Origin of the sequence: Micromonospora sp. NPDC005367 (assembly GCF_040606825.1) — a bacterium.
GTDB lineage: Bacteria > Actinomycetota > Actinomycetes > Mycobacteriales > Micromonosporaceae > Micromonospora.
This window is the reverse complement of record NZ_JBEXFP010000003.1, coordinates 104,560-162,230: the sequence shown is the minus strand read 5'-3', so window position 1 is coordinate 162,230 and position 57,671 is coordinate 104,560. Positions and strand designations below refer to the sequence as shown.

General features: G+C 70.9%; 45 protein-coding genes (1 of these 45 running past the window's edge). 25 read left to right on the top strand and 20 right to left on the bottom strand.

What is annotated here, in order from left to right:
* The 6 genes from ABZS42_RS03455 to ABZS42_RS03430 form a co-directional block, all read right to left on the bottom strand.
* Window positions 1-1,295, bottom strand: the 5' portion of a protein-coding gene (locus tag ABZS42_RS03455) for a family 43 glycosylhydrolase (RefSeq protein ID WP_355142139.1). Its footprint begins 2,746 nt before the window's first position; 1,295 of the gene's 4,041 nt are visible here — the first part of the coding sequence; its start codon is at window positions 1,293-1,295; its stop codon lies off the left edge, out of view.
* Between the two features lie 385 nt (window positions 1,296-1,680).
* On the bottom strand, window positions 1,681-1,938 hold the full coding sequence (locus ABZS42_RS03450) for a hypothetical protein (protein WP_355142137.1): 258 nt from the start codon (window positions 1,936-1,938) through the stop codon (window positions 1,681-1,683).
* Window positions 1,939-2,077: 139 nt separating this feature from the next.
* Window positions 2,078-2,497: a RidA family protein gene (locus ABZS42_RS03445; RefSeq protein ID WP_355142135.1), complete on the bottom strand. Its 420-nt coding sequence runs from the start codon at window positions 2,495-2,497 to the stop codon at window positions 2,078-2,080.
* A 676-nt stretch (window positions 2,498-3,173) separates the two neighbouring features.
* Entirely contained in the window at window positions 3,174-3,539 is a 366-nt protein-coding gene (locus tag ABZS42_RS03440; protein ID WP_355142133.1) for an SgcJ/EcaC family oxidoreductase, read from the bottom strand.
* Between the two features lie 232 nt (window positions 3,540-3,771).
* Window positions 3,772-4,479: an SDR family oxidoreductase gene (locus tag ABZS42_RS03435; RefSeq protein ID WP_355142131.1), complete on the bottom strand. Its 708-nt coding sequence runs from the start codon at window positions 4,477-4,479 to the stop codon at window positions 3,772-3,774.
* Between the two features lie 419 nt (window positions 4,480-4,898).
* Window positions 4,899-6,191: an aminotransferase class I/II-fold pyridoxal phosphate-dependent enzyme gene (locus ABZS42_RS03430; protein ID WP_355142129.1), complete on the bottom strand. Its 1,293-nt coding sequence runs from the start codon at window positions 6,189-6,191 to the stop codon at window positions 4,899-4,901.
* Between the two features lie 357 nt (window positions 6,192-6,548).
* Between ABZS42_RS03430 and ABZS42_RS03425 the strand changes: the two genes are divergently transcribed.
* Both ABZS42_RS03425 and ABZS42_RS03420 read left to right on the top strand, forming a co-directional pair.
* Window positions 6,549-9,170: a M14 family zinc carboxypeptidase gene (locus ABZS42_RS03425; RefSeq protein WP_355142127.1), complete on the top strand. Its 2,622-nt coding sequence runs from the start codon at window positions 6,549-6,551 to the stop codon at window positions 9,168-9,170.
* Window positions 9,171-9,336: 166 nt separating this feature from the next.
* Entirely contained in the window at window positions 9,337-9,804 is a 468-nt protein-coding gene (locus ABZS42_RS03420; protein WP_355142125.1) for a barstar family protein, read from the top strand.
* A 12-nt stretch (window positions 9,805-9,816) separates the two neighbouring features.
* Here the strand turns inward: ABZS42_RS03420 and ABZS42_RS03415 are convergent, their stop codons facing one another.
* Entirely contained in the window at window positions 9,817-10,167 is a 351-nt protein-coding gene (locus tag ABZS42_RS03415) for a hypothetical protein (RefSeq protein WP_355142123.1), read from the bottom strand.
* A 432-nt stretch (window positions 10,168-10,599) separates the two neighbouring features.
* On the opposite strand from ABZS42_RS03415, the gene ABZS42_RS03410 reads away from it, so the two are divergent.
* On the top strand, window positions 10,600-12,249 hold the full coding sequence (locus ABZS42_RS03410; RefSeq protein WP_355142121.1) for an ABC-F family ATP-binding cassette domain-containing protein: 1,650 nt from the start codon (window positions 10,600-10,602) through the stop codon (window positions 12,247-12,249).
* 110 nt (window positions 12,250-12,359) lie between these two features.
* Here the strand turns inward: ABZS42_RS03410 and rph are convergent, their stop codons facing one another.
* Window positions 12,360-14,954, bottom strand: a complete 2,595-nt coding sequence (rph, locus tag ABZS42_RS03405; protein ID WP_355142119.1) for a rifamycin-inactivating phosphotransferase — start codon at window positions 14,952-14,954, stop codon at window positions 12,360-12,362.
* A 506-nt stretch (window positions 14,955-15,460) separates the two neighbouring features.
* On the opposite strand from rph, the gene ABZS42_RS03400 reads away from it, so the two are divergent.
* Window positions 15,461-16,387 carry an LLM class F420-dependent oxidoreductase gene (locus ABZS42_RS03400; RefSeq protein ID WP_355142116.1) on the top strand — a complete coding sequence of 309 codons (927 nt, stop codon included), beginning with the start codon at window positions 15,461-15,463 and terminating at the stop codon, window positions 16,385-16,387.
* A 112-nt stretch (window positions 16,388-16,499) separates the two neighbouring features.
* On the opposite strand, the gene ABZS42_RS03395 is transcribed toward ABZS42_RS03400, so the two are convergent.
* Window positions 16,500-17,030, bottom strand: a complete 531-nt coding sequence (locus ABZS42_RS03395) for a hypothetical protein (RefSeq protein ID WP_355142114.1) — start codon at window positions 17,028-17,030, stop codon at window positions 16,500-16,502.
* 169 nt (window positions 17,031-17,199) lie between these two features.
* Between ABZS42_RS03395 and ABZS42_RS03390 the strand changes: the two genes are divergently transcribed.
* Complete coding sequence (locus ABZS42_RS03390; protein WP_355142112.1) at window positions 17,200-18,546, top strand: BTAD domain-containing putative transcriptional regulator; 1,347 nt, start codon at window positions 17,200-17,202, stop codon at window positions 18,544-18,546.
* 120 nt (window positions 18,547-18,666) lie between these two features.
* Here ABZS42_RS03390 and ABZS42_RS03385 read toward each other — a convergent pair whose 3' ends face one another.
* Complete coding sequence (locus ABZS42_RS03385; protein WP_355142110.1) at window positions 18,667-18,954, bottom strand: transcriptional regulator; 288 nt, start codon at window positions 18,952-18,954, stop codon at window positions 18,667-18,669.
* A complete protein-coding gene (locus tag ABZS42_RS03380; RefSeq protein WP_355142108.1) occupies window positions 18,951-19,415 on the bottom strand; it encodes a hypothetical protein in 465 nt (154 codons plus the stop codon). Before ABZS42_RS03380 ends, ABZS42_RS03385 begins: the two co-directional genes overlap by 4 nt.
* Window positions 19,416-19,650: 235 nt before the next feature.
* Here ABZS42_RS03380 and ABZS42_RS03375 point away from each other — a divergent pair, with 235 nt between their 5' ends.
* From ABZS42_RS03375 to ABZS42_RS03360, 4 genes are read left to right on the top strand one after another with little or no spacing between them, the layout of a single operon-like run.
* Window positions 19,651-20,541 (top strand): ABC transporter ATP-binding protein, encoded by an 891-nt coding sequence (locus ABZS42_RS03375; protein ID WP_355142106.1) that lies wholly within the window; start codon window positions 19,651-19,653, stop codon window positions 20,539-20,541.
* 1 nt (window position 20,542) lies between these two features.
* Complete coding sequence (locus tag ABZS42_RS03370) at window positions 20,543-21,274, top strand: ABC transporter permease (protein WP_355142104.1); 732 nt, start codon at window positions 20,543-20,545, stop codon at window positions 21,272-21,274.
* Between the two features lie 20 nt (window positions 21,275-21,294).
* Window positions 21,295-22,452 (top strand): sensor histidine kinase, encoded by a 1,158-nt coding sequence (locus tag ABZS42_RS03365; protein ID WP_355142102.1) that lies wholly within the window; start codon window positions 21,295-21,297, stop codon window positions 22,450-22,452.
* Window positions 22,449-23,054, top strand: coding sequence for a response regulator transcription factor (locus ABZS42_RS03360; protein ID WP_355142100.1), 606 nt, complete (start codon window positions 22,449-22,451; stop codon window positions 23,052-23,054). The genes ABZS42_RS03365 and ABZS42_RS03360 overlap by 4 nt, the downstream gene beginning before the upstream one ends.
* A 21-nt stretch (window positions 23,055-23,075) precedes the next feature.
* On the opposite strand, the gene ABZS42_RS03355 is transcribed toward ABZS42_RS03360, so the two are convergent.
* Window positions 23,076-23,378, bottom strand: a complete 303-nt coding sequence (locus tag ABZS42_RS03355; protein WP_355142098.1) for a helix-turn-helix transcriptional regulator — start codon at window positions 23,376-23,378, stop codon at window positions 23,076-23,078.
* Window positions 23,379-23,445: 67 nt separating this feature from the next.
* Between ABZS42_RS03355 and map the strand changes: the two genes are divergently transcribed.
* Entirely contained in the window at window positions 23,446-24,222 is a 777-nt protein-coding gene (gene map / locus ABZS42_RS03350; RefSeq protein ID WP_355142096.1) for a type I methionyl aminopeptidase, read from the top strand.
* 66 nt (window positions 24,223-24,288) lie between these two features.
* Here map and ABZS42_RS03345 read toward each other — a convergent pair whose 3' ends face one another.
* Together ABZS42_RS03345 and ABZS42_RS03340 are read right to left on the bottom strand one after the other, a co-directional pair.
* Entirely contained in the window at window positions 24,289-24,429 is a 141-nt protein-coding gene (locus tag ABZS42_RS03345) for a hypothetical protein (RefSeq protein ID WP_355142094.1), read from the bottom strand.
* Between the two features lie 136 nt (window positions 24,430-24,565).
* Complete coding sequence (locus ABZS42_RS03340) at window positions 24,566-24,982, bottom strand: DUF6223 family protein (protein WP_355142092.1); 417 nt, start codon at window positions 24,980-24,982, stop codon at window positions 24,566-24,568.
* Window positions 24,983-25,249: 267 nt separating this feature from the next.
* On the opposite strand from ABZS42_RS03340, the gene ABZS42_RS03335 reads away from it, so the two are divergent.
* Together ABZS42_RS03335 and ABZS42_RS03330 are read left to right on the top strand one after the other, a co-directional pair.
* The gene (locus ABZS42_RS03335; RefSeq protein ID WP_355142090.1) at window positions 25,250-26,380 is read left to right on the top strand and encodes a histidine kinase; all 1,131 of its coding nucleotides are present in this window, start codon (window positions 25,250-25,252) and stop codon (window positions 26,378-26,380) included.
* Window positions 26,377-27,039 (top strand): response regulator transcription factor, encoded by a 663-nt coding sequence (locus tag ABZS42_RS03330; RefSeq protein WP_355142088.1) that lies wholly within the window; start codon window positions 26,377-26,379, stop codon window positions 27,037-27,039. Before ABZS42_RS03335 ends, ABZS42_RS03330 begins: the two co-directional genes overlap by 4 nt.
* 79 nt (window positions 27,040-27,118) lie before the next feature.
* On the opposite strand, the gene ABZS42_RS03325 is transcribed toward ABZS42_RS03330, so the two are convergent.
* Together ABZS42_RS03325 and ABZS42_RS03320 are read right to left on the bottom strand one after the other, a co-directional pair.
* On the bottom strand, window positions 27,119-32,635 hold the full coding sequence (locus tag ABZS42_RS03325) for a carboxyl transferase domain-containing protein (protein ID WP_355142086.1): 5,517 nt from the start codon (window positions 32,633-32,635) through the stop codon (window positions 27,119-27,121).
* 330 nt (window positions 32,636-32,965) lie between these two features.
* The gene (locus ABZS42_RS03320) at window positions 32,966-33,919 is read right to left on the bottom strand and encodes a sulfite exporter TauE/SafE family protein (protein WP_355142084.1); all 954 of its coding nucleotides are present in this window, start codon (window positions 33,917-33,919) and stop codon (window positions 32,966-32,968) included.
* A gap of 317 nt (window positions 33,920-34,236) precedes the next feature.
* Here ABZS42_RS03320 and ABZS42_RS03315 point away from each other — a divergent pair, with 317 nt between their 5' ends.
* The 10 genes from ABZS42_RS03315 to ABZS42_RS03270 all read left to right on the top strand — a co-directional run bounded on the left by ABZS42_RS03315 (window position 34,237) and on the right by ABZS42_RS03270 (window position 48,553).
* Window positions 34,237-34,677 carry a DUF1232 domain-containing protein gene (locus ABZS42_RS03315; protein WP_355142082.1) on the top strand — a complete coding sequence of 147 codons (441 nt, stop codon included), beginning with the start codon at window positions 34,237-34,239 and terminating at the stop codon, window positions 34,675-34,677.
* 119 nt (window positions 34,678-34,796) lie between these two features.
* Window positions 34,797-35,516: a hypothetical protein gene (locus ABZS42_RS03310; RefSeq protein ID WP_355142080.1), complete on the top strand. Its 720-nt coding sequence runs from the start codon at window positions 34,797-34,799 to the stop codon at window positions 35,514-35,516.
* On the top strand, window positions 35,513-36,289 hold the full coding sequence (locus tag ABZS42_RS03305; RefSeq protein ID WP_355142078.1) for a cobalt transporter: 777 nt from the start codon (window positions 35,513-35,515) through the stop codon (window positions 36,287-36,289). The genes ABZS42_RS03310 and ABZS42_RS03305 overlap by 4 nt, the downstream gene beginning before the upstream one ends.
* A 164-nt stretch (window positions 36,290-36,453) precedes the next feature.
* Window positions 36,454-37,443: a ketoacyl-ACP synthase III gene (locus ABZS42_RS03300; RefSeq protein WP_355142076.1), complete on the top strand. Its 990-nt coding sequence runs from the start codon at window positions 36,454-36,456 to the stop codon at window positions 37,441-37,443.
* Between the two features lie 4 nt (window positions 37,444-37,447).
* Window positions 37,448-38,539 carry a cytochrome P450 gene (locus tag ABZS42_RS03295; RefSeq protein ID WP_355142074.1) on the top strand — a complete coding sequence of 364 codons (1,092 nt, stop codon included), beginning with the start codon at window positions 37,448-37,450 and terminating at the stop codon, window positions 38,537-38,539.
* Window positions 38,536-40,263, top strand: a complete 1,728-nt coding sequence (locus ABZS42_RS03290) for a fatty acid CoA ligase family protein (RefSeq protein WP_355142072.1) — start codon at window positions 38,536-38,538, stop codon at window positions 40,261-40,263. The genes ABZS42_RS03295 and ABZS42_RS03290 overlap by 4 nt, the downstream gene beginning before the upstream one ends.
* Window positions 40,260-41,294, top strand: coding sequence for an NAD-dependent epimerase/dehydratase family protein (locus ABZS42_RS03285; RefSeq protein WP_355142070.1), 1,035 nt, complete (start codon window positions 40,260-40,262; stop codon window positions 41,292-41,294). The genes ABZS42_RS03290 and ABZS42_RS03285 overlap by 4 nt, the downstream gene beginning before the upstream one ends.
* Window positions 41,291-44,347, top strand: coding sequence for a non-ribosomal peptide synthetase (locus tag ABZS42_RS03280; RefSeq protein ID WP_355142068.1), 3,057 nt, complete (start codon window positions 41,291-41,293; stop codon window positions 44,345-44,347). The genes ABZS42_RS03285 and ABZS42_RS03280 overlap by 4 nt, the downstream gene beginning before the upstream one ends.
* A gap of 257 nt (window positions 44,348-44,604) precedes the next feature.
* Complete coding sequence (locus ABZS42_RS03275; RefSeq protein ID WP_355142067.1) at window positions 44,605-47,220, top strand: M14 family zinc carboxypeptidase; 2,616 nt, start codon at window positions 44,605-44,607, stop codon at window positions 47,218-47,220.
* A 172-nt stretch (window positions 47,221-47,392) separates the two neighbouring features.
* The gene (locus tag ABZS42_RS03270) at window positions 47,393-48,553 is read left to right on the top strand and encodes a hypothetical protein (protein WP_355142065.1); all 1,161 of its coding nucleotides are present in this window, start codon (window positions 47,393-47,395) and stop codon (window positions 48,551-48,553) included.
* Window positions 48,554-48,642: 89 nt separating this feature from the next.
* Here ABZS42_RS03270 and ABZS42_RS03265 read toward each other — a convergent pair whose 3' ends face one another.
* The 3 genes from ABZS42_RS03265 to ABZS42_RS03255 form a co-directional block, all read right to left on the bottom strand.
* Complete coding sequence (locus tag ABZS42_RS03265; RefSeq protein WP_355142063.1) at window positions 48,643-49,101, bottom strand: GNAT family N-acetyltransferase; 459 nt, start codon at window positions 49,099-49,101, stop codon at window positions 48,643-48,645.
* A 10-nt stretch (window positions 49,102-49,111) separates the two neighbouring features.
* Window positions 49,112-49,546: a hypothetical protein gene (locus ABZS42_RS03260; protein WP_355142061.1), complete on the bottom strand. Its 435-nt coding sequence runs from the start codon at window positions 49,544-49,546 to the stop codon at window positions 49,112-49,114.
* A 110-nt stretch (window positions 49,547-49,656) separates the two neighbouring features.
* Complete coding sequence (locus ABZS42_RS03255) at window positions 49,657-50,415, bottom strand: SDR family oxidoreductase (protein ID WP_355142059.1); 759 nt, start codon at window positions 50,413-50,415, stop codon at window positions 49,657-49,659.
* Window positions 50,416-50,510: 95 nt separating this feature from the next.
* Here ABZS42_RS03255 and ABZS42_RS03250 point away from each other — a divergent pair, with 95 nt between their 5' ends.
* Both ABZS42_RS03250 and ABZS42_RS03245 read left to right on the top strand, forming a co-directional pair.
* A complete protein-coding gene (locus tag ABZS42_RS03250) occupies window positions 50,511-51,494 on the top strand; it encodes an AraC family transcriptional regulator (RefSeq protein WP_355142057.1) in 984 nt (327 codons plus the stop codon).
* Window positions 51,495-51,817: 323 nt separating this feature from the next.
* Entirely contained in the window at window positions 51,818-52,552 is a 735-nt protein-coding gene (locus ABZS42_RS03245) for an alpha/beta hydrolase (protein ID WP_355142055.1), read from the top strand.
* Between the two features lie 86 nt (window positions 52,553-52,638).
* Here ABZS42_RS03245 and ABZS42_RS03240 read toward each other — a convergent pair whose 3' ends face one another.
* Entirely contained in the window at window positions 52,639-54,093 is a 1,455-nt protein-coding gene (locus ABZS42_RS03240) for a M23 family metallopeptidase (RefSeq protein ID WP_355142341.1), read from the bottom strand.
* A gap of 542 nt (window positions 54,094-54,635) precedes the next feature.
* Here ABZS42_RS03240 and ABZS42_RS03235 point away from each other — a divergent pair.
* Window positions 54,636-57,671: DUF2961 domain-containing protein (locus tag ABZS42_RS03235; protein ID WP_355142053.1), on the top strand; the 3,036-nt coding region annotated here is incomplete at its 3' end.

The window sequence follows — 57,671 nt, the reverse complement described above, 5'->3', positions numbered from 1 at the left end:
AGGACGGTCAGGGTGAAGTGGCGTACGGCGCTCGCCCGGCCCTTCGTCGCGCGTACGGTGAGGCGGGCCCTGGCCGCCTTCGATCCGTGCTCCGGGCGGGTGACCTCGCCGGTCTTCGTGACCACGCGGGGGTCCTTCGCGGTCCAGGAGAGGGTGACGTCGCGGGCCACGCTGGTGGGCAGGGTGATGTTGCCCCGGACGGCGTCCCGGTCGTGGATGACGATGGCCGCGAGGGCCTCGTCGACCTTCTCCCGGTCGCTGATGTCCGCCACGACTGTGATGGCGAAGTCACGGGTGACGCGGTGACCGGCGTAGGTGACCGTGGCGGTCAGCGTGACGGCGGCATTTTCGGAGCCGGGCGCGGGCCTGGTCACCACGCCGGCGTTCGACACCACCGCCGGATTGCTGGACGCCCAGGTGATCGCGGATCCGCCGACTCCCTGGGTGGGCAGGCTGAGGTTCTCGGTGACCGCGGTGGTGCCGCCCAGGTCGAGGGCCGCCGCGTCGTCGGCGGCGCGCCCAGTGGCGGTCTGCTCGCCGAGGGTGTGGGCCTCCTCGGCGGTCACCGCCCGGTCGTAGATGCGGAAGTCGCGGACCTGACCCTTGAGGTACCGGTCGGCCGCGTAGACCGAGCGACCGAGGTAATTGGCCGTGGTGCTGCCGCCACCGATCGCCCCGGGCGTCAGGGTGACGCCGGACGTACGGGCCACCTCGACGCCGTCCTCGTAGAGCACCGCCGTGCCACCACCGAGGGTGTAGGTGATGGTGCGCCAACTGCCGCGGGCCAGATTGCGGCCCGTGGTGACGGTCTGCTCGGTCGACCAGTTGCCGCTCGCGATCGAGGCGCGGAAGGCGTTGCCGGTGGTGAAGAGGTAGCCGTTGCCGACGCCGTCGGCGTCGGTGTTACCCAACCCCCAGACGAAGTACGGCGTGGCCTGGTCGGTCGCCACGTTGACCTGCACCGAGACGGTGACGCCGGTGAGGCCACGCAGCACGTCGTCGGGCAGGCGGACATGGCCGTCGACGCCGCCGAGGCGCAGGCCGTCCCGGCCCTGCCAGGTCGCGTCGCCGCTGAGCGCGCCGTCGCGGCCGTGGCCGGAGCTGTCCGTCACGGTCGTACCGCTGCTCTGCGTGAGGTCGTAGCGCAGCACGAGACCCTCGTAGAGGGAGGCCGCCGCGCTGGACGGTGCCGGGGTCACGACGCCGACCAGGCCGGTGAGCAGCGCGGTCAGGCCGGTGAGTAGTCGGCGGTTACGGTGGCGCGCTGGGCGGAGCGGGGATGGCGACGGGGACATGCCGGGCTTCCTCCTGTGACTCCACCGAGGTCGGGCGTCAAGACGGTGGTGCAGCCGGTCGGTGGCCGAGGCGCCGCGCTCCGATGGAGGTCGCTCGGCCGCTGAAGCGAGCGTTAACATGGGCGGGAACGAGCGCCAACGTACGCAAATGTATCGATCATGTCAATACTGCTGCCAGCGCTGACAACCTCGACAGGCAAAGATCGCAGCAACGATTGACAAGCTCGCATGTGTACGTTCACAAGTGGCCGTCGGAAGACGGGCGGCACCGGCGGGTGTACGCATCGACTGCGCGCGGAGGTCGAGGTCAGTGGGTGGGGCCTGCGAGTTGACGGCCCGGCGGTGTCGTCGTGGAGTCGGGCGACCGCTGTGAACGCCGGGGCCGTCAGCGGAAGAGCTGACCGATTGCGCGTTCTGCGGCGGCCGCGGGATCGCCGGCCGGCCCTCCGACGGGGCTGGGGACGGGTCCGTCCATGACGGCCTTGAGGACCTTCGCCGTGTAGGTGTCGTCCAGGCGTGCGGCGTGCCGTGCCTCGGCACCGGTGCGGCTCAGGAAGACCGAGTCGTGACTTTCGGCGTTAGCTGGCACCCAGTCGTGGCCCGCACGCTGGGCAGCGCCGTGGCGTTCGGCGGTGATAGGCACCCATTCTCGGTTCTAGTCGGCACCGGTGCGGCTTTCAGCGGAGCCGTCACCGGCTTGCTCCGACCGGCGTCGGAAGCCCCTCACCCTCGGTGGCCCGATGTTGATCGGGTCTTCGGGAGCGCGCGCTAACTGCGGCAGATCAGGACGCCCGGGCAGCAGGATCGCTCGTCGCCACGACGGCGTCAATCTCGAACTCGACCAACCACGCCGGGTCGATGAAGCGGGATACCTCGACGAAGGTGCATGCCGGTCGTATCTGACCGAACCGTTCGCCATGGGCGCGCGCCGCGTCGCGCCAATGGGTGATGTCAACGAGCATGACTCTGGTTCTGATGACGTCAGTGAGCGTCGCACCGGCCTCGCGCAGCGCATGCTCGGCGATGTTCAGGCAGCGAATCGACTGGGCGTACACATCTCCGGGACCGGCCGTGCCGCCGTCGTCCGCGATCGGCGCGGTCCCGGCCACGGATACGTACTGCCCGATCCGCACGGCTCGAGAAAAGCCGATTTCCGGTTCCAGCGGTGAGCCTGAAGTGACCAAGCGACGCAAGGAGGACATGGAACGCAGCATCGCAGAGCAGCGATCGTTCCGATGCCCCGCCCGGGTCGTGCGCGCGCTCAACTCGGCAGACCCGTGCATAGGAAACCTCGCGGGACCGTGACGGTGAGTGGCCCAGAGGTTATGGGTGCGACTTCCGCTCGCGCCGCGTCGCCGACCGGTGCCAACTAACCCTGAAGTGTGCCAACTAAAACCGAAAGTCACACGAGTCATTGGCAAGGTCCGCGCGGAGGACATTCAGTGCCACGTAGGCGCCGTCCCGATCGCGCGCCAGGTACACCGTACCCATGGCACCCTCACCGAGCCGGCTGACAAGTCTGTAGCTGCCCACCATCTCGGGGTCGGTTCCGCTGAGCGGAGATCCGGGCAGAGCGGTGCTGACCTCTGGTGGCGTCTCGGCAGTGCGGTTGCCGGTACGTGCGGGGCCGGGGGAGGTGGGCGGGAGCGCAACCATCCACCGCGGGGAATTGCGGCGGGAAACGACTGCGTCCGTTTGGCGCTGATTGGCGTTGCCCAGGGAGATGTACGCCTCGGCCGCACCCCCGGGCGTCCGACGCGCGGGACGCCCGGAGCTGCGGCCGGGACGCCGGTCGCAAGTGGTCGCTGCGGCCACGGGGCGCGGGACCAGCAGGACTGCGCGGGGTCGGAGGGATGAGTCATCCACCGGGCCGATAGGTCATGCGAGCCGTGACACCTGGTAGTGGCTGATGAGCCAGCGCTCGCCGACCCGACGCACGATCACGCTGAGGTTGACGGTCACCATCGGCCGGTCGGTGAAGGCGAAGGCGACGCTCAGGTAGCCGAGGACGAGGTCGTCGGCGAGGCGGCGGGTCTCCCGGATGTCGTACGCGGCGGTCATCCCGATCGGCTGCGAGTCGTAGTACGCGGCTACGGCGGCCGGGCCGACGCCGTACGGGTGCAGGCCCTGGAAGATCGCGTCGTCTGTGAAGTACGACGCGACGCGCTCGGGTTCGTGAGCGTCGACGGCGGACCGCCACTGTTCCATGACGCTTCGAACGATCTCGGCATCGGTGTTGGTCATGATGGTTTCCTCCGCGGGTTCAACGAATTGGCGCGGCACGAGTGTGCGGGCGCCGCGCGGTGAGCCGGGGGACCGCCGGCCCGTCGGGAGCAAAGTCGTGGCCAATGTGCTCAACCCTCGGCGTCGCTGCTGCGTCGGTTGGCAGCGCGATGCCCGCAGTCGGCACGAGCCTTCCTCCGGCGGGCGCGGCGGGCAGCTCGAGAACCACTGCCCGCCGCGGCTTCGAGCGGTCTCAGTGCCCGGCGCTCTGTCCGCCGTCCACGTGCAGGATCTCGCCGGTGACGAACCCGGCGGTCTCGAGGTAGGTGACGGCGTCGACGATGTCGCTGATCTCGCCCATTCGGCCGACCGGCTGGAGGCCGGCCAGGAAGTCGTGGATCTCGGCGGAGTGCATCGGGGTGCGAATGACACCCGGCGAAACCGCGTTGACCCTGATGCCGCGAGTGGCGTACTCGATTGCCAGCGATCTGGTGACCGCGTTGAGGCCGCCCTTGGTCAGCGACGCCAGTGCCGACGGCAGGGTGGAGTTGGCGTGGTCGACCACGCTGGCGGTGATGTTGACGATGTGCCCGCCGCCCTGCGCCAGCATCGCCGCGACGGCCCGCTTCGAGACCTCGAAGAACCCACGCAGGTTGATCCCGGTCACCTGGGCGTAGTCCTCGTCGGTGTATTCGGTGAACCGCTTGGCCACGAAGACGCCGGCGTTGTTGATCAGCGTGTCGACGCGCCCGAACGTGCTGAGGGCCTGATCGATGACGCGGGCGCCGACGGCCGGGTCGGCGATGTCACCGGCAACCGCGAGCACCGAGGGGTCATCGGACGGGGCGATCGAACGCGAGGTCGCGACGACGGCATAGCCGAGCTTGCGGTAGGCGGTCACGAGCGCCGCGCCGATGCCCTGGGACGCCCCAGTGACCACGGCGACCTTCTGCGTACTCATCGGTTTCTCTCTTCATGAATGTTGAGGACATGCGTCGAACGCACCGCGGTGGGCGGTGCCGGCCGGGGCACGTGTGTGGTCGGGTGGTGACGGGTTTCCATACCGGCCCCGCAGGCCGGTGACTTCCCGCAACTCCAGTTTTTCATGGACTGAATGGTCCGGAAATCGTACCTGGAGACGGGCTGACGGCTGTCGGTTGCGCCGGTCGGCGAACTGGACAATTCGCCGAAAAGGTAACATTGGCCTGGCTTCAAGAGCGGACTTGATAGACCAGTCCGAGCTGCGACTGCGGTTCGCCGACAACGGTGTGACCAGAACTAATGCCGGACACCGGGCGCCGGTGCCGCGCCGGGCCGAAAGCTGAAACCGTCAGGACCGTACGCGGCACGGGCGCGATGGCCTCCGAATCGGCGAAGAACTCACCGGTGGTGGGTGTCGCCGAGGATGCGGGCGATCCGCCGGTGCTCGTCGTGCCCAAGTGTGGTGGCGATTCGCACGTGTGACCGTCCGTCGCCGTGCACACTGAACGGCGCGCCGGGAGCGATGCCGATGCCGTCGGCGGCCAGCGACCGGATCGCGGTCGCGGCGTCGCGCACGGGCACCCAGACCGAGAGCCCGGCCACGCCGGTGGGCGTCAGACCCTGCTCCCGCAGGGCCTGGACCATCTGCTGGCGGCGGTGGCGGTAGGTGGCCCGAGCCTGGCGGATCGTCTCCCGGGCCTGCGGGTCGGTGAGCATCTGTGCCAGCGCGCGTTGGGTCAGCACCGACGGCCAGCCTCCGGTGGCCTTCTGCCGTGCCCGTACCCGCGAGACGACCCGCCCGATCCCGGCCAGCGCCCCGACTCGCAGGTGGGGACCGTGCGACTTGTTCCAGCTACGGACGAGCAGGGTCTGCTCGGGCAGGAACTCACCGAGCGACACTTCGGGTGCCGGGGCGAGCTCGTGCGCGGTGTCCTGCTCCAGGATGAGGATGTCGTGACCGGCGAGCATCGGCGCCAGCGCTCGGGCTCGGCGGCGCGACAGCGCGTGGCCGTACGGGCTGGCCATCCGGGTCTGCAACAGCAGCATCCCGGGCCGGGTGGCCAGGGCCGCGCTGAGCGCCTCCGGCAGCGGCCCCTCGTCGTCGCAGCGCACCGGTACCGCCTGAGCCCGGTGGTCCTCCACGATGTCGAGCAGCGAGGCGGCGGTGAACTCCTCGACGAGCACCCGGTCGTGCGGCCGCAGGACGACACCGGCGACCCGGTGGACGGCGTCCTGGGCACCGCTGGTGACGGTGAAGTCCTCGACGTCGAAGGGCCAGGTCGCGTGGAGCACGGCCGCCAGATGGACGTCCACCGTGTCGTCGGGGTACGTCCGCCAGTGCGCACCGGCGACGGCCATGGCCATCGGGCCGGACAGGTCGGGCAGCAGGGCCGGGTCGGGAAAGACCATGGAGAGGTCGAGCCGGACCGGTGGTGAGGGCGGCAGACTGGCGAAACGTCGCCCCGCCAGCGTCCCCGGCCCGCGTACGAAGCTGCCGCGCCGCCGGTCGGAGTGGATCAGCCCGCGCTGACGCAGCTGGGACCAGGCGGAGGCGATCGTCGTGGGGCCGACGTGCAGGGCGGCGGCGAGCGCGCGCACGGTGGGCAGGCGCAGACCCTGGGCGATCTCCCCGGAGTGGATGAGGTCGCCGAGGCGGTCGGCGATCCCGCGGGCGGATCTGTCGGTGAACATCAATGCGAGTGTGCTGGCGTGCAGACGTTGCGGTCGCCGCGTGGGCACCTCCCCGTTGAACCTGTCGAGCGTGTCGGACAACCTCGGTTTCGACACCTCGGTGATCATGGCTTTTGATACCGCATGGGTCGAACCTAGGACAAGTGAGTTGAGGCATTCTTGAGCTTTCAGGCCGTCGGGAATGCGAACAAACGCGAACACCTGAGCCGCTGTGTAAGCTCCTGTGCCCCGCTACGGTTCAGGCAAAGTCGATCGACTGTCGCGAATGTCGACGCGAAGGGTTCGCTGATGCTCAAAACCCGTCCACCCCTGTTGTATGGCGCCTGTGTGGCTCTGTTGGCACTGGTCGGAGCCACCGTGACCGCCCCGGTTGCCAGCGCCGGCCCCGACCTGACGCGCGCCGCGGCGGCTGCCCGCGCCGCGAACATCCCGTCACCTGAACAGCACTTCGGCTTCAAGATGGGCGCGGAGGGCAAACTCGCCACATATCCCGATGTGCTCAAGTACATGAAACTGATTGCAGAAAGGTCCGACCGCGTCGACTACCAGACCGTCGGTCCCACGACGATGGGTAACGAATACGCGACCGTCATCATCAGCGCGCCGAAGAATCTGCGCCGCCTGGATCGCCTGGTGGAAATCAACCAGAAACTCGCCGATCCGCGCGGCACCACGCCGGAGGAGGCGCGCCGGCTGGCCGCGGAGGGGGTGCCGTTCTACCACCTGGAGGCGACCGTCCACTCCAGCGAGGTGGGTAACGGGCAGGCGATCAACGACATCGTGTACCGCCTCGCCACCGAGGACTCGGACTTCACCCGCAACGTGCTGAACAACTCGGTAGTCGTCCTGGTGCCGTCGCAGAACCCCGACGGGCAGCGGCTCACCATCGACCACTTCAACCGGACGGCCGGCACGGACTACCGACGGACCTACCCGGACCTGTACCACAAGTACACCGGCCACGACGACAACCGGGACTGGACGATGTTCACCCAGGTCGAGGCGCAGTACCGGCTGGGGTTGATGAAGAAGTACCGCCCGGCGATCGTGCACATCATGCACCAGAAGGGCAATTCGGGCAGCCGGATCTTCGTCCCACCCTACGGCGGCATCACCAGCGAGAACGTGCCGGCGAACATGAGCTCGTCGGTCTCCGCGATCGGGCAGCACGCCGCCCGGGCGTTCGCCGCCGCCGGCAAGACCGGAGTGGGCAGCCTCGACTACCACATCTTCTGGACCCTGGAGCAGCCCGTCGGGTACTTCCCGTTCACCGGCGCCGGTGTCTACCTCACCGAGATCGCCTCGGTGGCCGACTACGCGTACCCGCAGAAGTCGCAGGACGGCCGTCCGCTGGGCCCGCAGCAGGCCCGGATGAACCTGATCGAGCCGTACCGCTCCGACACCTGGACCCTGGCCGACATCGTCGACTACGCGAAGATCGCCACCTACGCCGGCATGGAGTACACCGCGAACAACGGTGAGAAGCTGCTCTACGACAACCTGTACGCCGTGCCGCAGGAGTACCTGACCGAGGGCGTGCCGTCGGGCACCTTCGCGTTCGTGGTCGACGCCGAACAGCGTGACCCGTACGCGACCTTCGAGATGCTTCAGCGTCTCGAGTGGACGGAGGTCGAGATCGACCGGGCGACCTCGCCGTTCGTCGCCGACGGGAAGCGCTACGACGCCGGCTCGTACGTCATCAAGATGCACCAGCCGCGCGGCAACTGGGCACACCAGGTCCTCGGTACCGACCGGTACCCCGAGGTCCGGGACTGCAACTCCTGCCCGGTGCTGCTGCCGTACGCGGAGGCGACGACCAGCCTGCCGCTGCAGCTCGGCGTCGACGTCGCCGAGGTCAACGCCCCGTTCGACGCGCAGCTGGAGCGGGTGACCTCGGTGCAACCGCCGCAGGTGACGATGCCGCCCGCGCCGAGCGCCAAGGGCGCCTACCTGGTCCGCCCCGAGTCGTACGGGACCATCCAGATCGTCTCGGCGTTGCAGGACGCCAACATCCCGACCTTCCGAGGCGCCAAGGGGTTCAGCGCGAAGGGCGCCGACTACCCCGCCGGCACCTACATCGTCCCGGCCACCCCGCAGGCCCGTAACGTGCTGGCGACCGCGTCGGCCAAGGTCGGCCTCCAGGTCACCGCCGTGGACCGGACCCCCAAGGTCGCCGGGGTACAGCTCAAGCCGAAGACCAGGGTCGGGTTGCTGCGCGGCGTCGGGAACATGCCCGGCGGCTGGGACATGTGGCAGTTCGACCAGTACGGCATCAACTACGACGTGGTCTCCGCCCAGGACTTCCAGCGCAAGTCGCTGAACGAGCTGTACGACACGATCGTCGTCTCGTCCGGGGTGTCCCGGGACGACATCGTCGAGGGCCTCGACCCGGCGCAGTACGACGAGTCGTACTCCTGGGCCTACGGGGTGGGGGAGAAGGGCTGGCGCATGCTCCAGCAGTTCGTCCGCAAGGGCGGCACGCTGCTGGCGATCGGCGACTCGGTGCAGACCGCCCAGCAGTTGCTCGACCTGCCGATGAAGCCGGCGCTGCCCAACGACGACGACGAGTTCGTCACCGGCGGCAGCCTGCTCAACCAGGAGTTCGACCCGACCAACCCGGTCGCCTGGGGCATGCCCGAGTCCTGGCCGGTCTGGCTCTACGACACCCAGGCGTGGGACCTCACCGACGACTCCGGCGAGGTGGTGTCGAAGTACCCGGCCGAGGGTGAGGTACTGGCCAGTGGCTACCTGCGCGGCGCGGACCACATCCGGGGCACCACCAACGTCGCGTCCTTCGACGTCGGCAAGGGCCAGGTCGTGACGTACGGCAGTGAGATCACCTTCCGTACGCTGCCCCGCGCGCAGTACAACCTGCTCTACAACGCGATCTACCACGGCCCGGCCGCCGAGGTGGACGCCACCGCGATCCAGCAACTGCGGCCGCAGTTCAGCCCCGACGGCACGCTGATCAAGCGCTGAGCGTCCGACGCCGGCCGGCTCCGGGTGGTCACCGCGCACGGTGACCACCCGGAGCCTCGCGCTGGATCGGTCGAGCTCAGGGGATGCCGGCGCGCCGGTGATCGCGAGCGACGGAAGCGCGCACACACGGCCTAGGGGTGTACGGGCGCGAGTACCGTCCTGCCCGGTGAACGACTGGTGGAATGACTTCCGCGCTCCGCTGACGGTGTGCAAACCGAGCGCGATCGTCCAGGTAGGGGCGATCCTGCCGGGCACGGGAACCGTGGTTGTCGCCCGGCTGGACGGGGCGAGAATGAGGGACGCCAACCTCGTCTTCTACGAGTTCTCCGACGCGCTGCTCTTTCCCGGCTACTTCGGCTGGAACTGGGCCTCGTTGTCCGAGTGCCTCCGTGACCTGAACTGGCTGCCCGCCGAGGCCTACCTCATCGTGGTGGAGCGCGCACCGCTGCTGATGTCGAGCGACCTCGAGGAGCGGGAGACGCTGCTGGAGATTCTGTTCCGCACGGGACGCACCTGGGCTGACCCGATCGGCCGTTCGGGGGGCAAGGATGTTCCCTTCAAGGTGCTGCTGCTGTGCGACACGGACGAGGAGGTCACCGAGTTGGAACGGGAGGTCGCCAGCCTGCGACCCTGAACGGCGCACTAGTCAACACGTCCCGGCCGATGCAGCCAGGGTGCGACTCGGGGCGCAACCGCTCCGGCCGGGCGTGATCCCCGGCGCGGTGTCGAGTACGTAGTTCACGTACCCGTTCGCCGCCGCGTCGGTGCTCAGTACGGCACAGCCGAGCAGCAGCCCTTCGATCCGGCGCAGTCCCAGCAACAGCGCCGCGAGCGGGTCGAAGACGGTCAGCGGAGCGAAGTACAGCATCAGCCAACCGGGGGTGGCCGGACTCGGACCACCCGGCCGAACACCGAGCAGGTCGCCCAGGTGGACGATCCCGCCGTAGGCGAAAACGCAGCCGGCGACGATCACGACGACCCGAACCCACCGGGGCACGGTCGATCACCCCTTCTACAGCAGGAGCCTTGGGCATCGAAGATGCTCTCACGGAACCGGGCGGCGTCGGCTTCATCGAGGTTCGGGTCGCCTCAGCAACTCGACGACCCCGCGAAGGGCTGTCGGCCGCCGAGGCGCGGGCGCCGGTGGATTCGGTGCGGTCGACGACCACGTACACCTCGTGCGCGTGACCGGCCCGGATGTCGGATCTGATCCGCTTCCCGGGAGCCACGCGCCGACCGCTGAGCTACTCTTTCGCGAGTCGCCGGAGATGGGAGCAGACGTGGCAGGTGACGACGACATCTCCGGGTGAGAGCCCGGATCGGCCGCCGACGCGCGCGTGATCGCGCCGTCGACGCGGCCACCGTCGTCATGCCCTGCTCAGAACGGGTGCGTACGCGCGCCCGGATCTCGCCTTCTCCGAGGATCTCCATGTCTCACGGGCAGCGACCCGCGCTGATCGCCCATGACCTCATCCGCATCCGGGGCACGCGTCGCGTGCTCGACGGGATCTCCCTGACCGCCGCGCCCGGGCATCGGATCGGGCTCATCGGCGAGAACGGCACCGGCAAGACCACCCTGCTGCGAATCCTGGCCGGCCTGGACGAACCGGACGGCGGCACGGTCACTCGCCCGCCCGATCTCGGCTTCCTGCACCAGGAACTGCCCTTCACCCCTACCGCGACCGTCGCCACGGTCGTCGAGGACGCGACGCGTGCGGCCCGCGAGGACCTCGCCGACCTGGACCGGCTCGGCGACGCGCTGGCGTCCGCGCCCGAGGACACCGAGGAACACGCCCAGCTGCTGGCCCGGTACGGCGAGACGCTGGAGCGGGCACAGGACCGCGACGCCTGGGACGCCGACCGGCGTGCCCTGACGGTGCTCGCCGGGCTCGGACTCGACGGGATCCCGCACGACCGGACGCTGGCCACCCTCTCCGGCGGTCAACGGGGTCGGCTGGCCCTGGCCGCGCTGCTGATCCGCCGTCCGGCGGCGCTGCTGCTCGACGAGCCCACCAACCACCTCGACGACGCGGCTGCGGCCTTCTGCGAGGAGCACCTGCGCGCGATGCCCGGCGTACTCATGGTGGCCACGCACGACCGGGCGTTCCTCGACGCGGTCTGCACCGACCTGATCGACTTGGATCCGGCGGTGGACGGCCCGGTCCGCTTCGGCGGCAACTACACGGCCTACCTGGCGACGAAGCACACCGAGGCGGAGCGCTGGCGTCGCCGCTACGACGAGGAGCAGCAGCAACTCGCCGAGCTTCGCGTGGCCGCCGCCGTGACCGGGCACCAGGTCGCCCATGGCCGCGCTCCTCGCGACAACGAGAAGATGGGGTACGGGCACACCGCGGGCCGCGTGCAGAACCAGATCTCCCGCCGGGTCCGGGATGCCACCCGCCGGCTCGAGACGCTCGAACGCCACCAGGTCGCGGCACCACCGGAACCGCTGCGTTTCCACGCGCCCGTCCTGGCCGCCGGCGGCGGCGACGAGGTGGTGGTCGCGGTACGGCGGGCGGTCGTGCCCGGCCGGCTCCGGCTCGACCGGCTCGACGTGACGGCCACCGACCGCGTACTGGTCAGCGGTCCGAACGGCGCGGGCAAATCCACCCTCCTCGCGGTCCTGGCCGGGGCCCTGTCCTCCGAGGGGACCGTCCGGCGGCGGCCGGGGCTTCGCGTCGGCCTGCTGACTCAGGACACCCTCTTCGAGGACTCCCACCGGTCCGCGCGCGAGATGTTCACGGCAGCCGTCGGGCCGGAACGCGCCGAGGCGGTGCCGCTCTCCTCGCTCGGGCTGCTGGCGTCCGTTGACCTCGACCGGCCGGTGTCGGCGCTCTCCGTCGGCCAGCGTCGCCGGCTCGCGCTGGCGATGCTCGTCGCCGACCCGCCGGAGCTGCTGCTGCTGGACGAGCCGACGAACCATCTCTCGCCGCGGCTCTGCGACGAGTTGGAGGACGCGCTGGGTTCGGGGCCGGGCGCGATCGTCCTCGCCAGCCATGATCGGCGGCTGCGGTCCCGGTGGCAGGGACGGGAGATCGCGCTGACCGACGCTGCCGTCGTGGGCCGAGGGCCGAGCTAGCGGATCGACGCGGTAACGGGCCGAGACCGGACGCGCGAGTCTCGGCCCCGGTGTGGATGAGCCCGCTTCGGGGACCTCGACGCCGACCTCCCTCCTCTGTGAGTGGACGGTCAAGGCAGGAGCTCGACGTATCCGTCGCTTCCGTGCACGCGGATCCGCTGCCCATCGGGAATCAGCCGGGTGGCGTCCAGCACGCTGACGACGGCCGGCAGGCCGTACTCCCGGGCAATCACCGCGCCGTGGGTCATCACTCCGCCGACCTCCGTCACCAGGCCTGCGAGGCCGACGAAGAGGGGCGTCCAGCTCGGGTCCGTGTGGGCCGTGACGAGGATGTCGCCCGGTTCGAGATCGGCCTCGGCCATGTCCAGGATGACGCGGGCGCGTCCTTCGACGGTCCCGGCGGAGACCGGTATGCCGATCAGGGCGCCGGTCGGCGCGTCGTCGCGCCGGTACGCCCCCGTGATGGCCTCGCCGTCCGAGGTCAGCACCCGCGGCGGTGTGAGCGCCTGGTACGACCGGAACGCCTCCTTGCGCTGCTGGATGAGCTTCTCATCTGCCCTGTTCGAGCGCGCGACGTCGTGGAGTTCCTGGAACGTGAGGTAGAAGATGTCCTCCTTGTCAGTGAGTACGCCGGCCCGCACCAGGCGCTCGGCCTCTTCCAGCAGGGCCTGCTTGTAGACGAAGTAGCGGCTGACGATGCCGTACTTCGGGTACTCGCGGTAGCCGATGAAGCTCCGGACCTGGTCGATCATCCGCTTGGTCTCGTCGGCCTTCTGCTCCCCGTCCGGCAGGGCCCGCAAGCGGGCGAGCACGTCCTGTTCCTTCTGCTGTGCCTCCTGCCGCCCTTGCTCGAAGCGCCGCTCGGCGGCGCCCGGCTCGAAGAGCTTGATGTTGTCGAGGATCAGCGGCACGAGCGTGCTGGGGCGTTCGCTCCAGCGTGGCCTCGTGATGTCGATCTCGCCGACGCAGCGCATGCCGTATCGGTCGAGGTAGGCACTGATGGCGTCGCGCGCCTCGATCCCGCCCGCGAGCTTCGGCAACTCGTCCAGGAACCCGTCGTCCGACGTGTCCCGCAGGAACGCCACCACCTCCGGGTGGGGGCGGATCACGTCCGCGACGTCGAGCAGCGCCAGGCCCATCTCCGACGTGACGTTACCGGGGGCGGACAGCGTGAGGGTGTCGGCCGCGTTCCGCTCACCCAGCCATTCCTGCAGCCGGTCGTTGAGCCACCAGGTGGCCTGCATCCCCGCCATGATCGCCTGCATGCTCAGCGGATCACTGAGGACCCGCTTGTGCTCCTGGAACGCCTCCAGCAGGAAGTCGAACAGCGCCGGTCCGGTCTTCGTCCGGATGTCGTGCCGCAGGGCGGCGATGGAGGCCTGGCTGCGCTCGATCAGTTCGGTGACGATGCCCGGATCCGTCTCGATCGGGGCGGCCGCGGCGCCGGGCGGTCCGCCCGGACCGGTGTCCGGGAGCGTCGGGACGAAGTCGTGCCGATCGAGGACGGTCTCCAGCGCGTCCCTGGTCAGCGGATCGCCCCGGCCCGCCATCTCCAGGAAGCCGGCGCGGCTCTTGGGCGACGCCAGGTGCCGGGTGGCGTCGACGAACAGCCTGCCGCCGGCCTCGTGCATCGGCGCCATGGCCGTCAGCTGCCACATGGAGAGCCCCAGTGGCTTCATGGCGTCGGTCATCATCTGCTGGTGACCGACGGAGAGGTAGACGCGGTTCTCCAGGTCGTCGGCCGCTGGGATGGGGAACAGCGTGGTGATCGGCCGGGACTGCACGATATGGAAGTCGTCGTCGACCAGGCACCATTCGATGTCCTGCGGGCGGCCGAAATGCGCCTCGATCCGCCGCCCGAGCTGCACGAGCCGCACGGCCTGCGCATCCGTCAGCGCCAGTTGCTCCTGCCGCTGGGAGTCGATCGCCACTTCCCGCGTCCCGCCGCCGGGCAGGGCGTGAACGGCGCGTTGTTTGGCGGCAACCGTTCTGCCGACGACCTCGCCGTCGCGAACCTTGAAGACGTCCGGGTTCACCAGGCCGGAGACCAGGGCCTCGCCGAGGCCGAAGCTGGCGTCCACGGTGGCGACCTTCCGGTTGCCGGTGACCGGGTCGGCGGTGAACAGGATGCCGGCCGCGGCCGGGAAGACCATCTGCTGCACGACCACGGCCATGTCGACCTTCCGGTGGTCGGTGCCGTTGCGCAGTCGGTAGCTCACGGCCCGCTCGGTGAACAGCGACGCCCAGCACCGGCTGACGTGCCGGAGGACCGCCGCCGAGCCCACCACGTTCAGGTACGTGTCCTGCTGGCCGGCGAAGGAGGCGGTCGGCAGGTCCTCCGCCGTCGCGCTGGACCGCACGGCGTAGGCGGCTTCCTCGCCGAGCCGGGCGAGCGCGCGGGTGATCGCCGCCGCCAGATCGTCCGGGATGGCGACCCCGTCGATGGTCCGGCGGATCTCCGCGCTGAGCGTACGGATCGCTTCCCGGTCGTCCGGGTCCAGGCGCGACAGCTGATCGAGCCGATCGTCGATCGACGGTGCCGCCGCCATGATCCGCTGGAAGGCGGCCGTCGTCACGCAGAAGCCAGCCGGTACGCGGATGCCTTCGATCCGCGACAGCCCGCCCAGGTGCGCGGCCTTGCCGCCGACCGCCGCGATCTGTGTCTCGTCAACCTCTTGAAGATCCAACACGTACTGCACGCTCATTGCGCCACCTCCGCGGCGTGCCCCCGCAACCGCACCGCCGAACTCGTCAACGGTTCAAGGTCGCCGCGTCTGCCGTACGTCGACAACACACCCACGTCGTGCCCCGCATTTCCTCGTCGGCGCTGGTCCGGCCGCCGATTCTGCGGCAACACCAGGGCCTTGCCGCAAGCCCCCCTGTGCGATATACGTTAGAAGTGGCAGGGAGTCGGATCTCCTTGCCTTTTGTTTTGTCGTCCGCCCCTGGCCGGGAACCTCGACCCCTGAGCGTGCTGGTGACGTCGGCCGCAGCACCGCTTGCCTGGGCGCGACCGGTGATCCGGCAATGCCCGCCGGCCCACCAGCAGGACAGGCCGGCGAGCCGGTTACCAGACGCGCACGAAGATCGAGTGGCGGAGACAGCGGGCAGCCACACACCGGCGACGCCGCGCCGACGACCACGCACCGAAGCAGCCGTCCGGGGCGATAGCGTCGGGATGCCGATCGCCTGTTTCGCGCGAGGAGATGCCATGGTTCAGCAGCAACGGTCCGGCGACGTCGACCCGGCCGAGGTGAAGCGGCGGATCGGTCCGATCGGGGTCTGGACGGGGGTCCTCGGCGGGCAGTCGGCCGAGTTCGGCCGCACCGTGGCAGCCGAGGTGGAGCAGCTGCGCTACGGCGCGCTCTGGGTGGGGGAGACGGCGAGGTACAAGGAGGTGCTGGTCCACTCGGCGATCCTGCTCGGCGCCACCCGGCGCCTGGTGGTGGCCACCGGCATCGCCAACATCTGGGTCCGTGACGCCACCGCCGCCGCGAACGGCGCCGACGCGCTGGCCGAGGCGTACGACGGGCGGTTCCTGCTCGGCCTCGGAGTGAGTCACGCGCCGCTGGTTTCGTCGCGCGGCCACGACTACGGGCGGCCGCTCGCGGCGATGCGCGCCTACCTCGACGCGATGGACGAGACCGAGTACGCCGCGCCGCTGCCGCACCCGGCCCCGCGGGTGCTGGCCGCACTGCGTCCCGGAATGCTGGAGTTGGCGGCACGGCGTAGCGCGGGCGCGCACCCGTACTTCGTGACACCGGAGCACACCGCGCGCGCCCGCGAGATCCTCGGGCCGGAGCCGGTGCTGGCCCCGGAGCAGGCCGTCGTGCTGGACACCGATCCCGAGTCGGCCCGGGAGAAGGCCCGGCGGTACACGTCGCGGTACCTGGCCCTGCCCAACTACGTGAACAACCTGAGGGAGCTCGGCTGGGCCGAGGAGGACCTGGCCGGTGCGGGCAGCGATGCCCTGGTCGACGCGCTCGTGCCGTGGGGCGACCCCGAGACGGTGGCGGAGCGGGTCCGGGAGCACCACGCCGCCGGCGCGGACCACGTTTGTGTCCAGCCGCTCGTGGACGGGCCGGAGGAGCTGCTGCCGCAGCTGCGCACCCTGGCCCCGCTGCTGCTCTCGCCCTAGGCGGCCTGCCCCGGGGCCGGGCCGGCGCATCAGGTGCGGTATGCGCCGGCCCGACCAGACCTGCCACCGGGTAGCTGATCTCGTGGCTCTCGGCCCGCCGCGACCAGGACCGCTAGTCCACGTCGCTGCAGACGTTGTGGGTGGTTCCGTGCACCAGCGTGATGGTCTTGTAAACGTAGGTCGGGTCGAACTCGACGACGTACACGCCGTCGACGATCCAGATGCCACGAGGCAGGGAGCCGGCGTCCGCGCGGAAGCCGAGCAGTACGGGCCCGGTCACGTACCAGGTCATCGAGCCGTCGGGGGCGTATTCGACGAGCGACGTGCCGCTCGCGTCCACGGTCGTGACCGCCCCGGTGTCCAGGTTGGTCACCTCGTCGAGGAGCCTGCCGGTGTACAACTCCCGCCGAGGTGAGCCGTCCGGATACTCCGCCAGCACCAGCTTGCGAACCTCGTCCACGACGGGCCGGACGCGGACGGCGAAGTCGCATCGCGCGCCGGCCGGCTGTTCGAACGCCTCCTGCGGCGCCGGCACCCAGCCCCCGTGTCCGGGGCCGGCGGCGACGGCGGGCACGGAGGCGGACAGGGCCACGCCGACCACGGCGGTGGCCGAGACCAATCCGAGCATCAACTTCCTGATCATGCCTACTCCACGCTGTTCGGCGATTGGGCCTGATCAGCGTCGTCGGCTCCGCTGACCACATCCTGACCGTGCCCTGCCACCCGAGCCGTCCGCTCGCCGCAGTCTCCGTACGATCACTCACCAACGGCTCACCGGGCTCGACCAGCCGACGTGGGGAGGTGCCGCCGCCATGGAGTTCCGACTACTCGGACCCTTCGAGGCGTGCCAGGACGGTCAGCGTGTCGAGCTCGGCAGCCGGCGGCAGGAGCGTTGCATCCTCGCCGTCCTCCTGCTCGACCTGGGGCATCTGGTCACCACCGACCGTCTCATCGACCTCCTGTGGCACGGGCGCCCGCCCGCGTCGGCACGCGGCGCCGTGCACACCTACATCGGACGGCTCCGCGCGTCGCTGGCGCCGTACGGGGTTCGGATCCGCACCGGCGGGGACGGCTACCTGATCGAGCGCGGGCACCACGTCGACGTGGAGGAGTTCAGCCGGCTCGCACACAAGGCGAGCGGCACCGCCGACCCGGCGCGGCGGGTGGATCTGCTCGACCGGGCGTTGGCGCACTGGCGGGGCCCACTGCTCGCCGACACGGCCGACGGGGAGCTGCGCGACCGGCTGTACGGCCCGATCGAGGAACTCCGGCTCACCAGCCTCGAACTGCGGGCCGAGGCGCAGCTGGTCCTCGACCGCCACCGTCAGGTGATCAACGAGTTGACGCCACTCGTCGCCCGACACCCGACCCGTGAAGAACTGGTCGGTACCTTGATGGCCGCGCTGTACCGGGGCGGGCGGCAGGCAGAGGCGTTGGGGCTGTACCGGGTGACCCGGCAGAAGCTGATCGACGAGCTGGGTGTCGAGCCCGGCATGCGTCTGCGCGAGGTGCACCGGCGGATCCTGCGCGACGACCATCGCCTCGAGCGGCCGGGCCGACCGGTGTACGAGGTCCGAGTCCATGAGGAGAGCCTCCCGTGGAGCGTCGGTGGCCACCCGGCGCTGGAGTTCTGCAACACCTTCGCCGGCTGGGGACACCACCCGCCGCTGCCCGGCTCGGAGTGGCTCCGCGCGTACCGCACGCTGGCGGTGTGGACGGGACACCTGGGGCTGGCCGATGACGCGACGGTCAGCCGGCTGATCGAACTCGCTCGGCGCGAGCCCGACACGGCCGCCGCGGAGCTCGAGAACGCCCGCGCCCTGCGCGCTCGGCTCTACGGCTGCCTCACCGACCCCGACGACCGATCGGCGTTCGACGCGGTGGCCCGGCACGCGGAGGCCGCCGCGAGAACACTGGTGTTTCGGCGCGACGCGGACGGCCGCGGACGCTGGCGGGCAGACCTGACCGGCGGGCTCCGGCTGCCGGTGCACGCCGTCGCCTGGAGCGCCGCCGAGCTGCTCAGTGACCCCCGCCGCGCGACCATCCGCGTCTGTCCCGACGAGAGGTGCGGGTGGCTGTTTCTCGACGAGAGCGGACTGCGCCGGTGGTGCAGCCTGGCGACGTGCGGCCGGAACGAAGGCGAGTCCCCTTGCCGCTGACCCTCGGCCGGAGGCCCCCGGGACAGACTCGGGAAACACCGGAGCGGTGACCGTGCCGCCGGCGCCGCGACGGGCTCACAGCCCGCTGGGGCGGGTCACCGGCGACAGCGTACGGCTGGTTCACGCGCCACCGATCAGTGCCCGCAGCGCGGTGCAGTGGTCCTCGTAGGCTTTCCGCCCGGCCCGCGTGATCTGGTAGGTCGTGCTGCCCCCACGGCCGTGACCGACCTTCGTCGAGCTGACGTAGCCGGCCGCCTCCAGAGTCGACATCTGTTTCGACAGATCCGAGTCACTGACCTGTAGATGATCTTTCAGGAACCGGAACGAGACCGAAGGGGCGTTGGCCAGCACAGCCATGGCTGCCAGGCGTTTCGGCACGTGGATGATCGGGTCCAGCCCATCGATCATCGCAGGCGGGCCCGGACCCGGGCGGCGGCCATCGCGTAACGCCGTTCGTACGCGGCCAGGCCGACCGTCACCAGCACGAATGCTGTACCGGCGGCTGCGCCGACGCCAACCAGCCACCAGACCAGCCCGACGAGAAGAGCGACCACGGGCAGGGCGCTCAGGTATCCGCGCCAGACCCCGGCGATCTCGGCGGGTGGCTTTCCCGTGCCGGGCATCGGAAGCGCACCGTGGCGGCGCCGCATCCAGACGACGAACAGGAGTTCGACGGCGATCAGGGCCGCGAGCGAACCCACGAACATGCCCGCGTTCTCGCGCCACCAGGAGAAGGTGCCGATCATGGCGGCGGCCCAGGCGCCGACGGACGGGGCATACCACCAGGGGGTGGGCGGATAGCTGACGTAGGGGGCAGCGGCACCACGCTCGGCCGCTCTGAGCTGCTCCTCCGGCGCAAAGCTTTCCATGCCGGAAACCATAAGCGATAACTTTCCACATGTGCAAGCACTCATGCATCTTGCCGACCTGCCAGACGTGGTGGGCGCGTCGGCGGGCAGCCCGCAGTGCGGACCGCATTCCAGTCCGTCACGAGGGCCGGGTGCCACGTCGGCGGCCTGACAGCGCGGCCCAGGACATTTGTCCCGGCCAGCCGCGTACTCGCGACTCTGCCGGCGTCCGTCGCGCGTTCGTAGCGTGACAGGCGTGGATGACATCGTGGTACGCCTCACCGGACTCACCCGACGGTTCGGATCCGTTCGAGCCGTCGACGGCCTCGACCTGACCATCGCGCGGGGCACCACCCTCGCCCTGCTCGGTCCCAACGGCGCGGGCAAGACGACCGCCATTTCGATGATGCTCGGCCTCGCCCCACCCGACGCGGGCACCGTGGCCCTGTTCGGCCGGCCACCCACCGAGGCGGTCCGGGCCGGACGGGTCGGCGCGATGCTCCAGGACTCCGGGGTCGTGCCCACCGCCACCGTCCGGGAGGTGGTCGAGCTGGCCCGGGCGCTGTACCCGCGCCCGTTGGCCACCGACCGGATCCTCGCCACGGCCGGGTTGGCCGACCGGGCCGGCCGACGGCTGGACAAGCTCTCCGGCGGCGAGGCGCAACGCGCCCGGTTCGCGTTCGCGCTGGCCGGTGCCCCGGACCTGCTGGTCCTCGACGAACCGACGGCAGCCATGGACGTCGCCGCCCGGCAGGCGTTCTGGTCCGCCATCCACCGGTACGCGGCCGAGGGCCGTACCGTCGTGTTCACCACCCACCAGCTGCATGAGGCGGACGAGTTCGCCGACCGGGTCGTGGTGCTCGCCGCGGGTCGGGTGGTCGCCGACGGGCCGCCTGCGCAGATCCGTGCCCTGGCCGGTGGCCGTACCGTCGCCTTCGACGCCGCCGACGCGACGCCGGAGGACCTGGAGCTGTTGCCCGGCGTCCGGTCGGTGCAGGTCCGCGGCGACCGGGTGGTGCTCACCACCGACGACGCCGACTCCACAGTCCTCGCGCTGGCCGCCGGTCGCGGCTTCCGCAACCTCGAGGTCTCCGCCGCGCTGGAGACCGCCTTCCTCACCCTCACGGCCGTCGGAACGGAGCATTGAGATGCGCGCCTACCTGTGGTTCGAGCTGCGCCGGCTGGCCCGGGATCCCCGCCTCACGTTGTTCAGCGTCCTGGGGCCAGTGGTCACTTATCTGATCTTCTCGGGGTTGACCAGTGGCGGTGACCAGTTGGAGGGCGTGGACGCTGCGGCCGCGCTCATGGTCGGGCTGGCCGGGTACGGCGCCGTGGCCGGCGTGCTCTCGGTGGGCTCCCTGGTCTCCCAGGAACGCGCGGTGGGTTGGTTGTCCCAGCTCCGCGTCACCCCGCTGCCGCACTGGCAGGCGGTCGCCGCGAAGGCCCTGGTCTGCACGCTCAGCGGAGTGCCTTCCGTGATCGCGGTGGGCATCACCGGGCGGATCCAGCACCACGTCGAGCTGAGCGCCGGCCGGTGGATCGCGTTGCTGCTGCTGATGTGGGCCGGCACGGCGCCGTTCGCACTGCTCGGCCTCGCCATCGGCTACGGCCTCGCCCCGCAGCTCGCCCAACCGGTCAACTTCCTGGCCTTCCTCGGCCTGTCGGTCCTCGGTGGCCTGCTGGTGCCGGTGACGTACTTCCCGGAGGTGCTGCGGCACCTGGCGCACGCCCTGCCGACCTACCGGTACGCCGAACTCGGCTGGCGCTCGGTCGCCGGCCTCGCACCCACCCCGTCCGGACTCGGCGTGCTCACGGCGTGGACCGTCCTCTTCGCCACCCTCGCGGCGTGGGCCTTCCGGCGCTCGACCGCAGACCGTTGACTGCCGCTACGGTGACCGTCATGGCCGGCGCCACCCATACCGCGGGCTCCGTCGACCGGAGCCGGCGGCGTCGCGGGCTCGTGCTCGTGGCAGCTCACACGCTGTGGCTGTGGCTGCTCCTGCCACCGGCCTCCGCGATCACCCGCGGACAGATCCACCACGCGCCGACGGCAGCGGTCGGGTTGGCCGTCTTCGCGCTGCTCTACCTCGCGCTGGTGGCCGTGCCCGTGGCGGACCTGCCGGTCCCGCCGGCTCTGCACCACGCCGCGCTGGTCCTGCTCGCGGTGCTGGGGATCGGGCTCGCCGCCGCGTACGCCGGTGACCCGGCGGGCTGGCTGGCCCTGCTGATGTACGTGTGTTCCGCGGGCGCGGTGGGCCTGCTCCGGGCGAGCTGGGGGTTCGCCTGGGTCGGGGGCAGCGTCGCCGCTGTGCTGGTGATCGGGGCGGCACGACGGCTGCCGGCGGACGACATCGCGCAGATAGCGCTGATCACGCTGCTCGCGGGTGCCATCACACTCGCCTTCGCCCGGGTGGCCCGTCTCGTGGACGAGCTTCGCCGCACCCAGCTGGAGCTTGCCCAGACGGTGGTGGAGCGGGAGCGGCTCCGGTTCGCGAAGGACCTGCACGACCTGCTCGGACACACGCTGTCGCTGGTGGTGGTGAAGGCGGAGGTGGTGCGCCGGCTCGCCCCGACGGACCCCGGCCGGGCCGCGGCCGAGGCGGCCGACATCGAGCGGATCGGACGCACCGCGCTCGGCGAGGTCCGCGAGGCGGTCACCGGCTACCGCGAGCACGGCTTCGACCGGGAACTGGACAACGCCCGCGGCGCGCTGGCCGACGTCGGCATCATGGTCACGGTACGGAAGACCGAGCACCCGCTCGACATCGAGGCCGACGACGCGTTCCGCTGGGTGCTCCGCGAGGGAGTCACGAACGTGTTGCGGCACAGCCGGGCCTCGCGGTGCGACATCGAGGTCAGCACCGACGCCCACGGGTCGGTGCTGACCGTCCGCGACGACGGGGTGGGCGGTCGGCCGGAGCCGGGCAACGGTCTGCGTGGTCTCACCGAGCGGCTCGAGCAGGCGGGCGGGACCCTGCACGTCGGACCGGCCCGCGACGGCGGCCTGCTGCTCACCGCCCGGGTCCCCACGCGACAGGCCGAGCAGGTGACCCGATGATCCGGCTCCTGCTCGCCGAGGACCAGGGCATGATGCGCGGCGCGCTGGCCCTGCTGTTGAACCTCGAACCGGACATCGAGGTGGTGGCCGAGGCCGGAACCACCGCCGAAGCGGTGGCGGACGCCCTGAGGCTCCGACCCGACGTGGCGTTGTTGGACATCGAGATGCCCGACGGCAGTGGCCTGGACACCGCAGCAACGCTGCGGGAGAAGCTGCCCCGGTGCCGGGTGCTGATCCTCACCACTTTCGGCCGGCCCGGCTATCTGCGGCGGGCTATGGAGGCCGGCGCGGCCGGTTTCCTGGTCAAGGACGGGCCGGTCGAGGAACTCGCGGTGGTCGTCCGGCGAGTGCTCGCCGGCCAGCGGGTGATCGACCCGACGCTCGCGGCGGCGGCGCTGTCAGCCGGCCCGAACCCGCTCACCGACCGGGAACGCCACGTGCTGGCGGCGGCCGCGGACGGCGCCACTATCGCCGACATAGCCGCCCGGCTGCACCTGTCCGAGAGCACCGTACGCAACTACCTGTCGGCCGCGATCGGCAAGACCGGTACCCGTAACCGGATCGAGGCGGCGCTCAGTGCCAGGGCGAACGGCTGGCTCTGAACGCAGCCGCGGGGCCGAGACCTAGGAGGCCAACCGCGCACCCGCGGTGCGGCCTGATCTCGCGAGTACGACCCCGCCGTCCGGGCGGTTGATCTCCGACCACACCGCATCGAGGGAGAGGCCGAGGACGTCGGCGATGGCGGCGATGGTCGGGAAGGCGGGGGTGGCCACGCGGCCGGACTCGATCTTCCGAAGGGTCTCCGGCGAGACACCTGCCTCCAGTGCGGTGACGAGCATCGAACGCTCACCCCTGGCTCGACGCAGGAGAGCGCCGAGGCGCTGTCCGCGCTCGACCTCTTCGGGACTGAGCGGCAACCTGACCATGGTCCCGATTCTAGTACCGGGATAATATGGCCGGGATATTTATTGGCTGTACGAGTAAGGGTGCCGCATGATCGAGATCTTTGACCCCACGGACCTGGGGCGCGCGAAGGACACCGGTGCCCTGGTCGCCGGCATCCTGCAGACCCTGAAGAGCCGCAGCACGGTCGGCACCAACCTCCTGGACATCGACCGCTGGGCCCAAGCCATGATCATCGAGGCCGGGGCGCAGTCCTGCTACGTCGACTACGCGCCGTCCTTCGGACGCGGGCCGTTCGGTCACTACATCTGCACGTCGGTCAACGACGCCGTGCTCCACGGGCGGCCGTACGACTACCCGCTTGCCGACGGCGACCTGTTGACGCTCGACCTAGCTGTCTCCCTTGGGGGAGTCGTCGCCGACTCCGCCATCAGCTTCATCGTCGGCGACGCGAGGCTCCCGGAGAGCGTTGCGCTGATCGACGCGACCGAGCGCGCACTGAGCGCGGGGATAGCCGCGGCCGGGCCCGGAGCTCACCTCGGTGACATCTCCCACGCCATCGGCTCGGTCCTCAGCGAGGCGGGTTATCTGATCAGCACCGAGTTCGGCGGTCACGGCGTCGGATCGACGATGCACCAGGACCCGCACGTCCCGAACAAGGGGCGGCCCGGCCGCGGATACAAGCTGCGCCCCGGGCTGCTGCTGGCATTGGAGCCCTGGATCATGGCGGACACCGCCGAGCTCGTCACCGACGCCGACGGCTGGACGCTCCGAAGCGCGACGGGCTGCCGGACGGCGCACAGTGAGCACACCATCGCCATCACCGACGACGGAGCCGAGATCCTCACCCTGCCGAAGCAGGCGTGACCGTGAGCCGACCGGTGCACGGCTGATTCCGGGTTCCCGCGGCGTGCCCGACCCGGTCGTGGGCGGCTAGTCGTTGCGGACTGTCCACCAGCGTCGTCTGGCATCGATCAGCTCCTGCCTGGAGATCGGCAGCACGCGGGTCAGGTAGAAGATGCCCCACGCGACCAGCACCGCGCGACGGTGTTGCTGCCCGTGGCAAATCGCCACGGGCAGCAACCGGCCCTGCGTCGCCTACTCCCTCCGGCTCACGCGGGCGGCGTTCGCCGGGCTCGCCGCACCCCGCGCGTCGGCCTACCCGGCGAAGGCACGAGCCGCAGCACGGGCACTGACCGCGCCAGGCCGGTCAGCTGCCCATCCGGTAACGGCGGGAACGGGCCAGCGCCAGCCCACCGACAACCATGGCGAACAGCCCCACCACCAGGGCCACGTAGGCGCCACCTCGCCCGTTCCCGGTGCCGATTCCGTTGTCGGAGGTGGCGACGACCAGACTGCCGAGGGCCACGCCGACCAGCCCCGCCGCAAGGGCCACGGATGCTCCGAGCCGACCGCTGCCGGTGCCGATACGGCTGCTGGGGCGGACCAGAGCCAGCCCGCCGACGATCACCCCGGTCAGCCCCAGCAGGGCGGCGACACTTGCGCCGAGTCGCCCAGCGCTCATGGTGTAGACGCTGGCGGCGGCGGGTTGCCCCGCGACGCGCGCGGCTGCCGGTGCGGCGAGCCCGAAGCCGCCGAGCAGCGCGGCTGCGACGGCAGTAGGCACCAGTCGAACCGACCTCAGGATTCCTGATGAGCTCATGACTCCTCTTCCTCTTTCGTCGTCTCGATCTCGAGGTCCGGGTGTTGCCTGATCGTGTCGCCGACCGGGCCCCCGGGTCGTCCGGCAGGCGGATGCAGTTCGCGCTGCCGCCGGTGGCGCATCCGGCTGCTGCGGATGCCGTAGCTGCCGCGCGGGTACTGCGTTCGCGGTAGCCGGCCGCTCATCCGCCAGCAGGAGTCGCCCGTCGCCGCATCCGGCTAAGGTGCGCCCATGAGCACAGGACGGCCCGGTGTCCAGGCCGGTGTCGGAGATTGGGCGATCGCCGTCTGCGTGGCGGCGGTGCTGTTGGTTGCCGGGCTGTCCGAGAACCGCCCCGCCACCGATGTCGATCCGCTGGGCTACGTGCTGCTGGTGGCGGGCGGCCTGGCGCTGGCCGCGCGTCGCCGGGCTCCGGTTCCCGTCCTGGCCGCCACCGGCGTGTGCGCGGTCGGCTACCAGGCGGTCGGCTTCGAGGTGCCCGCCGTCGCGTTCCTGTTCGCCGTGTACGCCGCCGTGCGTGCGGGCCATCGCGTCGTCACGGTCGTGGCGGCTGTGATGACGCTGGCCGCACTCCCGCTCGCGGCGCTCGCCCTGCCACCGGACATGCCGGTCGGCGAGGCGCTCGCCCGGGCCCGGGGCGTCCTCGAACTGGCCTGGTTGGTCGCCGCCGGTGCGGCGGGTGAAGCGTTGCGGCAGGCCGAGCGGCGGGCGGACGAAGCCGAGCGTACGAGGGAGGAGACCGCGCGGCGCCGCGCCGACGAGGAACGGCTGCACATCGCGCGGGAGTTGCACGATTCGCTCACCCACCAGATCTCGATCATCAAGGTTCAGGCCGAAGTGGCCGTCCACCTCGCCCGCAAGCGGGGTGAACCGGTGCCGGAGGCCCTCCTGGCGATCCGGGACGCCGGTCGCGAGGCGACCCGGGAGCTGCGAGCGACCCTGGAGGCGCTGCGCGACGACGGCGAGACGCCGTCGCATGGGCTCGACCATCTCCCGGAACTGGTGGAGCGCGCCCGTACCACCGGCCTGAAGGCGACGTTGACGATCGAAGGACGACGACACGACGTACCGGCGGCGGTGGACCGCACCGCCTACCGGATCGTCCAGGAGTCCCTCACCAACATCGTGCGTCACGCCGCCGCCGCTACCGCGTCGGTCCGGATCGACTACCGTCCGGAAGCCCTCGCGATCCGCGTCGACGACGACGGGAAGGTCATGCCGGACACCGTCCCGATGCCCGGCGTCGGGCTGCTCGGGATGCGCGAACGAGTCACCGCTCTCGGCGGTCGCCTACGCGCGGAGCCACGCAACGAGGGCGGCTTCACCGTCCACGCCGAACTGCCCTTGGGCCCGGCATCATGATCCGGGTCCTGCTCGTCGACGACCAGCCGCTCCTGCGCAGCGCTTTCCGTGCGCTCCTCGACGTCGAGGACGACATCGAGGTGGTGGCCGAGGCCGCCGACGGCGAGAAAGGCCTGGCGCTGGCGAAGGAACACCTGCCCGACATCGCGCTCATCGACATTCAGATGCCGATCATGGACGGCATCGAGGCGACCCGGCGCATCGCCGCGGATCCGACCCTGGCGGGGGTGCACGTCGTCATCCTGACCAACTACGGCCTCGACGAACACGTCTTCCATGCGCTGCGCGCCGGCGCCGCCGGATTCCTCGTCAAGGACATCCAGCCGGAAGACTTTCTGCACGCCATCCGCGTCGCCGCGCGCGGCGACGCCCTGCTGGCACCGTCGATCACCCGCAAGCTGATCGACCGGTACGTCACCGAGCCGCTCCACACCGGCGTCGACACGAAGCTGAAAGAGCTGACCAACCGCGAACGTGAGACAGTTGCCCTCCTCGCGCAGGGCCTGTCCAACGACCAGATCGCCGAACGCATGGTGATCAGCCCACTGACCGCCAAGACCCATGTCAACCGGGCCATGATGAAGCTCCACGCCCGTGACCGCGCCCAGCTCGTGGTCCTCGCCTACGAATCCGGCCTGGTGGTCCCACGCCAAGGTTGACGTTCCGACGAACGGACCACCCGGCTGGCCGCGCCTCTGCCGCGATGCGGCGCGTCCCGGCCAGCCGGATTCCCGTCCGTCAGGTCATCGCGATGTGGCCGGAGGGCGCCTGACGCGGTGACTGCGGGACCGATCGACGCAGGTACGACTCGATGGCCTCGATGACCCGCGGACGCAGGTCGGCGGCGCGGATCACCGCGTCGACCGAGCCCACCTCGACCGCACGCTGGATGCTGTGCACCCGGTCGAACTCCGTGGCCACCTCGCCGAGCTTCTCCGCGCGCACCGACGAGCGCAGCTCGCCGAGTTCGGCGGTCAGCGCGGCTCGCTCGGTGCCGGAGGCGACGGCGACCCGGGCCTCCAGCTCCTGCACCCGCGGATCGGCAGCCGTACGACGGTCGACGTCACCGGAGAACACCACCGCGGCGGCGGGAGCACCGCCGAGCACCGAGGCGAACGAGCCCTCCAGCGCCAGCACGGTCATGTCCGGGTTCAGCGCCTTCGAGAACACCACGAACGCGCCGCCGTGGTATCGCGAGATCACGCAGAACACGATGGGCCCACGGAAGTTCACGATCGCGCGGCCGATCTCGGCGCCGTACTCCAGTTGCAGCTTCCGCATCGACTCGGGCGAGCCGTCGAAGCCCGACAGGTTCGCCAGCACCACCAGCGGCCGGTTGCCGCTGGCCGCGTTGATCGCCCGGGCGGCCTTCTTCGACGACCGCGGGAACAGCGTGCCCGCGGTGTAGGTGTCCGGTCCGTCGGTGGGCGGGAAGCCACGCCGCGGCACCGAACGCGACTCGATGCCGAGCAGGCACACCGGGATGCCGCCGAGGTGTACGTCCTGCACCACCGCCGTCTCCGCGTCGGCCATGCCCGCCCAGCGCTCCAGCACCGCGTGGTCCTGGTCGGCGAGCGCCCGCATCACGGTCCGGATGTCGAACGGCTTCTTGCGGTCAGGGTTGGCGGCGGCGGAGAAGATCTCGCCGACCGTGGTGAAGTCGCTGCCGGCCACGGTGTGCGGGAAGTCGGAGATGTCCCGGTCGACCGGGTCGGTGGTGGTAGCCCGCCGCGGCGTCTGCTCGCCCGGCGCCACGTACGTGTGCGCGTAGTGCGCCATCAGCACGTCACGCGCGGCCGGGATGTTCGGCGCCCAGTACTGCGCCTGACCGTTGGGTCCCATCACCCGGTCGTAGCCGCCGATGCCGAAGTTGTCCTCGGCGGACACCCCACCGGAGAAGTCGAGCGACTGCTTGCCGGTGAGCACCATCGCCGAATCCGGCGTCATCACCAGGACGCCCTTGGTGTGCATGAGCATCGTCGCCTCGGCGTTCCAGTACGGCTGGGCGCCGACGTTGATGCCCGCCACGACGATGTTGATCTCGCCGCCGGCCTGGGTGAACTCGACGATCCGCTTGAGTGCCGCGGCCACCCAGTCCATGTTCTCCGTGCCCGACGTCATGGAGATCCGGGCACCGGCGGACAACGAGTACCACTCCAGCGGCACCCGCATCTGCTCGGCCAGGTCCAGCGCGGCGATCACGCGGCGGCACTCCGGCTCCGACAACGCGCCGAGCGACTTCGTCGGGTCACCGAGCAGCACGACCCGGGTGATGCCCTGCGGGTGCCGCGGGGTCGGCGTGGTGACCACGCCGGCGACGATCGCGGCGGTGTTGCGTCCCTTGGGCCGCTCGACCGGCACGAGCACGTGCTCGTCGTCCAGGTCGTGCTCGACGAAGTCGCCGAGCAGGCGGGTCAGCTCGTAGGGGTACACGGTGTTGCGGCTGCTCGCGCGCAGCACCTTCAGCCGGTAGTCGTCGAGCGGCTCCACCGGCTCGACCGGCGGCTCACCCACGGTCAGCTCGGCGCCGCCCGTGGCGTCGAAGGTGATCCGCACCCCGATCTTGGTCAACTCGCCGGTCGTACGGTCGCGCTGCCGCGCGATGAACAGGATCTCCTCCAGCCCGGCGCCCGCGGTCGTCGGCCGGACCCGGTTGGCGATCGTCTCCATCTCCTCGCGGGTCAGCTCGCTCGGCGGCCAGACGTAGATCACGATCCGGTTGGTGTTGAAGCGCACGTTCGACGGGCGGCGCGACTGCGCGCGGCGGATCGAGTCGAGGCAGGCGGCGACCGCGTCCTCCGTGGTCGGCAGCGCGACCAACCGGCCGTCCTGCTCACGCAGCTCGGTCAGGTCGCGCACCTGCGCGAACGCGACGAGGCGCTGGTCGGACGGATTCTCCCGGGCCACGGACTGGAAGAGGTAGACCTCCTCGTCCGAGGACGGCAGCCGGGTGAGGTCGAACTTGTGCAACCGCTCCAACTGCATCCGCTGCGCGATGTACGGGTGCAGACCACGGATCAGCCGCTCCTCGGCCATCCCGCTGCCCGACGGGCGGAAGGTGAAGTGGTGGTGCATCACGGCGCCGCCGCGACCCGCGACGGTGGCGGTGAGCCTGCTGACCTGCTGCGGCAGCGGATTCGCGTTGATCACGTCGAGCAGCGCGGTCGCCATCGCGTCGAAGTCCTCCGGCTGGTTCTCCCAGGCGAGGTAGATGTCGGCGTCGATGGCGTCCCCGCCGCCAGCCAGCTCGGCGAGCCCGCGCAGCGCGCCGCCCAGCGCGTCGAAGCGCACCGCGGCGGAGACCACGCTCGAGCTCGCCCGTTCGGCGACCACCAGGGTGCAGCCCCCGACCTGGTGGGTGGTGACGCTGCTGAGCGCCTTGTTGCCGTAGTAGCGCCGAGTCAGCACCTCCAGCATCACCGCGTTGTCGAGGTGGTCGTGGACGAGCCGCTGACCGAGCAGCCGGACCAGCGGTTCGGTGCTGCGTACCATCTCGGCGATGCGCTCACCGCGATCCGCGGCGTCCGGGTGCGCGTCCAGGTGGCGCAGGTGCTTGCGGACCTGCGCGTAGACGCGGGCGCGGTTGCGGCGCAGCAGCGGCTGGGCGAACCAGGCGAACACCACGCCGCGGGCGAGGTCGGCGACCACCGGGAAACGGACCTGCGTCGCGGCCACCAGCCGCTCCAGGGCGAGACCGGCGGGCTCCCGCAACGTCTCGTCCGGCGGCAGCTCCCGCAGCCACGCACGCAGCAGCGTCGCGACGACCGTGGCGTCGGCGGACGCGCGCTGCTGGGCGAGGAAGATCCGGAACACCGCGGCTTCGAGCTCGGGGGAGCGCTCCAGGTCGGTGATCCCGTAGTGCCCGAGGGCCTTGGCGAGCTTGACCTGGAACGCGCTCGGCAGCCCGGCCCGCTCGACGTCGAGGCTCTGCAGGTAGGTGTAGAAGTGCTCGCGAGCGCTGTGGATGTGGCTGCCGACGCCGTCCTCGCCGGTCGGCCGGTTGCGGGTCAGCTCGGCGAGGTCGGCGAAGAGGTTGACGAGGTCCAGCTCGTCGGCGAGCGGCCGGTGGCCGTCCTCGGCGGCCGCCTGCCGCGCGGTCAGGTAGTCGTCGAGGACCCGGCGGTCGTCGTGCGGGTCGACGTCGAAGCCGAGCAACAGCCCACGCAGGTCCTCCTGGCCACGGGCGGCGCGTTCCTGCGCCGGGATCTCCTGGGGGGCGGTGGGCAGGTCCAGCTCGACGGCCGCGCCGGTCGGGCCGTCCGCGGCCTCCTCGGCCTCGTCGCTGAGCGGCTCCAGCCGCAGCAGCGGCGCGCCGGCCTCCACCTGGCTGCCCACGGAGACGGCGCACTCCTTCAACCGCGCCTTGAACGGCGCCCGCAGCACCGTCTCCATCTTCATGGCCTCCAGCACCAGCACCGGAGCGCCCGCCTCGACCTCGGCGCCGATCTCCAGCGGCGTGGCGACGACCAGCGCCGGCATCGGCGAGCGGACGACGCCACCCTCGTCGCGGCTGACCCGGTGCGTCACCCCGTCCACCTCGACGAGGTGGATCGGCCCGTGCGTCCCGGTGAGCAGGCGGTACCGGGTGCCGTTGACGGCGATCTGCCCGGTGTGTCCGTCGAAACGGTCGAGCTCGACGTCGGCGGTGCGGACGCCACTGCCCGTCTCGATGCCCACGCGGAACCGGTGCGCCCCGACCCGCGCCACCCGCATGCGGTAGCCGACGCCCCGCAGCTTCAGGTCGAGTGGCCGGCCGCTCTTGTGCTGCACCTGCGGGCGTCCGCCGGCCGCCGTCGACAGCAGCCGCTGGCGCTCGACGCGCTCCTCCTCCTCGTACGCCTCGATGGCGGCGGCCGCCAGCGCGACGGCGGAGTGCCGGTGCGCGACCAGCCTGCCCTCGCCGCGGACCCGATCGATCCAGCCGGTGTCGGCGCTGGCGTCGATCACCTCGGGCTGGTCGAGCAGGTCCAGCACGAAGCTCTTGTTCGTGGCGCCGCCCTCGATGACGACAGTGGTGTTCGCCATCGCCCGGCGCAGCCGGCCGAGCGCCTCGTCGCGGTCGCGACCGTAGGCGATGATCTTCGCGATCATCGAGTCGAAGTCGGCGGGGATGGTGTCGCCCTCGCTGACGCCGGTGTCCACCCGGATGCCCGGCCCGGCGGGCAGGTCCAGCCGCACGATGCGGCCGGGGGAGGGAGCGAAGTCGCGGTCCGGGTCCTCGGCGTTCAGCCGGGCCTCGATGGCGTGCCCCCGCTCCACCGGCGGCTCGCCCTCGAGCCGCTTGCCCGAGGCCACGTGCAGCTGCGCCTTGACCAGGTCGAACCCGGTCGTGGACTCGGTGATCGGGTGCTCGACCTGCAGGCGGGTGTTCACCTCGAGGAACGCGAACAGCTGATCCCCGGGGTGGTAGAGGAACTCGACGGTGGCCGCGCCCCGGTAGCCGACCGCTACCGCGAGCCGTTCGGCCGACGCCTTGAGCTCGGCCACCTGCGCCGGGCTGAGCACCGGTGACGCGGACTCCTCGATGACCTTCTGGTTGCGCCGCTGCACCGAGCAGTCGCGGACACCGAGCGCCCATGCCGTGCCCTGGCCGTCGGCGATCACCTGGACCTCGACGTGTCGGGCACCGGTGACCAGGCGCTCCAGGAACACGACGCCGCTGCCGAACGCCCGCGCCGCCTCCTGGCTGGTGCGCTCGTACGCGTCGGCGAGCTCCGCCGCACTGGTGATCACGCGGATGCCGCGGCCGCCGCCACCCGCGGTCGCCTTCAGCATCAGCGGGTAGCCGATCTCGGCCGCGGCCGCGACGGCGGCGTCCAGGGTCTCGACCGCGCCGCGGCTCCACGGGGCGACCGGCACCCCGACCTCCTCGGCGATCAGCTTCGCGCCGATCTTGTCACCGAGCTTGCGCATCGCGTCCGGGCTCGGGCCGACGAAGGTGACCCCGACCTTCTCGCACAACTCCGCGAACGCCGGGTCCTCGGCGACGAAGCCCCAGCCGACCCAGGCGGCGTCGGCCCCGGTCTCGACCAACGCGCGCTCCAGCACCTTCAGGTCGAGGTACGGGCGCGCGGATGCCGGACCGAGGTCGTAGGCGATGTCCGCCTCGCGGACGAAGGTGGCGGTGCGGTCGACATCGGTGAACAAGGCCACCGTCTCGATCCGGGTCCCGGTCTCCGCGGCCAGCTCACGGACCGCGTGGATGAGCCGCATAGCAGCCTCACCCCGGTTGACGATGGCAACACGGCTGAACACCCGATGACCCCCCGGCAGACCCCACGTTTACGTGCCGCGGGACGAAAACCCCCGGCAGTGATCACCCTTCCGCCCCCCGGCCCGCGGCGCCATGTTGTAACCGCCGAACCGGAAGCGGGGCCGTTTGTAGGAACCGTACAAAAGTCTTTGGCTCCACGCACGCCCATCCGGGCGGGTCGGGGCCAAGAGTCGGGTCTGTGGGGTCCCGGACGGCCGCGGCCGGTGTCGCCCGAGGTCCGACGCGCGTCGCGGACGGTACGTGGTGCCGGGCCGGCCGTCGACCCACCGAGGTGGCGGGCCGACGGCCGGCGGTGCGGATCGTGGGTGGCGTCAGACGGCCGGTGTGGTGGCCTTGTCGTCGGGGACGCCACCGGCCAGCGCGGCCGCCTCGGCCTCGGCGATGATCCGGCGCTCCTCGTCGCGGTGCTTGCGGTACTGCCGGAACGACCAGGCGAGGGCGGCGGCCCAGACGACGTAGATGACCGCGTAGAACGTGTAGCGGATGTTGTCCGACGCGTCGATCCAGTCGCTGCGCAGCAGGGTGCGGCTGTTGGTGAGGATGATGATGCCGCCGACCGCGGAACCCAGGACGCGGGGCGGAATGTGCCGGACCAGCCAGGCGGCGATCGGGGCCGCGATGATGCCGCCGATGAGCAGCGCGGCGACCCACGCGTAGTTCACTCCTTCGGACCCGATGCCGATGATGAAGCCGACGCTCGCGGCGACGGCGACCAGGAACTCGCTCGTGTCGATCGAGCCGATGGTCTTTCGAGGTTCGAGCCTGCCGCTGGCCAGGATGGCCGGGGTGCCGACCGGGCCCCAGCCGCCGCCGCCCGTGGAGTCGACGAACCCGGCGACCACCCCGAGGGGGGCGAGGAACCGCTTGCGCAAGGGCTTGCCGAGGTTTTCCTTGGGCAGGCCGACGGCGGTGAAGCGGACCAGGATGTAGAGGCCGAGGGTGAGCAGGATGATCGACATCAGCGGCGCGGCGGTCTCGGTGGACAGGCTCGACAGGAACGTGGCCCCGGCGAACGCGCCGACCGCACCGGGTATGCCGATCTTCGCGACGACCTTCCAGTCGACGTTGCCGAACCGCCAGTGCGACGCGCCGGAGACCAGCGTGGTGCCGATCTCGGCGAGGTGGACGGTGGCCGACGCGGCGGCGGGGTTGGTGCCGATCGCCAGCAGCAGGGTGGTCGAGGTGACGCCGTAGGCCATGCCGAGGCTGCCGTCGACCAGTTGCGCGCCGAGGCCGACCAGGGCGAGCAGGAGCAGTCTTCGCACGAGCACTCCAATCGGAGGAGGTTGGAGGAACTAGCGAGTCGGTGCGAGCCGAGATGTTGAGGAATCGAAGTCCCTCGGGTCGTTGGTGACGGCCGGTCGGCGGCCGGGTCGGCAACTCAAACTGACTACTATTCCTACTTGTTTGGTGGAGAATACGGCCGGCGTGGAGGCGGGGCAATACCTCGATCGACCGCCCGGAGCCGACGTGGCGACCACGCTCGTCGCCCGTATGGTGCGGGCCCTCGACGGACGGACGGCGCGTCCGCTCCGTGCGGAACCACTCGCTGCATCGACCGGTCCTCGCGTACCGTGCCGTCGTGCATACCGGGCTGATCGCCGTCGGCGTGGCCGCTGCCTGCCTGGTCGCGGCCTGGTCGCTGCTCATCCTGCTGGCCCGCCGCCTACCGCCCGGGATCCTCCGGGACCTCGCCGCGTTCATCCCCGACTGCGTGACCACCGTCCGCCGGCTCCGCAAGGACCCGCGGGTGCCCCGCCGGGCGAAGCTGGCCATCGTGATCGCCGGGCTGTGGGTGATCAGCCCGATCGATCTGATCCCCGAATTCCTCCCGGTCATCGGCCCACTCGACGACATCGTGGTCATCGCCCTGGCACTGCGCTACGCCGCACGTCAGGTGCCCCGGGAGGTACTGCTCGGAGCGTGGCCGGGAGAGCCACGCCTTCTCCTTCGACTCCTCGGCACGGCCGGGACCCGGCCCGATCGCCCGGAGACCGCCCCTCGCGGGACGAACCCGGCATAGATGCTCGACAGACTGTTCACGCCGCCGTTCACTGCTCATCACCGGTGCGGGCCCACCCGTTTCCGCGGACCCGCGACACTCGCTGCGGTTCGACACCGACGAGACCCGGAGCGTTCTCCTTGCCCCCGCACCGACGTCGTCGTTGGCGCGGCGCGGTCACCGCTTTCGCGCTGGCGATGTGCTCCGCCGTCGCCACCGCCGCCTCGGTCGCGCTCGTCCCGGCGGCCGCACACCCGTTCGGTGACCCGCAGACCGTGGCCGTCGCGCGCGACGAGCAGCGTCCCGACGTCGTGCACGTACGGTGGCGTGTCGGCGGACCCGACGACCTGACCCTGCTCGGCGTCTCTCTCGGCCTGCTGCCGGAAGACCGCCTGCTGCCCGACGGGAACGTCGACTACCGCTACTCGGACCCCGGACTGGTCGGGCCGTCCGAGCAGTTCTCGGCCTACCTGCTCAAGCGGATCACGGTCACCGCCGACGGGCGGCCGTGCGTCGGCGCCGTCGAGCCGCCACGAGCCGTCGCCAGAACCGGCGCCACCGTCGACTTCACCTGCCCCGGACCGGTCGGCAGCGCCACGGTCACGATGCGGACGCTCACCGACCTCAACTCCGCGTACCGGGCACTGGCCACCGGCCCCGACGGTCAGCGCGCCGTGTACGACTCGGTCCGGGAGTCCCACGACTGGGTCCTCACCGGCGGGTCGGCGACGCGCAGCGCCAACCTCGGCCGCAGGGCCGCCGTCCAGATCGTCTCCGTCACGGCCGGCGCCCTGCCGGTCGCGACCGTGGCGCTGATGCTGTTCCGCCGGTTCAACCGTCGCCGAAAGGCCGTCACATGACAGCACTCGCCGCCGTCCAGGCCGCGTCCGTCCCGGACCGGCTGCAGGACCTCATCCACGCGCCGGGCGTACCACCGTTGGCCTTCGCGCTCGCGTTCATCGCCGGCGCCGGTCACGCGGTCGCTCCCGGGCACGGCAAGAGCCTCGCCGCGGCCTACCTGGTCGGCTCGCGGGGGCGGCTGCGGGACGCCGCCTGGCTGGGTGGCTCGGTGGCCGCCATGCACACCCTCTCGGTGCTGGTGATCGGCCTCGCGTGGACGTTCCTCTCCCTCGCGAACGTCATCCGGATGGAGGCGCTCACCACCTGGCTGCAACTGGCCGCCGGTCTGGTCGCCGTGGCCACCGGGGTCTGGCTCGTACGCCGACACCTACGCGGAGGCGGGCACACGCACGGCCACAGCCGATCGCACGATCACCAGCGCAGTCACACCCACGAACACGCCGAGCGCCCCGGTCTGCTCATGCTCGGCATCTCCGGCGGCCTCGTGCCGTCACCGTCCGCGTTCCTCGTCCTGGTCACCGGCCTGTTCCTCGGACGCGCCGGCTTCGCCCTGCTGCTGGTCCTGACCTTCGGCGTCGGCATGGCCGTCGTCCTCTTCGGCGTCGGGCTGCTCGCCATCGCCGGAAACTCCGTCGTCGTCCGTGGCGCGAACTCCCACGCTCTCCTGCGACTGGCCAGCCGCGCCGCGCCCGTACTCGCCGCCGTCGGCATCACGGCGGTGGGCGTCGGCATCACCACGTTCGCCGCCTTCCACCTCACCACCGTCACCTGATCAGAGCAGCCGCGAAGGGAGTACGAGGACGGTGAACGCTGCCGTCCGTCGTGACCCTGCTCACCGATTCGTGACATAACGCCCGCTGTACTTGGACCGGCGCCTGCACGATCATCTTCAGAATGGTCCACACCCGAACCGCAGAAGCGTCCCCAGCAACGAGGGTGGGAATCACGGCCGCCGCCGAAGCCCTGCCGGAACGGGTGGTGACGAGTACGGAGTTGCAGGAGCTGGTCGAACGGGAAAGCGGCATCACGCTCCCGCCCCGGCTCTTCTCTCGAATGACCGGCATCGACACCCGTCGGATAGCCGGCCCCGACGAGCATGCCTCCACTCTGGCCGTCCGGGCGGCCCGTGCCGTGCTGCGCAGCGCCGCGGCCGACCCCGACGACATCGACCTGTTGATCTTCGCGTCGGCCTCCCGGGACATGGTGGAGCCCGCGACCGCGCACATCGTCCAGGCGGACCTGGGCACCCGCGCACACGTCTTCGACCTGACGAACGCCTGCAACAGCTTCCTGAACGGAATCGACACGGCCCGTGCGTTCATCCTGGCCGGGCGGGCGCGACGGGTCCTCGTGGTGACCGGCGAGACGCCGACCCGGTCGATGCGGATGCGCGCGTCCAGTGCCGCGCAGGTCCGCTCGGCGTTCGCTGGCTACACGTTCGGTGACGCCGGCGCGGCGGTACTCGTCGAGCAGGTACCCACCGGCGGCATCCTCGACGTGCAGACGGCCACCTTCTCCGAGCACTGGCCGGCCGGTGGGATCGACGGCGGCGGCTCCCGGTACCCACGCGGCGACGAGCACACCTACTTCCACGGCGACGGCGGGAAGTTGCGCTCGATCTTCGAGCGGATCGGGCTGGACGTGCTCCGCGCGGTACACCACCGCACCGGCCTCGACTGGTCGGACTACGAGAACGTGCTCGTACACCAGGTCACGTTGCCGTACCTGACCCGCTTCATGGAACTCGCCAGGGTGCCGCAGGAGAAACTGATCGTGACCGTGCCCGAGCTGGGCAACGTGGCCAGCGCCACCATCGGCGTGCAGCTGGCCCGGATCAACGAGAAACTCGCCAGCGGGTCCCGGGTGTTCTGCCTCGGTCTGGGTGGCGGCGTGAGTATCACCACGCTGGTGTGGGAGAAGTCCTGAAGTCATGGCCTCGAACTCACCCGGACGGCGTCGCGACCGGCACGTCTACCTGCGGAGCCATCCCCTGCTCTTCGCCCTGTTGTCCGCGTCGCGGCGGATGCCGGTGCGGCGTCTCGGACGTACGGTGCTGGTCAACGGATCCGACGCGTACCGGCAGGCGCTCACCGAGGTGGCCCTGGACCGCACCGCGTCCGGCACGACCGGCGGCAGCGCGCGACGGCTCACCGGCGGCGACCTCCTCTTCGACCAGGAGGACGCGGCACACCGGCGCGCCCGGCGCGACATCTCGCACGTGTTCGACTCGGCCGGGGTGGCACGGACGCGTCCGCTCTGGGGCGACGTGCTACGGCGACGGGTGGCGCCGCTCGCCGCCGGTGAGTCGGTCGATCTGGTGGACATCGCGGCCGAACTCGCCGGCGTGGCAACGGTTTCGCTGCTCGGGCTGAACGCCGACCCACGCCAGGTTGCCGCCGCGGCCCGGGCAGCCGCCGCCGCGGCCGTGCGCGAGGAACTGCCCGGTTGGCGTACGCCCGGGCAGCGGCGGGCCGCCCGGGCCGACGTCGATCGGCTGACCGGCGTGCTGCGCGGCGCCACCGTCAGCCCTGCGCTGGCCGGCATGATCGCGGTCGCGGCGGTCAACACGACGGTCGCGTCGATACCCCGCTCGGTCGCCTGGTGTGCCGACGACCGGCTCTGGTCCCACGCCGCCGACCCGGGGGCGCTGCCGAGGCTGGTCTCCGAACTGCTGCGGGTCACCGCGCCCAGCCCGGTGCTGCCTCGAGCGGTCGCGGCGCCCGGCGAGATCGGCGGTTGCCCGGTGCGGGCCGGCGACCGGCTGATCCTGGTCGCCCGACACGCCGCGTACGCTCACGAGATGGGACCCGACCCCGTCGCCCCGGTGGCCCCCCGGATCTCACAACTGGTGTTCGGCGCCGGCACCCACAGTTGCCCCGGTGCCGGGTTCGCCCGGGCCCAGCTCGCTGACACGCTGGCCGCGCTGGCACCGTACCGGCCGGTGGTGGTCGCGGCGAGAGCCGACCGGCGAGCCGCCCTGCCGAGCTGGGCGACGCTGCGGGTGCGGACGGTCAGCCGATGACCACGCAAGGGCTGCCCGGCGGGCCGGGAGCGGCCGCGGTCGAGGCACGGCGGGCACTGCTGTCTCCCGGTGATCGGTTGCGGGCCAACGCCGCGGCGTTCGGAGACAAACCGGCGCTGGTCTTCCCGGTTGCCGGGACGCGGGAGCACCGATCGAGGACGTTCGCCGAGCTCGACGCGGAGTCCGACCGCTACGCGGCCGGCTTCGCCGCCGATGGCATCGCGCTGGGCACCAGGACGGTCGTCATGATGCCGGTCGGTGCCGACCTGTTCGCAGTGATCTTCGGCCTGCTCAAGCTCGGCGCCGTACCGGTCATCGTGGACCCGGGCATGGGCCTGCGCCGGATGCTGCGCTGCTACCGCGCCGCCGGGGCCCGGGCCTTCATCGGCGTACCGGCCGCACAGGCCATCCGGGTCCTGCGGCCGGACGCCTTCGCCGGGATCCGGACCGTCGTCACCGCCGGCCGACGCTGGTGCTGGGGCGGCGCGACGTTGAGCGGGCTGGCGGCGACCGCGGCGGACCCGCCGCGGCCGGCCATCGAGGCTCACGACCTGGTCATGATCAGCTTTACCTCGGGGAGCACCGGGAGCGCGAAGGGGGTCGAGTCCACCCACGGCGCGTTGGCGGAGATGGTCCGGCAGGCGGCCACCCACTACCGGCACACTCCGTCGGACGTCTGCCTGGTCACCTCGCTCTCCTTCGCCTTCCTCCACCTGCTGACCGGCGCGACCTGCGTGGTACCGGAGATCGACTTCGCGCGCGTCGCGGACACGGAACCGGCGATGATCACCGACCTGGTACGGCGGTACGCGGTGACCGCGATGTTCGGCTCGCCCGCGCTGCTCGACCCCCTGGCGCGTCACCTCGACGAAACCGGCGAGCAGGTGCCGACGCTGCGTCTCGTCGTCTCCGGCGGGGCGCCGGTCGCGAACGAGGTCGTGGCGCGGCTGCGCCGCGTACTGGCCGCACAGCAAGGCCGGATGCACGTCACGTACGGCGCCACCGAGGCCGTTCCGATCGCGTCCATCGAGGCCGGCGAGCTGCTCGACGAGGTCCGTCCCGCCGGGCACAGCGGCGGCGGCACGTGCGTCGGCCGGCCCGTCGACGGGGTAGACCTGCGCGTCATCCGCGCCACCGACGGGCCGATCCCCGACTGGACGGCCGTTCACCCGGCCGCGCCGGACGAGATCGGCGAGATCGTGGTCAGCGGACCGACGGTGAGTCGCCGCTACGCCGGTTCGGCCGCCGCGAACGCCAACGCCAAGATCGTGGAGGCGGAACGGATCTGGCACCGGACGGGAGACCTGGGCCGGGTCGACGAGCAGGGCCGGGTCTGGTTCGCCGGCCGGCGCAGCGACGTGGTCCGCACCGCCGACGGCCCGCGCTACCCGGTCCCCTGCGAGACCGTGCTGGACGAGCACCCGGAGGTACGCCGGACGGCGCTGGTCGGGGTGGGCGACCCCGGCCGGCAGCAGCCCGTCGTCTGCGTCGAGCTGCGGGCCGGCGTGCCCCCGACGGAACAGTCACGGATCGAACGCGAGCTGCGGGAGTTGGCGCAACGGCACGAGGCGACGCGGAACCTCACCGACTTCCGCTTCCACCCCGCGTTCCCGGTCGACGTACGCCACAACGCGAAGATCGACCACGGCCGGTTGGCCGCCTGGGCGGCGCGTACGCGAACGGGCGGAACCCGCAGCCGCCCACGGCGTTCGGGGACGGCGTGAGAGCCCTCGTCACGGGTGGCTCCGGCTTCCTCGGCGGTCACCTCGTCGACGAGTGCGTCCGCCGGGGCGACCGGGTACGCGTGCTGGTCCGCCCGACCAGCGACCTCGGCCACCTCCGCACCGTACCGGGACTCGAACTGGTCAGCGGCGACCTGACCGACCCCGACTCGCTACACGAGGCGACCCGCGGGATGGACGTGATCTACCACTCGGCCGCCCGGGTGCAGGACTTCGGCACCCGGGCCCAGTTCTGGGCGGCGAACGTCACCGGTACGCAGAACCTGCTGGCCGCCGCCCGGAGCAGCGGCGTGCCGCGGTTCGTCCACGTGAGCAGCCCGAGCGCCGTGATGAACGGCGACCCTCAGATCGACATCGACGAGAGGGTGCGCTACCCGGACCGGTTCCTGAACCTGTACTCGGAGACCAAGGCCGTCGCCGAACAGATCGTGCTCGACGCGAACAGCCGTCGACTGACCACCTGCGCCATCCGGCCGCGGGGGATCTGGGGGCCCCGGGACCGGACCGGTTTCCTGCCGCGGCTACTGGCCAAAATGCACCGCGGCAGCCTGCCCGACCTGTCCGGCCCGGAACCCGTCCACGCCTCACTCTGCCACTGCCTCAACGCGGCCTCCGCCTGCCGGCTGGCCGCGGTCTCCGACCGAGTCGGCGGGCGGGCGTACTTCGTCGCCGATGCCGAACGCATCGACGTCTGGGCACTGATCGCCCGAGTCGCCGAGCTGTTCGATCTCCGTCCGCCGACCCGCCGTGTCCCTGGCCCGCTACTCGCCGGCGCGGTCGGCCTGGTCGAGCTGCTCTGGCAGGTGCCGCTGCTCGCCCGGCGCCGTCCACCACCGGTCTCCCGCTACGGGCTGGCCCTGCTCACCCGGACGTCCACCTACGACACGAGGGCGTCGACCCGAGACTTCGGCTATCGACCCGGCGTCGACCTGGAGACCGGACTCGCGCAGCTCAAGCACTGGGTCGAGGAGATCGGCGGCGTCGCGGCACTGGCCCGCGGGGTACGGGGATGAGCTTCTCCCGTCCGATCTCACCGATCGAGCAGGGCTACCTGGCCAGCGCCCCGTTCCTGCCTCCCTTCGCGATCCAGCTCCTGGTGGAAGGAGCCGGCTGCATCGACGCGACGGCGCTGCGCCGGGCGGTAGCCGCCGCCTCCGAGGCCGGCCCGGGGGCGCGACTGGTCGGCCGTGGGCGGCTCTGGATCGACAGTGGGAAACCACCACCGGTCACCGTGCTGCCGTCGCTGGATCTCGACGCTCCGGCGCTGCGCCGCCCGTTCGACCTGTCCGCCGGCCCGCTCAGCGAGGTGCTGCTGGTCCCCGGCGATCCGACGACGATCGTCTTCCGTGCCACCCACGCCACGATGGACGCCCGGGGTGTGCTCGTCTGGGCCGCCGACGTCCTGCGCGCCCTGCGGGGTGAACGTCCGCTCGGCGCCCGCTCAACGTTGACCGACGACGCGCTCCGCCGGCGGGTCGCCCCCTCGCCCGCCCGGCTGAGCACGACGCTGCGGTGGCGTACCCCGCTCGTCGGCGCGGTGGCCCACCGCCGGCACCGCTGGCGGCGTGCCACCATCAACGGCAACCAGCACGCCCTGGCCGCGCGGACGATCGCGGCGATCGGCTCGGCGACCGGCCGGCGATCACGGTTCATGGTCCCCGTCGACCTGCGCCGGCACGAGCGAACCCTCGTCGCGACCGGGAACCTGGCGCTGCCCGTCTTCCTCGACGTGACACCGGACCAACCCTGGGCGGAGGTCCACGAACTCCTGCTGCGCGCGCTCGCCGAACGTCGGGAGCTGGCCGTCTCCGCCGCCGAGGGCTGGGCCGACCGCCTGCCCCGCCCGGTCCTTCGCGCCGGCCTCTCCGCCGCCGAGCGGGTCAGCCGCCGCTGGGACCGGGGGATCTGCACGGCCGCCGTCTCCTACCTGGGCCGGGTCGACCTCGACGCGTTCTCCACCGACACGTTCAGCGCCGCCACGGTCTACACGTTGCCGGTGCACGGACCCTTCATCCCGGTCTCGTTCAGCACCATCGAGCTGCCCGGGCACATCGAGCTGACCATGTCCCACCCGAGCGGGGCCGATCGCGCCGCGGAGTCCCTGATGGAGACGGTCGCCGCAGCGCTCGCCCCGACAGCTGACCCGCCTGCGCCTCCGGGTGGCCGTGCCGTGTCCCTGGGTGGCCGTGCCGCGCCTCCGGGCGGTCGTGCCGTGTCTGCAGGCGGCCGTGCCGCGCCTCCAGGCGGCCGCGCCGCGCCGATCGGGCCCGGGGGTACGGGGCCGCCGGGCGGCGATGCCGTCGGTCCGACCGTGCTGGACACCTTCGCCCGGCGCGTCCGGCAGGATCCGGACGCGGTCGCGTTGACCGGACCGGAGGGCACGGTCAGCTACGTCGAGCTGGACCGGCGCGCCGACGTGGTGGCCGAGCGACTGCGCCGGCTCGGGGTCGGGCCGGGCGACGTGGTGGGCCTGCTGGCGGACCGGACCCCGGCCGCGATCGGCGCGCTGTGGGGTGTGCTCAAAGCCGGCGCCGCCTACCTGCCACTCGAACCGTCGTACCCGCCGAGTCGGCTCGGCTTCATGCTCGACGACGCGGGTGCGGCGCTCTGCCTGGTGCAGCGTCCGTTCGTCGACCGGCTCGGTCCGCGCCGCGTCATCGTGATCGAGGATCTGCCGTTGGCCGGCGCGGCCCCACCACCCGCCCCTCCCGCACCGACCGACCTGGCCTACGTGATCTACACCTCCGGAACCACCGGACGGCCGAAGGGCGTCCAGGTCGAACACCGGAACCTCGTCGCGTACGCAGACTGGGCGCTGCCGCGCCTCCAGGTCGACGGGAACACCCGCTACGCGTTCTTCACCTCGATGGCGTTCGACCTCGGCGCGACGGCCGTCTTCCTACCCCTGCTCGCCGGCGGCAGCGTCGAACTGGTGCCCGGGGAGATGACGCCACCGGTCCTGCGGCGGATTCTCGAGGGCGGCGGTGTGAACGCGCTCAAGCTCACGCCGACCTACCTCGACCTGATCAACCGGCTCGACGTGGCCCCGGCCGGCTTCCGGACCGTGGTCGTCGGCGGGGAACAGCTGTCGGCGGCGGTGGCGGCTCGGGCCCAACGACTCTTCGGCCCCGGATGCGTCATCGTCAACGAGTACGGACCCACCGAGGCGACCATCGGATGCGTCGTTGGCACCTTCGATCCGGACCGGGACGGGTCTGACGGCGTGGTGCCGATCGGGGAGCCCGCGCCCGGCAGCGGAGTCCTGCTGCTCGACGACGGACGGTCGACGCCGCCCGGTGCGGTCGGCGAGATCCACCTGACCGGCGCGCAACTCGCCCGCGGCTACCTGGGCCGACCGGAGTTGGACCGTGAGCGCTTCGTACGGCTGCCCGACGGCACGCGGGCGTACCGCACCGGCGACCTCGGCCGGCTCCGTCCCGACGGGCTCCTGGAGTTCGTGGGCCGCTCCGATGATCAGGTGAAGGTCCGCGGATACCGGATCGAACCCGCGGAGATCGCGGCGGTGTTGGCGGAGCACCCCGCGGTCGCCCGGGCCGTGGTGCTGCCGCACATGCCCACGCACGGGCAGATCCGACTGCACGCGTACGTCACGATGCAGGGTCCGGTCACCGAGGACGCGCTGCGGACGCATCTGGCCGGGCTGCTCCCACCGGCCGTCATGCCGGCGAAGATAGCGGTACTGGAGGAGTTTCCGCAGACCGCGAACGGAAAGGTCGACACCGATCTTCTGCGGGCCGTGTTTTCGGACGACACTGCCGTCCCGCCGGTGGCGGACGGGTCGGAGCCGACCGCCGCACTGGTTGCCGGGATCTGGTCGCAGGTGTTGCGTACGCCCGTCGACGCCACCGATCTGACCGCCGACTTCCACCGGTTGGGCGGGGACTCGCTGACCTTCCTGGAGATGCTGGACCGGGTCTTCCGGCAGATCAGCAGCGCGACCGGGGACGACTTCCTCACCGTCATGCGGGATGTGACCGCCACCCCTACGCTCGGCACCGTCTGCCGGGTGGTGCGCGACGCGCAGAGTGGCCGGCACAACTCCTGACGCGGCCTGCGCCGTTCGCCGCACCGTGCCGAAGCAACGGCTCCGCCGGGTCGGCGAACCGAAGGTAATGCCCAGGATGTTGACTCCGCCTTACGCGCCTTGATATTCATATGCGTGAAAGTGAGGTGAGTGAATTCGTCGGCTCCCGGTGGGATTTCGCCTGCCCGGATTCGACACCCGTCGGAACCCGGAAGCGTGGAACGCGCGCCGAGATTCGACACTCGTCCAGCACGACGGCCAGCGCGAGGAGAATGTCTGTGCGTACCTGGAAGAGGAGAGCGCTGCTGCCCGCAGCCGCCCTTCTGGCACTGACCCTGCCACTGAGTAGCAGTCTCGTTTTGAATTCGGCCGCCAACGCGGCCCCGCGCATCACCACACCCGAGCAGTTCTTCGGCTTCCCGCTCGGCGCCGAGGGCAAGCTCGCCCGCTGGAACGACCTCATGAGGTACTACAAGCTCGTCGCGGACCGGTCCGACAAGGTGCTCTACCAGGAGATGGGCAAGACGGCGACCGGGCGGCCGTTCCCCGTCCTCACGGTCAGTTCACGGGAGAACCTGAAGAACCTCGACCGGATCAAGGAAGTCAACCGGCGGCTCGCCGATCCGCGTGGTCTGACCGAGGCGGAGGCCAGGAAACTCGCCGCGCAGAGCAAGCCGGTCTTCCTGCTGGAAGCCGCGATCCACTCCACCGAGGTGGGCACCGCCCAGGTTATTCCGAATATTCTTCACCGGCTTGCCGACGAGAAGTCGTCCACAGTTTCGGAAATCCTCGACAACGTGGTGCTGCTCATTGTCCCGGCGCAGAGCCCGGACGGTACGGAGTGGGTCGGCGACTATTTCAACGAGACCGCCGGCACCAACTACGCGCGCACCTACCCCGACCTCTACCAGAAATACATCGGGCACGACGACAACCGCGACTGGTTCATGTTCACCCAGCCCGAGACGCAGCTCAGCGTCGCCCTGCAGAACGAGTGGAAGCCGCAGGTCGTTCAGAACCTGCACCAGATGGGCAACTCCCGGGGCCGGATCTTCGTCCCGCCGTACCTGTCGCCGAACGACCCGAACATCGACCCCATCACGGTCCAGCAGACCAACTCCCTCGGCATGGAGATCTCCCGGAGCCTGACCGCCGAGGGCAAGAAGGGCGTCAACTGGGGCTCGACGTACGACTACTGGACTCCGTCGCGCCAGTACATGACCTACCACGGGGCGCCGCGCATCCTGGTCGAGGCGGCGAGCGCGCAGGACCTCGCCTACACCTACCGGAGCAGCGACGGTGGTCCCATCGGGCCGCAGGAGCCGGACACCAACTTCATCGAGCCGTACGACCAGTCCACCTGGACGTTGGCGCAGATCGTCGACTACCTCGACACGTCGGTGTTCGGCGCGTTGAGCAACGTCGCCAAGTACCGGACCGAGTGGCTCTACAACTTCTACCGCACCCAGCGAAACGCGATCGAGCCCAGCGCCGACAAGCCGTTCGCGTACGTGGCACCGGCCGGGCAGCGCGATCCGTTCGCCACGTACGAGCTGCTCAAGACGCTGCAGACCGGCGACGTCGAGATCGAGAAGGCCATCTCCGACTTCACCGCGAACGGCAAGCGGTACGAGGCCGGCTCCTGGGTCATCCGGTACGCGCAGCCCTACGGCCGCTTCGCCAAGACGCTGCTGGAGACCCAGGACTACCCGGACCTGCGGGAGTACCCGGGTGGCCCGCCGCAGAACCCGTACGACGTGACCGCGCAGACCCTGCCGATGCTCCTCGGCGTCCAGGTCGACACCATCGCGAAGCCCTTCACCGTCTCGACCAGCCGGGTCAAGAAGGTGCAGCCGGCCGCCCCGGCGTTCCCCGGCGACCCGGGCAACCGCGGCGCCTACCTGGTCGGCCCCGAGTCGTACGGCGCGGCGATGATGATCGCGGCGTTGCAGAAGGCCGGTGCGGAGACCTTCCGGGCCAGCGCCGAGTTCTCGGCCGGCGGGCGTAGCTACGCACCGGGAACCCTGATCGTCGAGCCGAGCAGGGCGGCCCGGACCGCACTGCAGAACACCTCCCGGAAGACCGGCATCCCCGTCTTCAGCGTCGGTCAGGCCCCGAGCGTGGCAGCGGAGCGGCTCAAGGACAACACCCGGGTCGGGCTCTTCCGCGGCGTCAACAACATCCCTGGCGGCTGGATGAAGTGGCTGTTCGAGCAGTACGACATCGGCTTCGAGGAGGTCGTCGCCGCGGACTTCGCCGGTGACCTCAACGCGAAGTTCGACACGATCGTGTTGCCGGCGGGGATCAGCCGCGCCGACATCGTCTCGGGCCTCAACCGGGACCGCTACCCGGCCGAGTGGGCCTGGGCGTACGGCGTCGGCGAGGCCGGCTGGGCGGAGCTGCGCAAGTTCGTCGAGGACGGTGGGACCCTGCTGGCCATCGGCGACTCGGTGGCGACGGCACGCCAACTCGCCTCGCTGCCGATCACCCCGGCGCTGCCCAGCGACGAACACGTCTTCTTCTCGCCCGGCAGCATCCTCAGCCAGCGGTTCGACACCTCCGACCCGGTGGCCTGGGGTATGCGGCCCGACACCCCGGTCTGGTTCGGCGAGAACGACCAGGCGTACGACGTCGAGGACGGCGACGTCGTCTCCTCGTTCCCCGAGTCGGGCGAGCAGTTGCAGAGCGGCTGGCTCATCGGCGGCGAACACCTCAACGGCAAGGCCAACATCGTCAAGCACCAGGTGGGTGACGGCCTGATCGTGACGTTCGGTAGCGAGCCGACCTTCCGCACCTGGTCCCGCGACCCGAGCAAGCTGCTGTTCAACGCGATCTACCACGGTCCTTCGACCACGGTGGACGCAGCCGAGCTGCCGAAGGCGCTGCGCGGCTAGGCAGCGACGCCGAAGAGAGGCTCCGGACGAGAATCGAGGGGGCCGCGTCCATCCGGACGCGGCCCCCTCGCCCGGATCCACGAGAGCAAGCTCCGCCTTGACGTGTGCGTGCGGATCATGAAAGCGTCGAATGATCTTGGTAGTTAGGTTCTTTGCTGATCGGGGAGATGCCATGCGCCGAAGCCGTGTCTACGGAGGAATCGTCGCGCTGCTCGTCGGCTCGACGACGGTGGCGATCGGCCCGGCGGCCGGTGCCAGCGCGAGCGACGCGGGCGGCGACGCCTGCGCGCCGGTCGTGACGGCGGCCCGACCGGCGGTCGGTCTTCAGCAGAAGTGGGCGCACTTCGGGGACGGCGCCGGTGCGGGGGAGTGGGCCGGTGGCGACGGCACCTACTCGACGCCGCTGCCGGACGGCCGTACCGCGTGGCTGTTCAACGACACGTTCCTGGGCCCGGTGGGCCCCGGCCGGAGCATCACCCCGCACGCGCCGGTGCACAACACGATCGTGACGGCGCACGGCCGAAGCGACCGGCCGACCGACACCGTCCTGCGCGGCACCGCGGAGAATCCGCTGCCGATCGTCGGTCCGGCCGGCACCGACGACCCGTGGTACTGGAACGGCGACGGCATCGTCGACGACGGCAAGCTGTACGTCTTCGAGTTCCAGCAGCAGACCGCAGGCGAGGGGCACTTCGGCTTCGAATGGATCGGGACGGACCTGGCGTCCTTGTCGTTGCCGGATCTGCGGCTGGAGAAGGTCGCACCGACGTATGACGGGCACGGCATCCAGTGGGGTGTGGAACTCCTCCGGGTGGGCGAGTACATCTACATCTACGGCGTGGGATCGCAGTGGCCGGGTAAGCAGGCGCACGTCGCCCGGGCCCTGGCCGGTCACCTCGACGGGGCCTGGGAGTTCTACACGGGCCGCGGCTGGTCCCCGGACGAGGGCGACTCCGTCTCGATCCTCGACGAGGTCGGCTCCTCGTACGGCGTGGCCGAGGTGCAGGGCCAGTACGTAATGGTCACCACGGACAGCTACCTCGGCTCCAAGATCTACGTCCACACGGCGTCGACGCCCTTCGGCTTCGCCGGTACCGAGCGGGTGCAGGTCTACGACACGCCCGAGGGGCAGCCGGAGTTCGACGCCGACGCCGACGGGGACATCTACACCTACAACGTGGCCGTACACCCGACGCTGAGCGACAGCAACAACCTCGTCGTGTCGTACAACGTGAACAGCACGAGCATCGCGGACCTGTACGGCGACATCAGCAACAACCGGGCCCGGTACCTGGACCTGACCTTCGCGTCCGCGCACCGCCCCTGCGGATAGTCCTCCGTCGGCAGTGGCATTCGACGGGTACGCCGTCGAATGCCACGCCGGACCCGGCCAGGGCCGGGGGCCGGGGGGACGTCAGCTGGTCACGTGTCGCGCACCGCGGAGGCCGGCGCACGCACCATGAAGACGTCCACCGGGTCCTCGGCCTCGAGCGTGAATTCGTGCCGCTCGTACAGCCGCCGGGCCGGGCTGCCCTGCAGCACGTTCAGCCGGACCGTGGCGCCCTCGCGGTCGCACCGCTCCAGCAACCCGCGCAGTATGGCCGTACCGATGCCGCTGCCCTGCAGGTGCGGCGCCAGGTAGAAATGCTCCAGCCAGTAGGCGTCCGCGGCCGGGCGCAGCGCCACGCAGCCGGCGAACAGGCCGCCCACCTCGATCACCCAGGTGTGCGCCGGCGCGAACCCGTCGCGCAGCCGCTGCCGCACCCGCCGCTCGTCGTACCGCCCGAGCCGCTCCAGATCCTCCCGCAGCACCACGGCCCGCAACTCGGCCGCCGCCTCGGCGTCCGCCGCCGACGCCGGCCGAGTCTCCCAGTCCATCATGATCATCAGGCTAGCTGGCCCGGCTCCTTCCGCTCGCGGCGATGCTCTGGCTGCCGTGATCGGGGCCGAAAAGTTCCTCGGCACTGACCACGACGCACCCGAACATTTCGCTGAGTACACCCCGTTGCTGGTCCGTCAGCAGGTTGACGAAGATCGCCACACCGACCCTTGCGGCTCGGCACGCCTGCGCGACTTCCCGCGCCTTTCCTGGGCTGAGCAGCGTCCGCCGCGAGAACGGCTCGGTCATCTTGGCCGCACCACCGCGCGAGACACCCCGTCGCTGCACGTGCCGGCCGACCACCCGCCCGCCATGTGCCGCTACCGACGAAGCGAGCAGATCGAGCGTCGAGCCGAACTCCTTGTCCTTCGCCGAGAACAGGCCTACGAGCGCCACGTCGACGTCCGCCAGCAGGGAGACCGGTGACCTGTTCGAATCGCGTCGCACGGGGCCATGCTGCCAGCTGCCTCAGGGCGTCCGCAGACGGTCGGCCCTCGGCTTGGGGATCGATCGACCCGGCTTCCTCCAGGTCAGGGTGTCCGGGGCGGGCGGACGAGCTAGAGGTTGAGACCGCCGGAGACCTCGATGTTCTGGGCCGTGACCCAGCGTCCCTCGTCGGAGACCAGCGTCGCGATCATCATGCCGATGTCGTCCGGCTCGCCGACGCGGCCCAGCGCGGTCTTCGCCGCGAGCTCGGGGATCACCTCGGGGTACTTCTCGAAGGCGTCATCGGCGAACCGGGTCCGGGTGGCGCCGGGGGCGATCGAGTTGACCCGGATACCGCGCGGGCTGAACTCCTTCGCCATGTACTGGGTCAACACCGTCAGGCCGCCCTTGATGGACCCGTACGCCGAGTAGCCGGCCGTCAAACCGGAGTGCAGCGCGGCGTTGCTGGTGACGTTGACGACGGCGCCGTTGTCGGCCAGCAGCGGCAGCAGAGTCTGGGTGAGGAAGTACGGCCCCTTGAGCAGGACCCGCATGAGCCGGTCGAAGAGTTCCTCGGTGGTGTCCTCGAACATGGCCATCTCGCCGATGCCGGCGTTGTTGACCAGGACGTCGAACGTCTCCCGCTGCCAGGTGTCGCGCAGCGCCGCGCCGACCGCTTCCAGGAAGGCCGGGAAGGTCTCGGTCCGGCCGACGTCCAGTGGCAGCGCGACCGCGCTGCCGCCCTCCTTCTCGATGTGCGCGACCGTGTCCAGCGCCCCGGCCTGATTTCTGCCGTAGGTCAGGATCACGCCCATGCCGCGCTTGGCGATCTGGGTGGCTGCGCTCTGTCCGATGCCGGAGCTGGCGCCGGTGACGATTGCGACCTGCATGGTTCGCCTGCCTGTTCATTCGTGGAGCGCCTTGGCGCTCCAAGGAATCGGGGTTGACCCAATACCACCACCGGAACAGTGCCGACGGTAGAACGATGCTCTTGGTCTCTTGCACGATCCTCCAATGGTGGAGAGTGCTCGCCGCATGCTTAGATCAGCCCGTGTACCTCGACGAGCTGCGTGCGTTGCTCGCCCGCCATGCCCGCCCCGATGGCACCACCGCCATCGACGGAGTCCTGATCTCGAAGGTCGAAGCGGCGGATCCACCGTCGGCGTCGATGACCGGCACGGTGTTCGCACTCATCGCGCAGGGAGCGAAACGTCTCGCGCTGGGCGACCGGGTGTACGACTACCGCGCCGGTCAGTTCCTCGTCGCGTCGGTCGACCTGCCGGTCACCGGACACTTCACCGAGGCCAGCCCGCAGCTGCCGGCACTGGGGTTCGGCCTGACGCTGCAGCCGGCAGCCGTCGCCGAGCTGCTGTTGCGGGCCGCCCCCGGTGACCTTCCACCGGTGGCCGGCCCTCCGCCGCTGGGCATCGCGGTCAGCGACGCGTCCGACGACCTGCTGGACGCGGTGGTCCGGCTCCTGCGCCTGCTCGAGCGACCCTGCGATGTCGCGGTGCTCGCCCCACTCATCAAACGGGAGATCCTTTGGCGGCTCATCAGCGGGGAGCAGGGCGCAGCGGTCCGGCAGCTCGGCCTCGCCGACAGCAGCCTCGCGCACATCTCGCGGGCGGTCCGGTGGATCCGCGACCACTACACCCGGTCGTTCCGGGTGGAGGACGTGGCACGCATGGCCGGCATGAGCACCTCCGCCTTCTACCGCAACTTCCAAGCGGTCACCGCGATGAGTCCGATCCAGTTCCAGAAGCAGATCCGGCTCCACGAGGCCCGGTTGCTCCTCGCCATGCGCTCCAGCGATGTCACCGGCGTCGGTCATCAGGTCGGCTATGACAGCCCGTCGCAGTTCAGCCGCGAGTACCGCCGTCAGTTCGGCGCCCCTCCGAGCCAGGACGCGACCCGCCTGCGCGGCTCGACGCCCACCTCGACAGGTGACTCCGCCCCGGCGATGCCGTGACGAGGGCGCACCCGGAAGGCGTGGCCGGGGGTGGCGCCTCATCGCCCCCGGGGCAGCGAGTGTCCATCGGGACGGATCTGCCGAGCGCGGCTCGCGCCCGCGCTCCCCGACGCCTGGGCACGTCGCGGTGGGCAACCGAGCCTGGTCCTGGTTGATCGATCCGGCGGGGACCACGGACCAGCCCGTTGTGATAGCGTCGCCGACGCCGTGCGCTGCTGCGAACCGAGGAGGTGAGACCGATCAAAGCTGTGACAGGTCGGGGCTCCCTCCCGCGTGTGGCCTAGGGAGTGCCCGCAGAAGGCATCCCGAAAGGCTTGAACGCTATGCGCTTCATTGCTGAGACGTCGTCCGACGGCATCTCCGAACAGCTCTTCACCCTCGGCGAGATCCCCGGCGTGCTGTGGACGCGAGAAGGCGCCGCCGGTACTCGTCCCCTGATCCTGATGGGACACGGCGGCGGCCAGCACAAGAAGGCCCCCGGCGTCGTGGCCCGTGCCCGCCGCTTCGTGGCCGAAGGTGACTTCGCGGTGCTCGCGGTCGACGTGCCCGGCCACGGCGACCGGCCGAAGGACGAGGAGTACAACCGGATCGCGACCGAGAACCAGGCTCGCGTGGAGGCCGGCGAGGAGTTGGCTCCGCTGATCGCCGACTTCCAGGCGCTCGTGGCCCGGCAGACCGTCCCAGAATGGCGGGCGGTCCTGGACGCGGTCCAGGAACTCGAGCACGTCGGCGCCGGCCCGGTGGGCTACTGGGGGGTGTCGTTGGGCTGCGGGCTCGGCGTACCCTTCGTCGCCGCCGAGCCCCGGGTCCACGCGGCGGTGCTCGGCCTGGCCGGGGCGTTGGCCTCGGCCGAGGCCGCCGCGCGGATCACCGTCCCGGTGGAGTTCCTGGTTCAGTGGGACGACGAGCGGGTGCCGCGAGCCCAGAGCCTGGCCCTGTTCGACGCCTTCGCGTCGGCCGAGAAGACGCTGCACGCCAACCCTGGCAAGCACGGGGACATCCCGGCATTCGAGCTGGACAGCACCCTACGGTTCTTCGTCCGGCACCTCGGCCGGTAGCTGCACCGTCGGCAGCTCGCGACGTGCCGATCGGGATCCTTCCCGGTCGGCACGTCCGCCGAGCCCGGCAGCCTTCCGAACGGACCCTAGAGGGTCGTCTCACCGGTCAGGCCGAAGAAGTCGTGCCACTTGACGCCGGGACCGAAGCCGGTGCCTGTGGAGAGGCCGACGTAGACATCGTTGAGGCTGCCCTTGGTGAACACGACGATGTCGTCCCGGCCGTCGCCGTCGTAGTCGCCCAGGTAGGGGAATTCGCCGGCGAGGCAGAAGAAGTCGTTCCACTTGACCGTGGTGCCCGCGAAGGACGTGCCGGTGGAGATCGCCGCGTACACGTCGGCGTCGGCGTTGCAGGTGAAGGTGACGATGTCGTCCTTGCCGTCACCGTTGATGTCACCGACCCGGGGCTGCTCCGTCCCGACGGCGAACAGGTCGTGCCACTTCTGCGACGGGCCGAACGACGTTCCGGTGGAGAGCGCCACGATCACGTCGGATGCGGTGGCCGGCCCCTGGGTGAACGTGATGATGTCGTCCTTGCCGTCACCGTCCACGTCCCCGACGGCGGGGTACTCCCCGGCGATCGAGAAGTACTCGTGCCACTTCACCGCGGTGCCGCTGAACGACGAGCCCGTGGACAACGCGACGTAGACGTCACCCGCATCGTCGTGGGTGAAGGTGACGATGTCGTCCTTGCCGTCGCCGTTGACGTCGCCCACCGTCGCGACCTCGGCGTTCGGCGCGAACCAGTCGTGCCATTTCGTGGCGCCGGCGAACGCGGTGCCGGTCGACAGGGCGACGTACACGTCGGCGAGCGAACCATGGGTGAAGGTGACGATGTCGTCCCTCCCGTCGCCGTCGAAGTCGCCGGAGAGCAGCGTCTCCCCGTTGAGTCCGAAGAAGTCGTTCCACTTCACCGACGTCCCCGCGAAGCCGGTGCCCGTCGAGGTCGACACGTACACGTCGTTCGTCGTGCCCTGCGAGAAGGCCACCACGTCGTCGCGGCCGTCGCCGGTGAAGTCCGTCGGGGAACCTGCCAGGTAGCGGCCGCCGCCGGTCGACCCGCCGCAGTTGTCGCTGACCAGGAACCGCTGCTGGTACTGGCCCGGATAGGGGGCCAGCGACACTCCGTTGATCACGATCGGCTGCCCGACCCCGTTGAGGAGCTGCTCGTAGTGCACGTGTGGTCCGGACGAGTTGCCGGTGCTGCCGGTGATGCCGATCTGCTGACCCTGCTGCACGTACGCCCCGTCGGCCACCGAGTACGAGCTGAGGTGGAAGTAGTAGGTGGTCCAGCCGCCGCCGTGGTCGATGACGATGTAGTTGCCGGCGCCGCTGGGCTGGGAGTACCGGCGGGCCACTCCGGCGGCCGAGGCGACCTGGGGAGTGCCTCCGGTGGTCCCGCCGTCCGCGCGCACGAAGTCCAGCGCCTGCCGTACCTCGGCGCTGTGGTGGCTGTAGGTCCATCGCTGCCCGCACGGAAAGGGCGCCTTGAACACGGGTGCGGCGAGTGCGGGCGCCGGCCTCGCCAGTGTGCCGGTCAGCACGGTCGCGGCCAGGAGGAGCAGTGCGACCAGACTGCGACGCACGGGGTCACCGTAACGGCGGGACATGTCGTGGCTCCTGTCGGGAGATGGTCGGGGGGAAGGCGCGATCCAGGCGTACCCGCGGGGCTTCGGCCGGTGAGCGACCTGTCGGCTCGGGGCGCCGCGTCGTACGCCGGCGGCTCGCCGCGGAAGCGGTGCCCGGGTGAGCTCCAGCGCTGGTTCCGGCTCCCGGGGTGCTGGCCAGAAGTGAAACCGCACACCTCGACCTGTGTCAATCCCTGACGCCCGGGTGGTGCCGGTGTCGTGATTCCCTGCGGCGGCCCTGTCGCAGCGCCCTGCGCAGGTGCTCCGACCTGGGTGTCGACCGGCGCGGCCGGGCTCCGGGCCGGTTCGGGTCGTCGCCGCGGCGCTGCGCCTGGCGATGAAAATTTCATTCCTCGCCGCAAAGCAAGTCGGCAGGGATTGACATTCATCGCTGTCGGCAGTTAACTCGCCGGAAATCGATTGCTCGTCGCTCCGATGGCCGCCGCGAAGGGACACCGATGGCGCTGAGAACCGCCCGCCGGCTCGCCGCAGCCCTCGCGGCGACGCTGGTCATGACCGTATCCACGGCGGCGGTCGCCGCCACGCCGAGCGCGACCGACGCCGGTGCGAACAGCGCCGGCCGAACCGCCGCGACGACTGCCGACAAGGGCCCGATCGGCTGGGACACCTACCGTCGCCTCGACCGGCTCCCGGAGCTTTCGACCGGCACCCGGACCCGGCAGTTCTCCAGTTTCGCTCGCGACGGGTCCAACGACGACGGGTTCGGCGGTACGTACTCCTGCCTGCGCCAGTCCGGCGGCTGCGTGATCGCCGAGGACCGCGGCACGGGGGAGGTGCAGTCGATCTGGTTCACCCGGGACGGGGGCGACGTCAGCGCCACCGGCTGGATCCGCGTCGAGCTCGACGGAGTCGTCGTCGTCGACACGGGGCTGCAGAACCTCGTCGACGGCGGCCTCGGCCACCCGTTCGTCGCGCCACTGGTCAGCAATGCCGACCAGACCTCGGGCGGGGTCACCGTCAAGGTGCCGATGCCCTACCGGGAGTCCATGCGGATCACCACCCAGCGCAACCCGCTCTTCTACCACGTCACATTCCGCGAGTTCGACGACGCGACAGGCGTCTCCCGGTTCGACCCCGCCGATCGGGCCACCGACGTCGTCGAGTTGCTGCGCGCCGCCGGCACCGGCGACCCCAAGCCGCCCCAGCCGGGCGCGAGCACCACGACCGCGACGGTCACCGTCCCGGCCGGCGGCCAGGTCACCCTGGCCACGCTGACCGGACCGAGGGCGATCACCGCGCTACGGATGCAGGTACCCGACGACACGGCCACCGAACCGGTGCTGTCCGGCCTCCGGCTGCGGATCACCTTCGACGGGCGTACCACAGTGAACAGCCCGATCGGGGAGTTCTTCGGCAGCGGGCTGGGCGAGCGCGACGTACGGGCCCTGATGTTCGGCATGGACAGTGCGCCGGGCGGCTGGTACAGCGCCTGGTGGCCGATGCCGTTCCGGTCCATGGCGACCGTGGTCCTCGCCAACACCACCGGCACGGCGGTGGGCGGCGTCCGCGCGGAGGTGACCTCGGCCCCGGGGACGCACTGGACCGACGCGCTCGCCGCGAGCGGGCCCGCCGGCTACTTCACCACCGAGTCCCGGCGCGCGGAGACCGTCGGCGGCACCGACTGGACCGTCACGGACCAGGCCGGCCGAGGCCGCTTCGTCGGTGTCTCGCAGACCATGCGTGGGCACATCACCGGCGGCAACACCCGCAACTACCTGGAGGGCGACGAGCGCGGGTACGTCGACGGCTCGCCGACCCCGCACATCCACGGCACCGGAACCGAGGACTTCTACGAGTCCGGGTGGTACTTCAACCGTGGCGAGTACAGCGGCGTCTTCACCGGCAACCCGGCGCACCTGTTCCGCGGCGGTGGATGTGCCGACGAATGCGACGCCGCATACCGCCTGATGCTCGGCGACGCGGTCGCGTACGGCACCGGGCTGCGCTTCGGGATCGAGCACGGCCCGGCCAACGACATGCCGGCGAACTACGGCTCGACGGCGTTCCTCTACACCCAGCCCACCGTCGCGTCCCGGCGGACCGACGCGATCACCACCGGCGACGCCGCCAGCCGGGCGAGCCACGCGTACACCGACTCGGCCACCCAGTACACGTTGACGTCGAGCTTCGAGGGCGACGACGACAACGTCACCGAAACGGGCCAGGTCCGCGCCGCGACCGCCGCCGTCCGGTTCCGGATCGCGCTGGATCCGGCCAACCAGGGCGTACGGCTGCGCCGCCACGGCGACCAGCTCAGCGGCTACCAGCAGGCGACCGTGTCGGTGGACGGCACACCGGCCGGCGTGTGGTCGCAGCCGCTGGGCAACGACCGGCAGCGGTGGTCGGCCGACGAGTTCGTCCTTCCGGCGGCGCTTACGACCGGGAGGTCGACGGTGACCGTCACGCTCACGCCCGCCTCGGGCGCGCCGGCCTGGACCGCGGCCCGCTACCTGGTCGACAGCATCGTCGCCCCGTTCACCGACACCACGGCGCCCGGGACGGTCACCGGCCTGGCCCTGGGTGGTGGCCGGGTACACGCTCTGGCGCTGTCCTGGTCGCCGTCCTCCGACGACGTCGGCGTGACCGGCTACCGGGTCTACTCGGCCGACACGCCGGGAGTGGCCGTCACGCCCGCCAACCTGATCGCCGCTACCCGGACCACCTCGTTCCGGCACGGACCGCTGCCCGCCGGGCAGACCCGCTACTACCGGGTCGTCGCCGTGGACGTCGCCGGCAACGCCGCCGCGCCGTCGGCGGAGGTGTCGGCCACCACCCGGGCCCGCAACGTCAGCGACGCCAACGGCGACCACCGTGACGACGCGATCGACTTCACCCGGGGCAGCGCCGGCGACGTCTTCACCGCGCTCTCCGATGGGACCCGGTTCGTGCCGGACGGCCGGGCGTGGAACGACTTCTTCGCGATCGACGCGGAGATCCCACTCACCGGGGACGTCAACGGTGACGGCCGGGCCGACATCATCACCTTCACCCGGGGCGACAGCGCGGACGTCTACGTCGGGCTTTCCACCGGGTCCGGGTTCGCCGCCAGCGTCAAGTGGCACGACTTCTTCGCCGTCGGCGCCGAGGTCCCGGCCGTCGGGGACGTCAACGGTGACGGCCGCGCCGACATCATCACCTTCACCCGGGGCACCGGCGCTGACGTCTACGTCGCGCTCTCCACCGGATCCGGCTTCGGCCCCGGCGTGAAGTGGCACGACAACTTCGCCCTCGGCGACGAGCTGCCCGCGGTGGGGGACGTCGACGGCGACGGGCGCGACGACATCGTGACCTTCACCCGGGGCGGTACGGCCGATGTGTTCGTGTCCCTCTCCGACGGCACCCGCTTCGTCGAGGACGGGTGGAAGTGGCACGACAGCTTCGCCCTCGGCGACGAGCTGCCCGCGGTGGGGGACGTCGACGGCGACGGGCGCGACGACATCGTGACCTTCACCCGGGGCGGTACGGCCGATGTG

What these genes read in the sequence shown, in the direction of transcription:
- ABZS42_RS03250 (WP_355142057.1), top strand. Translation starts at nt 50,511, where the DNA reads ATGCTCTTGGTCTCTTGCACGATCCTCCAATGGTGGAGAGTGCTCGCC.
- ABZS42_RS03295 (WP_355142074.1), top strand. Translation starts at nt 37,448, where the DNA reads ATGGCCTCGAACTCACCCGGACGGCGTCGCGACCGGCACGTCTACCTG.
- ABZS42_RS03270 (WP_355142065.1), top strand. Translation starts at nt 47,393, where the DNA reads ATGCGCCGAAGCCGTGTCTACGGAGGAATCGTCGCGCTGCTCGTCGGC.
- ABZS42_RS03355 (WP_355142098.1), bottom strand. Translation starts at nt 23,378, where the DNA reads ATGGTCAGGTTGCCGCTCAGTCCCGAAGAGGTCGAGCGCGGACAGCGC.
- map (WP_355142096.1), top strand. Translation starts at nt 23,446, where the DNA reads ATGATCGAGATCTTTGACCCCACGGACCTGGGGCGCGCGAAGGACACC.
- ABZS42_RS03445 (WP_355142135.1), bottom strand. Translation starts at nt 2,497, where the DNA reads ATGTCCTCCTTGCGTCGCTTGGTCACTTCAGGCTCACCGCTGGAACCG.
- ABZS42_RS03365 (WP_355142102.1), top strand. Translation starts at nt 21,295, where the DNA reads ATGGCCGGCGCCACCCATACCGCGGGCTCCGTCGACCGGAGCCGGCGG.
- ABZS42_RS03400 (WP_355142116.1), top strand. Translation starts at nt 15,461, where the DNA reads ATGGTTCAGCAGCAACGGTCCGGCGACGTCGACCCGGCCGAGGTGAAG.
- ABZS42_RS03290 (WP_355142072.1), top strand. Translation starts at nt 38,536, where the DNA reads ATGACCACGCAAGGGCTGCCCGGCGGGCCGGGAGCGGCCGCGGTCGAG.
- ABZS42_RS03370 (WP_355142104.1), top strand. Translation starts at nt 20,543, where the DNA reads ATGCGCGCCTACCTGTGGTTCGAGCTGCGCCGGCTGGCCCGGGATCCC.
- ABZS42_RS03280 (WP_355142068.1), top strand. Translation starts at nt 41,291, where the DNA reads ATGAGCTTCTCCCGTCCGATCTCACCGATCGAGCAGGGCTACCTGGCC.
- ABZS42_RS03265 (WP_355142063.1), bottom strand. Translation starts at nt 49,101, where the DNA reads ATGATGGACTGGGAGACTCGGCCGGCGTCGGCGGCGGACGCCGAGGCG.
- ABZS42_RS03385 (WP_355142110.1), bottom strand. Translation starts at nt 18,954, where the DNA reads ATGATCGATGGGCTGGACCCGATCATCCACGTGCCGAAACGCCTGGCA.
- ABZS42_RS03435 (WP_355142131.1), bottom strand. Translation starts at nt 4,479, where the DNA reads ATGAGTACGCAGAAGGTCGCCGTGGTCACTGGGGCGTCCCAGGGCATC.
- rph (WP_355142119.1), bottom strand. Translation starts at nt 14,954, where the DNA reads ATGAGCGTGCAGTACGTGTTGGATCTTCAAGAGGTTGACGAGACACAG.
- ABZS42_RS03440 (WP_355142133.1), bottom strand. Translation starts at nt 3,539, where the DNA reads ATGACCAACACCGATGCCGAGATCGTTCGAAGCGTCATGGAACAGTGG.
- ABZS42_RS03430 (WP_355142129.1), bottom strand. Translation starts at nt 6,191, where the DNA reads ATGTTCACCGACAGATCCGCCCGCGGGATCGCCGACCGCCTCGGCGAC.
- ABZS42_RS03245 (WP_355142055.1), top strand. Translation starts at nt 51,818, where the DNA reads ATGCGCTTCATTGCTGAGACGTCGTCCGACGGCATCTCCGAACAGCTC.
- ABZS42_RS03410 (WP_355142121.1), top strand. Translation starts at nt 10,600, where the DNA reads ATGTCTCACGGGCAGCGACCCGCGCTGATCGCCCATGACCTCATCCGC.
- ABZS42_RS03395 (WP_355142114.1), bottom strand. Translation starts at nt 17,030, where the DNA reads ATGATCAGGAAGTTGATGCTCGGATTGGTCTCGGCCACCGCCGTGGTC.
- ABZS42_RS03305 (WP_355142078.1), top strand. Translation starts at nt 35,513, where the DNA reads ATGACAGCACTCGCCGCCGTCCAGGCCGCGTCCGTCCCGGACCGGCTG.
- ABZS42_RS03360 (WP_355142100.1), top strand. Translation starts at nt 22,449, where the DNA reads ATGATCCGGCTCCTGCTCGCCGAGGACCAGGGCATGATGCGCGGCGCG.
- ABZS42_RS03255 (WP_355142059.1), bottom strand. Translation starts at nt 50,415, where the DNA reads ATGCAGGTCGCAATCGTCACCGGCGCCAGCTCCGGCATCGGACAGAGC.
- ABZS42_RS03330 (WP_355142088.1), top strand. Translation starts at nt 26,377, where the DNA reads ATGATCCGGGTCCTGCTCGTCGACGACCAGCCGCTCCTGCGCAGCGCT.
- ABZS42_RS03335 (WP_355142090.1), top strand. Translation starts at nt 25,250, where the DNA reads ATGAGCACAGGACGGCCCGGTGTCCAGGCCGGTGTCGGAGATTGGGCG.
- ABZS42_RS03390 (WP_355142112.1), top strand. Translation starts at nt 17,200, where the DNA reads ATGGAGTTCCGACTACTCGGACCCTTCGAGGCGTGCCAGGACGGTCAG.
- ABZS42_RS03380 (WP_355142108.1), bottom strand. Translation starts at nt 19,415, where the DNA reads ATGGAAAGCTTTGCGCCGGAGGAGCAGCTCAGAGCGGCCGAGCGTGGT.